Below are 57,671 nucleotides of genomic sequence, written 5' to 3'. Positions count from 1 at the left end.
TAAACTCCGCGACAATAGACTTAGGAAGCGCACGAGGCTTCATTATGGTTGGATCAACACAAACAATCAGTACTTCAGCTGAGTTCAGTACGGTGTTCTCTGAGTTGACTATCCGCTGCGTGAAAACCAGTGAGGTCCCGCGCATTGATGTAATTTCTGTTTGGACTTCGAGCATATCGTCGAGTCTGGCAGGCGCAAAATACTCAAGCGTCATCTTGCGTACCACGAAGGCAACTCGCTCAGCCAACAGCACCTGTTGACTAAAGTGATGATGGCGCAGCATCTCTGTGCGTGCCCGTTCATAAAAAGCAACGTAGCTGGCGTGGTAAACCACACCACCGGCATCGGTATCTTCGTAATAGACACGAACCGGCCATCGAAACAGCGTTGTATTCACTTTACATCCCAGTAATGCAACAAAAGTTAGAGCTTTTAAACTTCGCTACTATACGCGCGGGAAAGATGGTTTGGAATGGGGGAAAGTAAACGGAGAGTAAATTTTTATGGGCTCGGGTAAGCCCATAACGTTAACGGACATTTCTTATTCAGAAGAAGAAGAAAATCAAACCGGCGAGAAGCACCAGATCGGCAATCAGCGGGCAAAAAATTCCCTGCCAGTGAACGGCTTTCGGACGAAAGCCCACGCCGTGGATCACCCCGGCACACACTGCCCACATGATGAGGAAGCCGTGCCAGATCTCAAGCTCGCTGGTCTTTGCCGCAAAGCGCGACGGGTCCCAGAAGATACAGCCTGCCAGCAGTAATGCCATCACTAAAGAAAGCGCCCGTAACGGGCGCTTATCCATTACCGCGTAAAGCTTCGCGATAATATTCATCAGTGTTTTTCTTCACCCGCTTTGGTCGCTTCGACGTGCTCAAGCGCCAGGGCAGTGATGACACCAAAAGCACAGGCAAGAAGCGTCCCTAAAATCCATGCGAAATACCACATATTCAGCTCCTTACTTAGTACATAGAGTGGCTGTTGCTTTCGATATGTTCTTTGGTGATACGACCGAACATTTTCCAGTAACACCAGATGGTGTATGCCAGAACAATCGGAACGAACACGCAAGCAACGTAAGTCATTAAGTTCAGCGTCATATGGCTGGAGGTTGCATCCCACATGGTCAGGCTAGCATTCAGCATGGTGCTGGATGGCATGACGAATGGGAACATGGCAATACCCGCCGTCAGGATGATGCACGCCAGCGTCAGTGAAGAGAACACGAACGCCAGAGCACCTTTCTCCAGACGAGACGTCAGCACGGTCAGCAGCGGCAGCAGCACGCCCAGAGCCGGGATCGCCCACAGCGCAGGGGTATTGTTGAAGTTCACCAGCCATGCACCAGCCTGACGCGCCACTTCTTTGGTCAGCGGGTTAGACGGTGCCGAGTGGTTAATCGCAGACGTCACCACGTAGCCATCAATACCGTACACCACCCACACGCCTGCCAGAGCGAAGCAAACCAGGGTCACCAGTGCCGCCACCTGAGCAGTAGCACGGGAACGCAGGTGCAGTTCACCCACAGTACGCATCTGCAGGTAAGTTGCGCCCTGAGTGATGATCATCGCCACGCTCACCACACCGGCCAGTAGGCCAAACGGATTCAGCAGCTGGAAGAAGTTACCGGTGTAGTAAAGACGCATGTATTCATCGAGGTGGAACGGTACGCCCTGCAGCAGGTTACCGAATGCCACGCCAATCACCAGCGGTGGAACGAAGCTACCAATGAAGATGCCCCAGTCCCACATGTTGCGCCAGCGGGTATCTTCAATCTTGGAACGGTAGTCGAAACCGACCGGACGGAAGAATAAAGAGGCCAGCACCAGAATCATCGCCACATAGAAGCCGGAGAACGCAGCCGCGTAGACCATCGGCCAGGCAGCGAACAGCGCGCCGCCTGCGGTGATCAGCCACACCTGGTTACCGTCCCAGTGAGGGGCGATGGAGTTAATCATGATTCGACGCTCGGTGTCATTACGACCGAGGAAACGGGTGAGCATCCCCACCCCCATGTCGAAACCATCCGTGACGGCGAAACCGATCAGCAGAACGCCAACCAGCAGCCACCAGATAAAACGCAATACTTCATAATCGATCATTTGATGACTCCTGTCTTAGCGTGCCGGCTGAGTAGTCACAGTGGACTGCTCGTAGTGATAGCGACCGGTTTTCAGGCTGCTTGGGCCAAGGCGCGCGAACTTGAACATCAGGAACAGTTCAGCCACCAGGAACAGGGTGTACAGACCACAGATCAGCAGCATGGAGAAGATCAGGTCGCCTGCCGTCAGGGAAGAGTTCGCGACCGCCGTTGGCAGCACCTCACCAATCGCCCATGGCTGACGGCCATACTCCGCTACAAACCAGCCGGATTCAATCGCGATCCACGGCAGTGGAATACCGTACAGCGCGGTGCGCAGCAGCCATTTTTTCTCGCCGATGCGGTTACGAATCACGGACCAGAAGGACGCCGCAATGATCAGCAGCATGATGATGCCGCAGCCCACCATGATGCGGAATGCGAAGTACAGTGGCGCAACGCGTGGAATCGAGTCTTTGGTCGCCATCTGAATCTGTGCTTCCGTCGCATCAGAAACGTTCGGGGTATAACGTTTCAGCAACAAACCGTAGCCCAGGTCTTTCTTCACGTCGTTAAATTGATCGCGAACGGCCTGATCGGTAGAGCCGGCACGCAGCTGTTCCAGCAGCGAGTAAGCCTTCATACCGTTACGGATACGCTCTTCGTGCTGAACCATCAGCTCCTTCAGACCCGTTACCTGCTTATCGACAGAACGGGTTGCGATGATACCCAGCGCGTAAGGAATTTGGATGGCGAAGCGGTTTTCCTGCGCGTCCTGATCGGGAATACCGAACAGCGTAAAGGCAGCAGGCGCCGGTTGGGTTTCCCATTCGGCTTCGATAGCGGCCAGTTTGGTTTTCTGCACGTCACCCATTTCGTAACCGGATTCATCACCCAGAACGATAACGGAGAGGATTGCAGCCATACCGAAGCTTGCAGCGATAGCAAAGGAGCGCTTGGCAAACGCGAAGTCACGACCGCGCAGCATATAGTAGGAGCTGATACCCAACACGAACATCGCGCCGCACACGTAGCCAGATGCCACGGTGTGAACAAATTTAACCTGAGCAACCGGGTTCAGGACCAGCTCGGCAAAGCTGACCATCTCCATACGCATGGTTTCGAAGTTGAAGTCAGACGCGATCGGGTTCTGCATCCAGCCGTTCGCCACCAGGATCCACAGCGCGGACAGGTTCGAACCTAATGCCACCAGCCAGGTTACGGCCATGTGCTGGACTTTACCCAGACGGTCCCAACCGAAGAAGAACAGACCTACAAAGGTGGATTCGAGGAAGAAGGCCATCAGGCCTTCAATGGCCAGCGGCGCACCGAAGATATCCCCTACATAGTGGGAATAGTAAGACCAGTTAGTCCCGAACTGGAACTCCATGGTCAAACCGGTTGCCACGCCCAGCGCGAAGTTGATACCGAACAACTTGCCCCAGAACTTGGTCATATCTTTATAAATCTGTTTGCCGGAGAGGACGTAAACTGTTTCCATAATTGCCAGCAGGAACGCCATACCGAGCGTCAGCGGCACAAACAGGAAGTGGTACATCGCGGTCAAGGCAAACTGTAAGCGCGACAGTTCGACTACGTCTAACATTATGACTCCTTGCTCATCGCATGAAGACTCCGAGAGTGAACCCCGTCAGAATGAGATTCACACGCATGCCCCAATACAAATTATTCGCATCCTGGTCGTCGTTATTACCCTGGAGAAGGATAAAAACGATGACGACAGGTTACAAATAGGTTAATAAAAAACTCAAATTGATCCCGCAAATATAATACGCTGCAAAACCCTTACAATAAACAGGTTTTTATTGAATCACATTTACGTTTTTCGACGGCGATCAATTTATAGCAAAATTACCACTTTTCGGCCATTTTGATCGGGGACAATTTAGCGCTTTTCGGCATCTTTTTCCAAGCATTAAACTTTGATTTAAATCAAAAACCGGTCTTGATGTTAATCATGTTTAGCTGCGGTGAGAATGGTAAAAACCATGTTAATGATATGTGCATGCAAAGATGCGATTGGTTATCGAAGACCAAAAAAAATATAAACAGAAGTGATTTTAATTAACGCGAGAGAAAAATGCCCTGTCGAAGCGGGACAAACAATAAGCGTAGCTGGGCCAGTTTATTTTTCCATTCTGTTTTTGCAACTCTTAGAAATTACATTTGATTTACTTTTATTATCCCGGAAGTTAACACCGAAGCGTGACTATTTAATGAAAAAAGGCCGCAAACTCTGCGGCCTTTTGATCGTGTCAGCGGTTTTCAGGCAAGAAGAATGCTGAAGGTTCGTGACTGTCCCGGTCTGAACGCCCCGACGATGCCCTCTTCTTCACAATTGTCTGTTATCCGTTCATTCATGTCCGTTTCGCAGCACCGTTTCACGGTCGGATCCACGGATAACGTCGCGTCACATGCGCTGGACTCGGAAGGGTTGAACAGACGAAGAATGAGCTCGTCTCGATCTTCAGCCTTTTTGAGCGTACTGAGCACGCATCCCGTGGGCGAAAGCGCCAGCAGGCTGTAGCTTTCCGGCGTGGTAAACGACGAGCGATTGAGCTTCATCGCGTCCCAGGGAATTTTGTTATAGCACTGCACCGGCGTTAACCACGATTTAGCCTGCTGCGCGACGCCCGCGTTTTCCGGCGTTCCACTGAAGCTGAAGAGGCTAAAGCGACAGCTTAACGAACCGCGCACCTGGGAGTCAGGAACAGGCATTTTGATTCCTGAAGGTCTACCGGGGCGCAACAGCAAATCTTCTTTGCCGAGTAACCCCACGCCGCGCAGCAGGGTCAGGGCAAAGGCTTTTTTATCCTCGCCTACTACTTCAAACTCGCGCAGCCCTTCGGTGAACAGCGCAAGCCCGTTTCGTTTTTCCTGCAGGACGGCATAGTTGAGTAAATTCCAGACGGGAACCGGCGCTTCTTTCCACCCCTCCTCCTGCCAGTTTTCCATCGCCGCATCCTGCACCGGACGAGTGAGGGTGCCAAACTGAGTATCCGCTAACACGCCCTGGGTTGTAAACGGCGTAGGGATCAGCACGCGAACGCGGTGGTCGTCAGCCTGATTATCCAGACGCACCGCCACATCAATACGCCTGCTGTGGTGGCTAAGCGTGATTTCAACCTCAGCGCCGAGAGACCCGTTTCGCTGACCCGCCGCGCGTTCGGCCAGATTAGCCGGTACCGCGATCTGATGGCGAATCACCGCCCTGCTCTGCCAGCCTTCGTGTATAACCTCGACCTGATGCTCGCCCTGCGCTGAAGTGAGTCTCCACTCTTCCCGCGAAGGCGAGTAGTCGTACTCATCGCCATCATCCGAACTCTCTTCGATTTCCAGCACCCGGTCATAAATCAGCCCGGTTTCTTTGTCGCGCAGGCGCAGCGTACCGTCGTTATTTAAATCAATCTGCCAGAAGGCGTTTTCGAGCAAGGATTCGGTGTTTATCACCGGAGAGATCACCTTCCCGGCCACGTTTGGCTCGATAAACAGCGTACGGTAGCCCATCGACGGCAGTATCTGGCTGAGCTGAATATAAAACTCCATAAACGGCTCATAATTACCGTAATGGACAATTTGCCGGTCAATGAGACCAGGGTCCAGCTCGCGCGCGCTGCGAATGAAATACGGGATCTCGTTGCCTTTATCATCCAACAGACGGAACTGGCTGGCGCGCAGTCGAATCGTGGTGTTCAACACCTCTTCACGCGGCCAGGGCATCAGGTTGAACATCACCAGTTTGTCGGCGTCGCTTTTCGGCATGTTGTCGACAATCTTGCGCATATAGAAACGCACCAGGTTATCTGCCATGTCTTCAGCCAGTTCAAAACGAGAGACAATCTCACGATGCACCTTGTCGCTGCAGCAGCAGCCGATGCTGTCGTGAGCGTGGTTTTTAAGGATCTCTTTCCACATCTTCTCCAGCAGGCCGTGGTGATAATCGAAGCCCAGCGTCCATGCAAGCGTCGCCAGCGGTTCGAGGATGTTGACAATTTTGTTCTCAATACGCGCATGGGCAATTTTGATATCCATGCGCGTGGAGCCGATTGTCCGGTGCACGCGCATGTATTTCCCGTCGATAAACTCCCCTTTCAGGGTCGCCAGTTCATCGCGGCGTGCCTCAATGTGGTCAAACACCTCTTCAAAGCGGCTCATTACAAATTGACGCTGCGGATAGATTTCACGCAGCTTATCCATCACGGAGAAAATGTTCTGCTGCAGCGGCATCTGATCGTGACCGTTGGGCAGCAAAATCTCTTTGGTGACGGAGGCCTTTTCCAGAACGTCGAAATAGCTGTCGAGCCGTTTTCGCAGCCCGGCTTCGTCCTCCGGTAAGTACTTACCAATCGCGTAGCCCAGCGGCAGCACCTGCGCCGTGACTTCACTGCCGTCCTGGCTCTGCCAGAGAAATTCGGTTTTATCGGTCCCGTGTCGTTCCGAGCAGCCGCGCCAGAACATCGTCCGGGTAATGCCAAATCCGTTATAGATATGCGGAAGCTGGCCGGACATACCAAACGAATCCGGCAGATAGCCGATCTTCATCGGCTCGCCGAACGCCATACAGTCCCGGATGCCGTACATCAGGTTGCGGACAATCGACTCGCCGCTGACAATCGTGGTATCGGTCTGGGTATACCAGGGGCCGATAATCAGTTTTCCGCGCTCCACCAGCGCCTTTACCCGCGCGCGGTTTTCGGGCACGACGGCAAAATAATCTTCCAGCACCGCCGTCTGGCCATCAAGGACGTAATATTTATACTCGTCGTCCTGCTCCAGGCGGGTCAGGATCTCTTCCATATTATTGACCAGAAGAATACGCGACTCTTCAGTGGTGAAGTACCACTCACGGTCCCAGTGCATATGCGGCGTGATATGAACGCGAGATACAGCTTTCATCTTCGTTTCCTGTTTTGTGAGTTTTTACGGTATGGCGTCTTCTGTGAGGTACTTGCCCTTTTTTACCGCCTGACGTCGCCAGAGCAGCAGAACAAACGTGGAGACAGCAGTCCCCGCCAGCGCCGCGCCAAACCAGCCCGCCGCCGCAACCACACCGCCCAACCCGGCATCGTGAAGTAAAAAGAGAGAGAAAATCCCGGCCCCCGGGGTAGACAACCCGATCCCCATCGCACCGACAGCCGCGCCTGTTACCATGGAGCCGAGCACAAATGAGCCAATGACGCGAAGCGGATCTTCAATCGCCATCGGGATCGCCCCTTCGGTAATCCCCGCGAGGCCGAGCAGCCAAGTCGATTTACCGGTTTCAATTTCAAACGGTTTAAACAGCTTCGGCGCCAGCATCGTCGACGCCGTCACGGTAAAGGCCGATACCATTTTGACGGAGGCAAAGATCGCGTAAGGACCATAAACGCCGTTCGCCATCGCCCCCAGGCAGAACGCATAAGAGGCTTTATTAACCGGGCCACCCAAATCGAATGAGCACATAAACCCGAGGATTGCCCCCAGAAGCAGCGCATTCGCGCCGGAGAGACCGTTAAGCCAGACGGTGAGCGTGTTATTGAGCCAGGCCACCGGTTCGCCAATCACAAACAGCATCAGGCTGCCCGCGCCCAGCACGCCAATCACCGGATAGAGATAAAAAGTCAGAAAGCCGTTGTAGCGGCTACTGAGCCGGATGTGGTTTTTCACCCAGCGCATCAGGTAGCCCGCGATCAGCCCGCCGACGATAGCGCCCAGAAAACCGGAGCCGATCATATTGGCAGCAAGACCGGCCGCAAAGCCCGGCGTCAGCGCGGGTTTATCCGCCAGCGAATACGCGGTATAGGCCGCCAGAACAGGTACCATCAGAATGCCGAGCATGCCGCCGCCAAGTTTGCGGTACATCCACAGCCACGAGTTTTCCTGGTCAAACAGGTGCTGCAGGCCCAGGATTTGCGCCAGCAGTACCGACACGGCCAGCACGGTACCGCCAGCGACGATCAGCGGCACCGCAAAAGAGATACCGCTGAGAAGTGCCTGCTTGAGTTCAGTTTTAACGCTCTTTTTCGTTTCGGTATCGACATGCACAGGACGCGCATCGGATGCAGGCTGCAGCGCCAGCGCGCGTTCAATCAGCGCTTCAGCATGGCGCAGAGGCTCCGCGACGGGCACGGAGATGGCGGGGATCCCCTGAAAACGCTCGCTCTCTTTGATCGCCACTTCTGCGGCAAAAATGCACGCTTTGGCCTCACGAAGCTGCTGCACGGTGATGCGCCCCTCAATGCCGTTTGCCCCCTGCTTTTCGACCACCACGTTGACGCCAAGCTTGCGTCCCGCTTTTTCCAGGTACTCTGCGGCCATATAGGTATGCGCGATCCCGGCCGGACAGGCGGTCACGCAGACGATTGTCGGGGCATTCAGCGCGACGCCTGCCTCTTCCATGTCAGGAGCAGCTTCAAGCGCAGCAAGCACGTCTTCCGCCGTGGTAGCAGCCATCACGCGCGCCCTGAGATCGTCATCCGCCAGGCGAGACGTCAGCTCCGTCAGCACCTGAATATGGGTTGAACCCGCTTCTGCTGGCGGAATGGCGAGCAGAAAAACCAGCTCAATCTCTTCCGGCCCGTCCACGCCTTCCCATGCAAGCGGTTCTCGCAGAGTTGCCACGGCAAAAGCCGCCTCCTTCACGACGGCTGATTTACCGTGAGGAACGGCCAGTCCTTCACCCAGCGCGGTCGGCCCAAGCGATTCCCGATGAAACACCTCCTCCAGAAACGCATCGGCATCAGCGATTTTGCCCAGCGCCACCAGCCGCGCCGTAAGCTGACGGATTGCCTCATCCCGGCGGGTAAACTGCGCCTGAACGCAAACAGCACGCGGATCGGTCAGAGTCGTCAGGTTCATAAAGATCCTCACCTATACAGAGTTATTGTCTGGGGAGGATTCTGGCAGACCTGATAATACATTTATGTGATCACTTTCACTAAAAGCCAAATTTGTATTTTAATTGTATTATTTACAAATCATCAGTTGAATGCATAATTCCCTGAAAAGGTATTAAGCAGGCGCGATAAAATGGGCAACAAACCGATGTATCGGCAAATAGCCGATGCGTTCCGCGAGAAAATCAACGCCGGGGAATTAAAACCCGGAGACGCGCTGCCGACGGAGTCCAGTCTTCAGGAGGCGTTTCGCGTCAGCCGCGTCACCGTGCGGCAGGCCCTGAAACTGCTCGCCGATGAGCAGATCATCGAAAGTATTCAGGGCAGCGGCTCTTATGTAAAAAAAGAGGAGCGCGTCAATTACGATATTTATCAGCTCACCGGCTTTTACGAAAAGCTGGCGGATCGTCATGTCGATACGCACAGTGATGTCAAAATTTTTGAAGTGGTGAAAGCCGATGCACGGCTGGCGGCAACATTAGCGGTTGGCGTGGAAGATAAGGTCTGGCACGTTAAGCGCGTGCGATTCATCAAGCAGAAGCCGGTGAACCTGGAGGAGACATGGATGCCGCTGGCCATGTTTCCCGACCTCACCTGGGAAGTGATGGAGAATTCGAAATATCACTACGTTGAGCAGATCAAAAAGCTGGTTATCGATCGCAGCGAGCAGGAGCTGATGCCGATCATGCCGTCAGAGGAGGCGATCGCCGCGCTGTCGCTCGATCCGGCAAAGCCGATCCTGGAAAAAGTCTCCCGCGGGTTCCTGAAGGACGGACGGGTGTTTGAATACAGCCGCAACGTGTTCAATACCGACGACTACAAGTTCACTCTCGTCGCCAGACGCAGGCAATAAAAAAGGCCGCTTTATAGCGGCCAACCATGTCGAAACGGACATTTTTATACTTCATCGCTCCCCGTTCGGGGAGCAGAGAGGACTTACTTAATGATGGATTTCAGTGCTTCGCCGATATCCGCCAGGCTGCGAACGGTCTTCACGCCTGCGGCTTCCAGCGCGGCAAACTTCTCATCAGCCGTACCTTTACCGCCGGCGATGATCGCGCCCGCGTGGCCCATACGCTTGCCTTTCGGCGCAGTCACACCCGCGATGTAGCCCACGACTGGCTTGGTCACGTGTTCTTTGATGTAAGCAGCCGCTTCTTCTTCCGCGCTACCGCCGATCTCACCGATCATCACGATCGCTTCGGTCTGCGGATCTTCCTGGAACAGCTTCAGGATGTCGATGAAGTTAGATCCCGGGATTGGGTCACCGCCGATGCCCACGCAGGTGGACTGGCCGAAGCCATAGTCGGTGGTCTGCTTAACCGCTTCATAGGTCAGGGTACCGGAACGGGAAACGATGCCCACTTTGCCCGGCTTGTGAATGTGGCCAGGCATGATGCCGATTTTGCATTCGCCCGGAGTGATCACGCCTGGGCAGTTCGGGCCGATCATGCGCACGCCTGCTTCGTCCAGCTTCACCTTCACGGTCAGCATATCCAGGGTCGGGATGCCTTCGGTGATGGTGATGATCAGCTTGATGCCTGCGTCGATCGCTTCCAGAATGGAGTCTTTGCAGAACGGTGCCGGAACGTAGATCACGGTCGCGGTTGCGCCCGTCGCTTCTACCGCTTCACGCACGGTGTTGAACACCGGCAGGCCCAGGTGCGTGGTGCCGCCTTTACCTGGCGTTACGCCGCCAACCATCTGCGTGCCGTAGGCAATCGCCTGTTCGGAGTGGAAAGTCCCCTGGCTACCGGTGAAGCCCTGGCAGATAACCTTGGTATCTTTATTAATTAAAACTGACATTATTTCCCCTCCACTGCGGCAACAACCTGCTGAGCTGCATCCGTCAGACTTTTCGCTGCAATAATATTCAGGCCGCTGTCAGCCAGTTTTTTCGCGCCGAGTTCAGCGTTGTTACCTTCCAGACGCACTACCACCGGAACGTTAACACCCACTTCTTCTACCGCACCGATGATGCCGTCAGCAATCAGGTCGCAACGGACGATGCCGCCGAAGATGTTAACCAGTACCGCTTTAACGTTGTCGTCAGAGAGGATGATTTTGAACGCTTCGGTTACGCGCTCTTTGGTTGCGCCACCGCCCACGTCGAGGAAGTTTGCCGGCTCACCGCCGTGCAGCTTAACGATGTCCATGGTGCCCATCGCCAGGCCCGCACCGTTAACCATGCAGCCGATGTTGCCATCCAGCGCCACGTAGTTCAGCTCCCACTGAGCAGCCTGTGCTTCACGCGGGTCTTCCTGAGACTGGTCGCGCATTTCGCGCAGATCCGGCTGGCGGAACAGCGCATTGCCGTCAGCGCCCAGCTTGCCGTCGAGGCAGATCAGGTCGCCCTGGGTGGTGATCACCAGCGGGTTGATCTCAATCAGCGCCAGATCGCGCTCAAGGAAGATAGTCGCCAGGCCCATGAAGATCTTGGTGAACTGCTGAACCAGCTTGCCTTCCAGACCCAGCTTGAACGCCAGCTCGCGACCCTGATAAGGCATTGGGCCCGCCAGCGGATCGATAGCCACTTTGTGGATCAGGTGCGGGGTCTCTTCCGCCACTTTTTCAATTTCCACGCCGCCTTCGGTAGACGCCATGAACACCACGCGACGGGAGCTACGGTCAACCACCGCGCCCAGGTACAGCTCTTTCGCGATGTCGGTCGCCGCTTCGACCAGGATCTGGTTAACCGGCTGGCCGTTCGCATCTGTCTGGTAGGTCACCAGACGCTTGCCGAGCCAATGTTCAGCAAACGCACGAATCTCTTCTTTGCTCTTAACAACCTTCACACCGCCCGCTTTACCACGGCCACCAGCGTGAACCTGACATTTAACTACCCACGGGCCGGAACCGATTTTAGATGCGGCTTCTTCTGCTTCACGCGGGGTAGTACAGGCATAACCCACCGGAGCCGGTAAGCCATACCGGGCAAACAGCTGTTTGGCCTGATATTCATGTAAGTTCATGTGTTCTATCCATCCTTCAGGGTAATCGTTATCTTCAAACCTGTAGACCGGCGCAGCGTGCGCCGGCCTACGGGGCAGGTGATGCTAAATCGTGACTAGACGTCCAGCAGCAGACGCGTTGGATCTTCCAGCAGCTCTTTAATGGCTACCAGGAAGCCCACGGACTCGCGGCCGTCGATCAGGCGGTGGTCGTAAGAGAGCGCCAGGTACATCATCGGCAGGATCTCAACTTTACCGTCAACCGCCATCGGGCGATCTTTAATGGCATGCATACCCAGGATCGCGCTCTGCGGCGGGTTAATGATCGGGGTAGACATCAGCGAGCCGAATACGCCGCCGTTGGTAATGGTGAAGTTACCGCCGGTCAGGTCGTCTACGGTCAGCTTGCCGTCGCGGCCTTTCACGGCCAGCTCTTTGATTTTCTTCTCGATGTCAGCCATACCCAGGGTATCTACATCACGCAGAACCGGGGTCACCAGGCCGCGTGGGGTAGAAACCGCCATGCTGACGTCGAAGTAGTTGTGGTAAACCACGTCATCGCCATCGATAGACGCGTTCACTTCCGGGTAGCGTTTCAGCGCTTCAACTACCGCCTTCACGTAGAAGGACATGAAGCCCAGACGGATACCGTGACGTTTTTCAAACGCGTCACCGTACTGCTTACGCAGGTCCATGATTGGCTTCATGTTCACTTCGTTGAAGGTGGTCAGCATCGCGGTAGAGTTTTTCGCTTCCAGCAGACGCTCGGCCACGCGCTTGCGCAGGCGCGTCATCGGTACGCGTTTTTCGCTGCGGGCACCCAGAGCAGGCTGTGCTGCCGGCGCGGCCACAGGGGCTTTCGCTTCCGCCTGAGCAGGCGCTTTCGCCAGGTGCTTGTCGATGTCTTCGCGGGTCAGGCGACCGCCCACACCGGTGCCTTTGATGGCTGCCGGGTCAAGGCTGTGTTCAGCCAGCAGGCGACGGATCGCCGGGCTGAGGGCGTCGTTAGACTGTTCTTCCAGAGACGCCTGCTGGCGCTGCGCTGGCGTAGAGGCTTTCTCTTCAGACTTCGCGCTGGACTCTTTGCCCGCGCTGTTGCCTTCACGCAGGCGACCCAGGATCTGACGAGAGGTGACGGTGGTGCCTTCATCTTCCAGCACCGCGTCCAGAACGCCATCCGCCGAAGCCGGTACTTCCAGTACCACTTTGTCAGTTTCGATTTCTACCAGCACTTCATCGCGCTTAACGGCATCGCCTGGTTTTTTGTGCCAGGTAGCGACGGTCGCATCTGCTACGGATTCAGGCAGGTCGGGAACAAGAATATCTACGCTACTCATTATGTATCCTTTAATTAATCGACGTTCAGCGCGTCATTGACCAGATCTTGTTGCTGCTTCTGGTGAACGGACATATACCCTACCGCCGGAGAGGCGGAGGCCGGGCGACCTGCATAGCGCAGGGCTGACCCAAATGGAATCACTTCACGGAAATGATGCTGGCTGCAGTACCATGCGCCCTGGTTGAGCGGCTCTTCCTGGCACCAGACAAAATCATGTACGTGAGCGTACTGTTTCAGCACTTCCTGCATCGCCTGATGCGGGAACGGATAAAGCTGTTCGATACGCACGATGGCGACATCTTTCTGATCGTTCTTACGGCGCTGTTCCAGCAGGTCGTAATAAACCTTACCAGAACACATCACCACACGCTTAACGGCCTGCGGATCCAGCTCGTCAATTTCACCGATGGCTGGCAGGAAGGTGCCGTTCGCCAGCTCTTCCAGGCTGGAGACCGCCAGCGGATGACGCAGCAGGGATTTCGGCGACATCACCACCAGCGGACGGCGCATACCGCGCAGCGCCTGACGACGCAGCATGTGGTACACCTGAGCCGGGGTGGACGGCACGCAGACCTGCATGTTCTGCTCGGCGCAGAGCTGCAGATAACGTTCCAGACGCGCGGAGGAGTGCTCCGGACCCTGGCCTTCATAACCGTGCGGCAGGAGCATCACCAGGCCACACATGCGGCCCCACTTCTGCTCGCCGGAGGAGATGAACTGGTCGATAACGACCTGCGCACCGTTGGCGAAGTCACCGAACTGCGCTTCCCAGATGGTCAGGGTGCGCGGTTCCGCAGTTGCGTAGCCGTATTCGAAGGCCAGTACCGCTTCTTCAGACAGCACGGAGTCCCAGACCTTGAACTGGCCCTGACCGTTATGCACGTGCTGCAGCGGAGTGTAGGTTGAACCGTTAGACTGGTTGTGAACCACTGCGTGACGGTGGAAGAAGGTCCCACGGCCCGCATCTTCACCGGACAGACGAACAGGGATCCCTTCGTCAACCAGCGTTGCGTAGGCCAGCGTTTCCGCCCCGCCCCAGTCGAACAGCTTCTCGCCTGCCGCCATGGACTGACGGTCGGCGTAGATTTTCGCCACGCGAGACTGCATCTCGATAGCGTCCGGCACGGTGCTGATGCGTTTAGCCAGCTCCTGCAGGCGCTTCATCTCAACCTTGTTCGGGTAGCTCTCATCCCACTCGTGGTTGAGGTACGGCGACCAGGTAAAGGAGTGCATGTTCATCGGACGCAGCTCTTTCACCACGCATTCACCCGCGTCCAGCGCGTCGCGGTAGAGGTTGACCATTTCGGTCGCATCCTCCAGCGTCGCCACCTTGTCGCTTTCCAGCTTGTCAGCATAGATTTTGCGCGGGGTCGGGTGTTTTTTGATTTTCTGGTACATCAGCGGCTGGGTTGCACTTGGCTCATCCGCTTCGTTGTGGCCGTGACGGCGGTAGCAGAAGAGGTCAATGAACACATCGCGCTTAAAGGTATTACGGAAGTCCAGCGCCAGACGGGTCACGAAAGCCACGGCTTCCGGGTCATCCGCGTTAACGTGGAAGATCGGCGCCTGTACCATCTTACCGATGTCGGTGCAGTACGGGGTAGAACGGGCATCCAGCGGGTTAGAGGTGGTGAAGCCCACCTGGTTGTTGATCACGATGCGAACGGTACCGCCCACTTCATAACCACGCGCTTTCGACATGTTCAGGGTTTCCTGAACCACGCCCTGCCCTGTGACCGCCGCATCACCGTGGATGGTGATTGGCAGCACTTTATTGCTGCTCGGCTCGTCCAGACGATCCAGACGCGCGCGCACGGAACCGATAACCACCGGGCTGACGATTTCCAGGTGTGACGGGTTAAACGCCAGCGCCAGGTGAACCAGACCGCCTTCGGTTTCGATATCTGACGAGAAGCCCATGTGGTACTTCACGTCGCCGGTGCCGAGGTGTTCTTTATGTTTGCCCGCGAATTCGTCGAACAGGTCCTGCGGTTTTTTACCCAGCACGTTGACCAGCACGTTCAGACGACCACGGTGCGCCATGCCGAGCACCACTTCACGGGTGCCGCTCTTGCCTGCGTGGCGAATCAGCTCTTTCAGCATCGGCACCAGCGCGTCGCCGCCTTCCAGCGAGAAGCGTTTTGCGCCCGGGAACTTCGCGCCCAGATAGCGCTCAAGCCCTTCCGCTGCGGTCAGTTCGCTGAGGAAGCGTTTCTTCTCGTCGGCCGAGAAGGTCGCGTGGCCCGCTACGGATTCGATGCGCTGCTGAATCCAGCGTTTCTCTTCGGTAGAGGTAATGTGCATATATTCCGCGCCGATGGAGCCGCAGTAGGTTTGCTTGAGCGCGTCAATCAGATCGCCCAGCTTCATCGTGTCTTTGCCGATGGCAAAGGAACCTACGTTAAAGCTTTCCTGGAAATCGGCCTCGGTCAGGTCGTGATACGCCGGATCGAGATCGGCCACACGTTCCTGCTGCCACAGTCCCAGCGGATCGAGATTCGCATGCTGGTGACCACGGAAGCGATAAGCGTTGATAAGCTGCAGGACTTTAACCTGCTTCGCATTGGTGTCAGGGTCGGAAATCGCAGAAGAGTAACGTGAGGCATCCTTCGCCAGACGACGGAAATAATCACGTGTTTTTGAATGGAATTGATCCGGTTTGACCCCTGTACCAGGCAACTGCTGGAACATGGAACGCCAGTTTGCGTCCACTGAGTCAGGATCGGTTAAGAAGTCTTCATAGAGCTGTTCTATCCAGCTCTGGTTGGCACCAGAGAGGTAAGAAGAGTCCAGCCAGGCTTTCATTGCGCCGTTCTGCATCGTGATCCCTTAAGCATTTTTATGCTTACTTTCGCCGTAGAAACTACCACGCACACCGCGTGTACGTGCCGGGGTTCACCTGCGAGCTCTTTTCATTTGGCCCGCGAAGGAACCTTTAGAAACTGTCTAGACTTCAGGGCAGTTTTTAAAGGTTTCTGCAATTTATTCCCTCTCCCTTTGGGAGAGGGTTAGGGTGAGGGGAACAGCGCTCCCCTCTCACTACTTACGCACTGCGCTGCAGCAGCATCGACTTAATATGGCCGATGGCGCGCGTCGGGTTCAGCCCCTTCGGACACACACTGACGCAGTTCATGATGCTATGGCAGCGGAATACGCTGAAAGCGTCACTCAGTCCTTCCAGACGGCTGTCGGTTTCGGTGTCGCGGCTGTCGATCAGGAAGCGATAGGCAGCCAGCAGACCGGCCGGGCCGATAAACTTGTCCGGATTCCACCAGAACGACGGGCAGGACGTTGAACAGCATGCGCAGAGAATACACTCGTACAGACCATCGAGTTTTTCACGCTGCTCAGGAGACTGTAAGTGCTCGCGAGCGGGTGGATTTTGCCCATTATTCAATAAGTAAGGCTTAATCTTCTCATATTGTGCATAGAATTGCCCCATGTCTACCACCAAATCACGCACGACCGGCAGGCCTGGCAGAGGACGGATAACAATTTTCTGACCAGGACGCTGCAGCGCTGAAATTGGCGTGATGCAGGCCAGGCCGTTTTTGCCGTTCATGTTCACACCGTCAGAGCCACATACCCCTTCACGGCAGGAGCGGCGGAACGACAGCGTAGGATCTTTCTCTTTCAGCTGGATTAAGGCATCCAGCAGCATCATGTCACGACCTTCTTCCGCTTCGAGGGTATAGTCCTGCATGCGCGGAGCGTCATCAACATCCGGGTTATAACGATAAACTGAGAATTCGAGTTTCATTATCCTGTCTCCGCATTAGTAAGTACGAATCTTCGGCGGGAACGCCGGACGCAGTTTCGGTTCCATGTTGACGTTACGACGCGTCATGGTTTCCGACTCTGGCAGATACAGGGAATGGCACAGCCAGTTTTCATCGTCACGATCCGGGAAGTCGAAGCGGCTATGGGCGCCACGGCTTTCGGTACGGAAGTTTGCCGACATCGCGGTTGCGAATGCGGTTTCCATCAGGTTATCCAGCTCCAGGCACTCAACGCGCTGGGTGTTGAACTCGCTGGAGGTGTCGTCCAGACGGGCATTTTTCAGACGCTCGCGGATCGCCTTCAGCTGCTCAAGGCCTTTGGCCATCGCATCGCCTTCGCGGAATACCGAGAAGTTGTGCTGCATGCACTCCTGCAGCGCTTTACGGATTTCCACCGGATCTTCGCCGTTACGGTTACCGTTCCAGCGGTTGAGGCGTTCAAGAGAGGCGTCGATTTCGTCGTCGGTTGCATCACGCAGCGCGCCCTGCTCGGCAATGGACTCCTGCAGATGCAGACCCACCGCACGACCAAATACCACCAGGTCCAGCAGGGAGTTGCCGCCCAGACGGTTGGCGCCGTGTACGGATACGCAGGCGATTTCGCCTACCGCGAACAGGCCAGGAATGACCACGTCTTCGCCCTGCTCGTTCACGGTCAGCGCCTGACCGGTCACTTTGGTCGGAATACCGCCCATCATATAGTGGCAGGTTGGGATAACCGGGATCGGCTCTTTCACCGGATCGACGTGCGCGAAGGTACGGGACAGTTCCAGGATGCCCGGCAGACGGGATTCCAGCACTTCTTTACCCAGATGGTCGAGCTTCAGCTTCGCGTGTGGACCCCATGGGCCATCGCAGCCGCGGCCTTCACGGATTTCGATCATGATGGAACGCGCCACCACGTCACGACCCGCCAGGTCTTTCGCATTCGGGGCATAACGCTCCATGAAGCGCTCGCCGTGTTTGTTCAGCAGGTAGCCACCTTCACCGCGGCAGCCTTCAGTGACCAGCACGCCCGCACCGGCGATACCGGTTGGGTGGAACTGCCACATCTCCATGTCCTGCACCGGTACGCCGGCGCGGATAGCCATACCGACACCGTCACCGGTGTTGATATGGGCGTTGGTGGTGGATTGGTAAATACGGCCTGCACCGCCGGTCGCCAGCACGGTCGCGCGGGCTTTGAAGTAAACCACTTCACCGGTTTCGATGCACAGTGCGGTACAGCCAACAATTGCGCCATCGGCGTTTTTCACCAGATCCAGCGCATACCACTCGGAGAAGATGGTGGTGTGGTTTTTCAGGTTCTGCTGATACAGGGTGTGCAGCAGTGCGTGACCGGTACGGTCAGCCGCCGCCGCGGTGCGTGCCGCCTGCTCGCCGCCGAAGTTTTTCGACTGGCCGCCAAACGGACGCTGATAGATGGTGCCATTTTCCAGACGGGAGAACGGCAGACCCATGTGATCCAGCTCCAGAATCGCTTCCGGGCCGGTTTTACACATATATTCGATGGCATCCTGGTCGCCGATGTAATCGGAACCTTTTACCGTGTCGTACATGTGCCATTCCCAGTTATCTTCATGGGAGTTACCCAGCGCAACGGTAATACCGCCCTGCGCGGACACAGTGTGGGAACGGGTCGGGAACACTTTAGAGAGCAGCGCACAGGTCTGGCCGCTCTGGGAAATTTGCAGTGCGGCGCGCATACCTGCGCCACCCGCACCAATCACAACAGCATCAAATTCTCTGACTGGCAGTTTCATTACACACCCCACACCACAACAAATCCATAAATGACGTAAACCAGCAGCGCAACAACAATAATCAGTTGCAGCGGAAGGCGAATCGCCAGCGGTTTAACGTAATCGGTCAACACCTGCCACATGCCGATCCAGGCATGGATAAGGATGGAGAACAGGGCCAGCAGGGTGAACACTTTGGTGAAGGCCGATCCGAAGAAACCACTCCAGATTTCCCACGTCAGCGTGCCGCTGGTCGCGAAGAAACCGATCATATAGATGATGTAAAGGGTGAGAACGATGGCGGTAGCACGGACCAGAATGAAGTCATGTACGCCGTTGCGTCCTAATGCGGAGGCGTTGCTTACCATACGAGAACTCCTGCGAGAAGTGAAAGCACGACAGTGATCACAAATGAAATGTTCGCGGTACGTTTCCCGGCCTCGAACGTCTCTTCCAGATAGCCAAAGTCCATCAGCATGTGGCGTACGCCGCCAACAACGTGATAGGCCAGCGCGGTGAGAATGCCCCACATGATAAATTTCACGAAGAAGCTATTCATGATGGCCGAGGCCTGGAGGAATCCTTCAGGGGAAGAGAGGCTGGTGCCCAGTAACCACAGCAAAATACCGACCGCCACAAACGTAATCACACCAGAAACACGGTGCAGAATGGACGCTATTGCTGTTACGGGGAACCGGATCGTTTTGAGATCCAGATTGACAGGTCTTTGTTTTTTCACATTTCTTATCATGAATAACGCCCACATGCTGTTCTTATTGTTTCCTTCCTCCGGACTGCGATGCGGGTCAAGCAGCGTTCCTTTTCTATAACTGCGCGTCATGCAAAACATTGCTTCCAAATGCTAAAACGACACGTTACAACGCTGGGTGGCTCGGGATTGCAGGGTGTTCCGGAGACCTGGCGGCAGTATAGGCCGTTCACAAAATCATTACAATTAACCTACATACAGTTTGTTGGGTTTTCTCTGGAACAGTGATCAGGGTCACGATAACAACATCTTTTTAATTTTTAATCATCTGATTTGACAAATGTTAAACAATATTGTTACAAACGTCATCAGAAAAGGCATATAATGCGCAAAAGTTATGAGGTCTCTCTTTCACCTGACAAATAGTTATGTAACAGTGTGATGGTATTGACCGAAGTTATCAGGACAGTTATTAGTGATATACAGGTTTGAATAATTCGGACTGCAAAAACGCTGATTTGCCGTTGTTTCACTGAAATTTCATTCGTTTACCTGCAAGGCGCCATAGCTCTGTACCCTGGTTACTCCTCGTGAGCTGAGCGGTAAGCCAAATAACAATCTGGTAACGGTGATTAACAGCTGAAGGCAAATCCGGTAAAAGCAGTCTTAAGCATAAGGCGCTAAGGAGACCGTAAATGGCTGATACAAAGGCAAAACTCACCCTAAATGGTGATGATGCTATTGAACTGGATGTGCTAAAAGGCACGCTCGGTCAGGATGTTATTGATATCCGTACGCTGGGTTCCAAAGGAGTATTTACCTTTGACCCTGGATTTACCTCTACCGCATCTTGCGAATCCAAAATCACCTACATTGACGGTGACGAAGGTATCCTGCTCCATCGCGGCTTCCCCATCGATCAGTTAGCCACCGAATCCAACTATCTGGAAGTGTGCTACATCCTGCTGAACGGCGAAAAGCCGACGCAGGCGCAGTACGATGAATTCAAAACCACCGTAACTCGTCACACCATGATCCATGAGCAGATTACCCGTCTGTTCCATGCGTTCCGTCGTGACTCTCACCCAATGGCGGTGATGTGCGGGATTACCGGTGCGCTGGCGGCGTTCTACCACGACTCACTTGACGTGAATAACCCGCGTCACCGTGATATCGCGGCGTTCCGCCTGCTGTCCAAAATGCCGACCATGGCGGCGATGTGCTACAAATACTCCATCGGCCAGCCGTTTGTGTACCCACGTAATGACCTCTCCTACGCCGGCAACTTCCTGCGCATGATGTTCTCCACGCCGTGCGAAGAGTATGAAGTAAATCCGGTGCTGGAACGCGCGATGGACCGTATTCTGATCCTGCACGCTGACCACGAGCAGAACGCCTCTACCTCTACCGTCCGTACCGCAGGCTCTTCAGGCGCGAACCCGTTCGCCTGTATCGCTGCGGGCATCGCCTCCCTGTGGGGACCGGCACACGGCGGCGCGAACGAAGCGGCGCTGAAGATGCTGGAAGAGATCAGCACCGTTGAGCACATTCCAGAGTTCGTGCGTCGCGCGAAAGACAAGAATGACTCCTTCCGCCTGATGGGCTTCGGTCACCGTGTTTACAAAAACTACGACCCGCGCGCAACCGTTATGCGTGAGACCTGCCATGAAGTGCTGAAAGAGCTGGGCACCAAAGACGATCTGCTGGAAGTGGCGATGGAGCTGGAACACATCGCGCTGAACGACCCGTACTTCATCGAGAAGAAACTCTACCCGAACGTCGATTTCTACTCTGGCATTATTCTGAAAGCGATGGGCATTCCGTCTTCCATGTTCACCGTGATCTTCGCCATGGCGCGTACCGTGGGCTGGATTGCGCACTGGAACGAAATGCACAGCGAAGGCATGAAAATCGCCCGTCCTCGTCAGCTGTACACCGGCTACGAGCAGCGTGATTTTAAGTCTGACCTGAAGCGCTAAAAGACGTTGGGTGCGGCCTGATGCCCTCACCCCGGCCCTCTCCCACATGGAGAGGGAGAAAACCTTAAAAACGGTAACCCTTGGGTTACCGTTTTACTTTTATTTCTGGCAGTGCGGGCACCAGTAAAAAGGTCTGGAAGAGAGCATAATCCTGTCGATAATCCCGCCGCACCGCTCGCACTTTTTTCCCGCCCGATGAAACACTTTGAACCGGAACAGCGCCCCGTGATGCTTGTTCTCATTCACCAGGCCGCGCGTGTTGTACGACAGCCGTGGAATGTCCAGCAGCGCGTGAGACAGCGCGTCCAGCTGTTCCTCGCTAAGCTGAGAGGCCTTGCGCTGAGGCGCCAGCCCCACTTGCCAAAGGATTTCCACCCGCAGATAGTTGCCTAATCCCGCAAGAAAAGCCTGATCGAGCAACAATCCGGAAAACTGGCGGTTGCGGAATTTGGGCGATAACAGTCGGGCCTTCACGTCGCTCGCCGTCAGGCGCATGTCCAGCACGTCCGGCCCGACGCGCTGTAAGAACGGATGCGTCAGCAGCTGCTCCGGCGTTAACATTTCGATATCTGAGGCGCTGTAGAGCAGGATCGCTTTCTCCGCCGTTTGTAACCGGACGCGCAGCACGCGCGTCGTTTGCGGCTGCTCGTCCGCATCGACTACACGCCACACACCGTAGAGCTGGTTATGGCTATATAACGTCAGGTTATGGGAAAAATGCGTGAGCAACGCTTTGCCGCGCGTTTCAATGTGGGTCACCGTCTGTCCCACCAGCTCTGTTTCAAACGGCTTAAGTTGAGGAAAGGCAAACCAGACATCGGTCAGGGGTTTGCCCTTTATCGCCGCCTCCAGGCTATCCGCCGCGCGGCGGATCTCCGGACCTTCAGGCATGTCATTGTCCTTTTATAATCAATCTGCGCTGACGAGAATGCCCTCTTTAGAGAACGCCGCCCGCAGGCGTCGCGCAAACTGGAGCGCATGCTCCCCGTCGCCGTGTAAACACACCGTATCGGCCTGAACATTTGCGAATGTTCCATCCACGGCGGTCACCCGCCCGAAGCGCACCATCGCCAGCGTCTGCGCCAGCGCTTTATTTTCGTCAGTAATCAGCGCACCGGCCTGCGTGCGCGGCACCAGGCTGCCGTCCGGCATGTATCCCCGATCGGCAAAGACTTCCTGCCGCGTCGTCAGCCCCAGCCGTTCTCCGGCACGAATAAGCTCGCTACCCGCCAGGCCAACCAGAATCAGCTGCGGATTGCAGTCCCGCACCGCGCGGGCAATCGCCTCCGCCAGCGCCGGGTCTTTCGCTGCCTGGTTATAGAGCATGCCGTGCGGTTTGACGTGACGCAGCACGCCATGCTCAGCGCGCGCTATCGCCTCCAGCGCGCCGATTTGGTAGAGCACCTGAGCGTAGACCGTCTCAGGGGGCAGATCCATCGCCGTACGGCCAAAGTTCTCCCGGTCCGGGAAGCTCGGGTGAGCGCCAATCGCCACGCCGTTTTTAATGGCATTACGCACGCTCTCCAGCATGGTTTGCGCATCGCCCGCGTGAAAACCGCAGGCGATATTGACCGAGGAGACCAGGGTCATCAGTTCCGCATCGGCGCTGCTGCCTTCCCCCAGATCGGCGTTTAAATCAATCTTTACCATCAAGCCTCCACGCCAGCTGTTCGAGATAGCGCTGCCGATCCTGCCGGGCCTTTAGCGCCTCCTCCAGCGTACACTGCACAAAATGAATCGGCTGACCGAGAGGGATTTGAGCCAGATGGTAGCGATCCGCTTCAATAATGCAGGCAATACGCGGATAGCCGCCGGTAGTTTGCGCGTCGTTCATCAGTACGATGGGCTGCCCGTTGCCCGGCACCTGAATCACCCCTGGCAGCAGCCCGTGGGAAAGCAGCTCCCGGTCAGTCGTGCGGGTCAGCGGCTGCCCCTGAAGCCGGTAACCCATACGGTTACTCTGCGGGCTGATTTTCCACGGCGAACGCCAGAAAGACTCTTTTGAGGCTTCATCAAACTCCTGATATTCCGGTCCCGGCAAGGCGCGGATCACGTTCCCCCACAGCAGCTGCTTCACGCCCTGCGTGGTGGTGAAATGGCGCGCTGATGGCTTAATCGCAATACGATCGCCGTCGCGCAGCAGCCGTCCCTCATGGCCGCCCATTCCCGCTTTCTGGTCGGTGCTGGACGACCCCAACACCTCCGGCACGTCGATGCCCCCCGCCACGGCAAGATAGCTGCGCACGCCGTGCAGAGGACGCTTAAGCGTCAGACGCTGCCCGGCTTTCGCCCGCAATCGCCAGCCGGTCCACACCGCTTTGCCGTCCAGCGTCGCGTCACAGCCCGCGCCGGTTAAGGCGAACCAGGTCTCCTCACCAAATTCAATAACGCACTGACCCAGCGTAATTTCTAACGCCGCCGTGCTGCCCGCGTTGCCTACCAGCAGGTTGGCAATCTCCAGCGAAGGACGATCGAGCGCACCGCAGTAGCTCACGCCGGACTGGCGCATGCCAAAGCGTCCGGCATCCTGAACGGAGGTATAAAGCCCCGCGCGAATAAGCGTTAACATACCCCCTCCTTCTGCGGGATAAAGCGCAGAGTATCACCCGGACGCAGGAGGATCGGTGCCTCCTGCCCCGGTTTAAATAGTGGCATAGAGGTGTGCCCGATAAGCTGCCAGCCGCCCGGTGAAGTAAGCGGATAAACTCCGGTTTGTTCACCGCCAATTGCCACCGTTCCTGCGGGAACGCTCAGGCGCGGCTCAGCCCGACGCGGGGTATGCAGCCGGGGAGATAATCCGCCCAGATACGGAAAGCCCGGCTGAAAACCCAGAAACCAGACGACGTAATCCACCGAGCTGTGCAACTCCACAACCTGCTTTACTGTTAATCCACAGTGTTCGGCCACCACGCCAAGGTCAGGGCCACCTTTGCCGCCATAGACAACCGGGATCTCAATCGCCCGCGACTCTGGCTCCAGCGCCTCGCTCTCTTCCCACCAGCGCTGCAGACGCTCAATGGCATCCAGCGCCCCGGTGTGCGGATCGCGTAGCACCACGGTGATATTATTCATACCCGGAATAGCTTCAACCACGCCGGGTAGCTCGGGCAGTCGCTGAGCCAGGCGCCAGATACGCTTTTGCGTGGCAAGCGTCACGGGAGGCTCAAGCTCCAGAACTACCGCGGTTTCACCTAGAAGATAACAACGCGCTCGCTGCACTTAACTACCTCTCATCAGGCCGGATTAGGAATATCAATAAAGGTCACATCCAGATCGGTATTTTCCGTCAGCCACTCGCTGAGGGCGCGAATACCGCCGCGCTCGGTAGCGTGGTGGCCTGCCGCGTAAAAATGCAGCCCCTGCTCGCGGGCAGAGTGAACCGTCTGTTCGGAGACTTCGCCGGTAATAAACGCATCAACACCAAAGCGCGCGGCGCTGTCGATAAAGCCCTGGCCGCCGCCGGTACACCACGCCACGCGCTTCACGGTATCCGGCCCGGTATCTCCGCACCACAGCGGACGACGCCCCAGCCGCGCTTCGATCCACGATGCCAGCTCCAGCCCCGGTACCGGCATCGACAGTTCGCCCCACGGCACCAGCGGCTCGATTTCACCCATCACGGTAATCCCTAACAGCTGTGCCAGCTGGACGTTATTTCCCAGTTCAGGATGCGCATCCAGCGGCAGATGGTAACCGTACAGGTTGATATCATTCGACAGCAGCGTTTTGAGGCGGTTGCGCTTCATGCCGCGGATAATCGGCGATTCGTTTTTCCAGAAGTAACCGTGATGGACAATCACCGCGTCGGCTTCCTGACGCACCGCCTCATCCAGCAGCGCCTGGCTTGCCGTCACGCCGGTGATGATTTTCTGCACCGTTTCGCGCCCTTCGACCTGCAGGCCATTCGGGCCATAGTCGCTAAAGGAGGCGGTATTAAGTTTTTCGTTAATCAGGCGTTCCAGTTCACTGTTTTTCATCATCATTCTCTCAAACTTTTCGTGCGGCTTCGTACGCCGCCAGCGTGGCGACGCGCGCCTGTTTATGGTCGACAATCGGGCGGGGATAATCGAGCTTTACGCCCTGTTTATCCGCCCATGCCCACGGGTCATGGATCGCTTTTTCAGGAACGTTCCTGAGCGCGGGCAACCAGCGGCGAATAAAGTCGCCGTTGGCATCAAATTTTTGCCCCTGAGTGGTCGGATTAAAAATCCTGAAATAGGGAGCCGCATCGGTGCCGGTAGAGGCCGCCCACTGCCAGCCACCGTTATTCGCAGCCAGATCGCCATCGATCAGCTGAGAAATAAAATAGCGCTCTCCGATTCGCCAGTCGATAAGCAGATCTTTCACCAGGAAGCTCGCGGTAATCATTCGCAGACGATTGTGCATCCACCCGGTTTCATTTAGCTGGCGCATAGCGGCGTCCACTATCGGATAGCCCGTCTCCCCTTTTTGCCAGGCCTGTAAAAGTGCCTCATCGTGCTGCCATTTTACGCTGTCGGTCCACGGAATGAACGGACGATGCTTACAGAGACTGGGATGGTACGTCATCAGATGGCGGTAGAATTCACGCCAGATAAGTTCGTTCAGCCACACCGAGCCCGCACCACCGTCCAGCGCCTGCGGCTGTTCGGCCAGAAGACGATGCAAACACTGGCGAGGGGAGAGCACGCCCAGCGCCAGGCAGGCCGATAATCGGCTTGTCCCTTCAATTGCCGGGAAATCCCTGCGCGCGTCGTATTCTCCCGCGCCCTGCCTGCAAAACTGGCGCAGCTTCGCAATAGCGGCCTTCTCACTGGCAGGGAACAGAAGTTCATCAAATGCCCGTTGGGGATAGTTGAACGTTAATTCGGGGAGATCGGTTATAGCCTCTCCTCTGGCGGCGGGCGCGGGTACGCACTCCGGCAGCGCCTCTTTCAGGCGCTTAACAAAAGCATTTTTAAACGGCGTAAACACTTTATACATTTCGTGACCGCCGGTCATAACGCTGCCCGGAGCCAGCATCACGCTGTCATCAAATCCCTCACATACCACTTCTCCCAGCATTTTCTCCAGCTGGCGGTCCCGCTGTTGTTCGTTCAGTTCGTACTGGTAGTTATAAAAAAGATGCGTGACGCCGTTATGCTGGCATATCTCCTGCAACATATGAAGCTGCGCGGTAAAATCGCTGACCTCTTTGTAGATCAGCGGAATGCCTTTCTCGGCAAGCGCGTGCTGCAGTTCGTTCAGGTGTGATTTGAGGTAAGCCGCCTGCCGTGGAGCCATATCATGCTGCTGCCACTGCTCAGGCGTGGCGATAAATAGCGCCAGTACGCTGGCGTCATCAGAGCGGCAGGCTGCCGCGAGAGCGATGTTGTCATGTACGCGCAAATCCGCGCGAAACCAAACCAGATGGGTGGGCATAAAACTCCAGGCTATTGTCCATTATGTCCATAAGGGCATGCCGTACAAGGAAAAAGCATGCATTGAACTACTTTGCCATGAAGTGTAGACGGGATGAAATAAAAAAGGCCGCCCGGGGCGGCCTTAACGCTACTTGTCCTGCGCTATCGTGGTTAAAGCGACAAACGCATTAGGTTCATCACTCGTTACAACGAGTACGCTGGCGACAATGAACGCGATGCATATATAGCGTTTCACTATGCGGTCCCTGCTGCTAACCGCTCCACCGTTCACCACCGGTGATAAATCGGTGGACACAAGCTCTGTGTGGAGCCTGACTTACGGTTGTTGTAACACCTCTCCCGGGACCGGTGCCCATTTGCGAGATGGCGGAAAGGGACGCAGCATGGTAAACATCACGTGAGCAAAACGTAACCCATTGAACCTGATATTAAGAATATATTTAGGATTGAGGCAGTTGCTTATTCAACCAGCAGACGTATGCTTATAAGCCTCTGTGTGAGAGCTTGAAAAAACCACCCAACGGACCGCGAATCCCGAGGGACAAAAAAACCGCCATATTGCTATTGGCGGTTTTTTTTATGGCTACGCGTCAGCGTTGTATCAATAGAAATCGCAGGTCGCTTTCTCTGCCTGATCCATCCACACCGGCTTCTCGCTGGTTTTCGCCCAGACGCGGTGCAGATAGCTGTAAAAACGCGCGCGATCTTTCCAGAACAACATCACCGGCAGGGCCAGCACGCCAGCCACTACGGCGAAAGTGCGACGCATGAACACGATATGAGCCGGATACTCTTTATAAAGATCCATATTTTTCTCCCCTGTAGTTGGCCGGAAACCTTCTCCGGAAAATGTGAAATCTGTGACCTGGATAAAATAATATCGCTTTGCGTGTAATTTTACTACTCATCCGACCACTTATTTTTATCCATTTATTGAATATTTACATTCACGCCGTAATTAAGTTACAAAAAAGTTAACAATTTACTTACCAATAGTTAAATTGTGGGCTTTGCCATTTTTATACTTTTTTTACACCCACCCTTCTGATTTTTGCGAAATCTTTGCGCCATAAATCCTACCGTTAGCACAACAACAAAAGTCACCCGGAGGTGGATTGTGAGTGCAGGTCTTATTGCCGGCATCGTGCTGGTGTTCCTGTTATTGGGTTATCTGGTCTATGCCCTGATTAACGCGGAGGCATTCTGATGGCTGCTCAGGCGTTTTTGCTTATTGCCAGCTTCTTAGTGGTATTGTTCGTTCTGGCAAGACCGCTGGGAACGGGACTGGCGCGATTGATCAACAACGTCCCCCTGCCCGGCACGGGAGGCGTTGAAAAAGGGATCTGGCGCGTACTGGGTATAGACGATCGGGAGATGAACTGGCGTGACTATCTGATCGCCATTCTGCTGCTGAACATCGTTGGGCTCATTGCACTTTTTGCCATGCTGATGCTGCAGGGTAGCCTGCCGCTGAATCCGCAACGGTTACCGGGCCTGTCCTGGCACCTGGCGCTGAATACGGCAGTCAGTTTTGTTACCAACACCAACTGGCAGTCCTATGCCGGTGAAACCACGCTGAGCTATTTCAGCCAGATGGCTGGATTAACCGTGCAGAACTTCCTCTCTGCCGCCAGCGGTATCGCGGTAATTTTCGCGCTGACGCGCGCGTTTGCACGTCAGAAAATCGGTACCCTGGGTAACGCCTGGGTGGATCTGACGCGCATTACGCTGTGGATCCTGCTGCCGATTGCGCTGCTTATCGCGCTGTTCTTTATTCAGCAGGGCACTCTGCAAAACCTGCTGCCTTACGCCCCGTATACTTCGCTTGAAGGAGCAAAACAGATCCTGCCGATGGGGCCAGTGGCGTCGCAGGAAGCCATCAAGATGCTCGGCACCAACGGCGGCGGCTTCTTCAACGCCAACTCGTCGCATCCGTTTGAAAACCCTACCGCCTTGACCAATTTTGTGCAGATGCTGGCGATCTTCCTGATCCCCGCCGCGCTCTGTTTCGCCTTTGGTGATGTGGTCAACGATCGCCGTCAGGGCCGCACACTGCTCTGGACCATGTCGCTGATCTTCGTGGTCTGCGTGGCGCTGGTGATGTGGGCTGAATGGAGCGGCAACCCCCATTTCATGCAGCTTGGGGCGAACAGCACTATTAATATGGAAGGCAAAGAGAGCCGCTTCGGCATTCTTGCCAGTAGCCTTTATGCAGTCGTCACCACAGCAGCCTCGTGCGGGGCGGTAAACGCCATGCATGACTCTTTCACCGCGCTGGGCGGCATGATCCCGATGTGGCTGATGCAGATCGGCGAGGTGGTGTTTGGCGGCGTGGGCTCCGGTCTTTACGGCATGCTCCTGTTCGTGCTGCTGGCGGTGTTTATTGCCGGTCTGATGATTGGCCGCACCCCGGAATACCTCGGTAAAAAAATCGACGTTCGCGAGATGAAATTAACCGCACTGGCGATTCTGGTCACCCCGGCGCTTGTGCTGCTCGGCACCGCGCTGGCCCTGATGACCGAAGCAGGACGCAGCGGCATCTTTAACCCGGGCATTCACGGCTTTAGCGAAGTGCTGTATGCCGTCTCCTCGGCCGCCAACAACAACGGTAGCGCCTTTGCAGGCTTAAGCGCCAACTCTCCGTTCTGGAACTGTCTGCTGGCGTTCTGCATGTTCGTGGGCCGCTTCGGGATCATTGTGCCGGTTATGGCGATTGCCGGATCGCTGGTAAATAAAAAAATCCAACCGACCACCACCGGGACGTTACCGACCCACGGCGCGCTGTTTATCGGCCTGCTGACGGGCACCGTGTTGCTGGTCGGCGCCCTGACCTTTATCCCCGCCCTCGCGTTAGGCCCGGTCGCGGAAACTCTCTCTTTACGCTGATTTTGCGGAGTATTTGTCATGAGTCGTAAACAACTGGCCCTGCTCGAACCGACGTTAGTTCGTCAGGCGCTTATGGATGCGGTGAAAAAGCTGAGCCCGCGCGTGCAATGGCACAACCCGGTGATGTTTATCGTCTGGGCCGGCAGCGTCCTGACCACCGTACTGGCGATTGCCATGGGGACGGGTCACATGCCGGGAAACGCGATGTTTACCGGGGCCATCAGCCTGTGGCTGTGGTTTACCGTGCTATTCGCCAACTTTGCCGAAGCGCTGGCGGAAGGCCGGAGTAAAGCGCAGGCCAACAGCCTGAAAGGGGTGAAAAAAACGGCGTTTGCGCGGAAATTACGTGAACCGAAATACGGCGCGCAGATGGACCACGTTCCGGCGGATGAACTACGTAAAGGTGATGTGGTGCTGGTGGAAGCTGGCGACATCATCCCGTGCGACGGAGAAGTCATTGAAGGTGGCGCATCGGTAGATGAAAGCGCCATTACGGGGGAATCCGCACCTGTGATCCGTGAATCCGGCGGTGATTTTGCCTCCGTAACGGGTGGGACGCGCATTCTTTCCGACTGGCTGGTGATCCAGTGCAGCGTCAACCCGGGCGAAACCTTCCTCGACCGGATGATCGCCATGGTGGAAGGCGCTCAACGCCGTAAAACACCGAACGAAATTGCCCTGACCATCCTGCTGATAGCCTTGACCATCGTCTTCCTGCTGGCGACCGCGACGCTGTGGCCATTTTCCGCCTATGGCGGCACTCCGGTCACCATCACCGTACTGGTGGCGCTGCTGGTCTGCCTGATCCCTACCACCATCGGCGGCCTGCTGTCGGCCATCGGCGTGGCCGGCATGAGCCGTATGCTCGGTGCTAACGTCATCGCCACCAGCGGGCGCGCGGTTGAAGCCGCCGGTGACGTGGATGTCTTGCTGCTGGATAAAACCGGGACCATTACCCTCGGTAACCGCCAGGCATCCGAATTCTTACCCGCCCCGGGCGTGGATGAAAAAACGCTGGCGGATGCGGCACAGCTCTCCTCGCTTGCCGATGAAACCCCGGAGGGCCGAAGCATTGTTGTTCTCGCCAAGCAGCGCTTTAACCTGCGCCAGCGCGACGTTCAGAGCCTGCATGCCACCTTCGTGCCGTTTACGGCGCAAACCCGAATGAGCGGGATTAACATTCAGGATCGCATGATCCGTAAAGGCTCTGTTGACGCCATCCGTCGCCACATTGAGGCCAACAATGGCCACTTCCCGCCTGAAGTGGACAACCTGGTCGAAAGCGTAGCCCGTCAGGGGGCCACGCCGCTGGTGGTGGCAGAAGGCGCGAACGTGCTGGGCGTAATTGGCCTGAAAGATATCGTCAAAGGCGGCATTAAAGAGCGCTTTGCCCAGCTGCGTAAAATGGGCATTAAAACGGTGATGATCACCGGGGATAACCGTCTTACCGCCGCGGCGATTGCCGCCGAAGCGGGCGTGGATGATTTCCTTTCCGAAGCCACGCCGGAAGCGAAACTGGCGTTGATTCGTCAGTATCAGGCGGAAGGTCGTCTGGTGGCGATGACGGGCGACGGTACCAACGATGCCCCTGCCCTGGCGCAGGCCGACGTGGCGGTGGCGATGAACTCCGGTACCCAGGCGGCAAAAGAGGCGGGCAACATGGTCGACCTCGACTCTAACCCGACCAAGCTGATTGAGGTGGTGCACATCGGCAAGCAGATGCTGATGACGCGCGGTTCGCTGACCACCTTCAGTATCGCCAACGACGTGGCGAAGTATTTTGCCATTATCCCGGCGGCCTTTGCGGCCACCTATCCGCAGCTCAATGCGCTGAACGTGATGCACCTGCACTCTCCGGCATCGGCTATTCTGAGCGCGGTGATTTTCAACGCCCTGATCATTGTCTTTCTTATTCCGCTGGCGCTGAAGGGCGTGAGCTATAAGCCGCTGACCGCCGCCGCCATGCTGCGCCGCAACCTGTGGATATACGGCCTGGGGGGGCTGGTGGTGCCTTTCATCGGTATCAAGGCTATCGACCTGCTGTTGACCCTGTTCGGGCTGGTTTAAAAGGTGAATCAAATGACGATGTTACGCCCCGCTATACTTTTGTTTATTCTGCTGTCTCTCATTACCGGCGGGCTGTACCCGCTGGTAACCACCGCGCTGGGCCAGTGGTGGTTTAAGGATCAGGCCAACGGCTCGCTGATTATACAAAACGGCGAAAACCGCGGTTCACGCCTGATTGGTCAGAACTTTACAGATGCTCGCTACTTCCAGGGACGCCCTTCCGCCACTGCCGAAAGCCCGTATAATCCGATGGCATCCGGCGGCAGTAACCTGGCGGGCAGCAACCCGGAGCTGGACAAAGCCGTCGCTGAACGCGTGGCAACCCTGCGTGCCGCCAATCCTCAGGCCAGCCGCGAGGTGCCCGTAGAGCTGGTGACCGCCTCGGCCAGCGGGCTGGACTACAGCCTGACGCCGGCAGCGGTGGCCTGGCAGATCCCGCGCGTCTCCGCCGCCCGTCAGTTGACCGTCGAACAGGTGAGCAAGCTGGTGGCAGAGCACACGCAAAAGCCGCTGGTCAGCTTCATCGGCATGCCCGTGGTAAATATTGTTGAGCTGAATCTGGCGCTGGACGCGCTAAGGAAAAACTAAATGACCGACGAGCCCATGCGCCCGGATCCGGACAGGCTGCTTGAACAGACGGCTGAAGCCCATCGCGGCAAACTGAAAATTTTCTTTGGCGCCTGCGCGGGCGTCGGGAAAACCTTCGCCATGCTGACAGAAGCCCAGCGGCTTCGGGCGCAGGGGCTCGATATTCTGATCGGCGTGGTTGAAACCCACGGACGCAAAGAGACGGCGTCGCTGCTGAAGGGGCTGGCTACCCAGCCGCCCCGCCGCATCAGCCATCGTGGTCGTTTAGTTACGGAGTTTGATATTGATGCCGCCCTCGCCCGCCGTCCCGCCCTTATCCTGATGGACGAACTGGCGCACAGCAATGCGCCAGGCTCACGCCATCCCAAACGCTGGCAGGATGTTGAAGAGCTGCTCGAGGCCGGCATTGATGTGTTCACAACGGTTAACGTTCAGCATCTTGAAAGCCTGAACGACGTAGTCAGCGGCGTGACCGGCATTCAGGTGCGCGAGACGGTGCCCGACCCGTTCTTTGATTCTGCCGATGAGGTGGTGCTGGTTGACCTGCCTCCTGACGATTTGCGCCAGCGCCTGCACGAAGGCAAGGTTTATATTGCCGGCCAGGCCGAGCGCGCCATCGAACATTTCTTCCGCAAAGGTAACCTGATTGCCCTGCGCGAGCTGGCCCTGCGGCGTACTGCCGATCGCGTTGATGATCAGATGCGCGCCTGGCGCGACCTGCAAGGGCAGGAGCGCGTCTGGCACACGCGGGATGCTATTCTGCTGTGCGTGGGCCACGGCAGCGGCAATGAAAAGCTGGTCCGCACCGCTGCGCGCCTGGCGGCCAAGTTTGGCAGCGTCTGGCATGCAGTGTATGTCGAAACGCCGCAGCTGCACGCTCTGCCCGAAAACCAGCGCCGCGCGATTCTGAGCTCGCTGCGCCTGGCGCAGGAGCTGGGTGCCGAAACCGCTACCCTTTCCGATCCGCAGGAAGATAAAGCGATTCTGCGCTACGCGCGGGAGCATAACCTGGGGAAAATTGTCATTGGCCGCCGCCAGCATCGCCGCTGGTTTAGCCGCGAATCCTTTGCCGACAAGCTGGCCCGCCGCGCGCCGGATCTGGACCTGGTGATCGTGGCGCTGGATGATAAACCTGCTCCCCTCCCCAGCCGCGCGCCGGACAGCCGGGCCTTCAGCGATAAATGGCGCATTCAGCTCCGCGGCTGCCTTGTCGCCGTCGTGCTCTGCGCCCTGATCACTATAATCGCCAGCAAATGGCTGATTGCCTTCGACGCGGCCAACCTGGTGATGATCTACCTGCTGGGCGTGGTAGTGGTGGCGCTCTTTTACGGACGCTGGCCGTCGGTACTGGCGACGGTTATTAACGTCATCAGCTTCGATCTGTTCTTTATTGCCCCCCGCGGGACGCTCGCCGTCTCGGACGTACAGTACATCCTCACCTTCGCCGTGATGCTTACCGTCGGGCTGGTGATCGGGAACTTAACGGCAGGCGTGCGCTACCAGGCGCGTATCGCCCGCTATCGCGAACAGCGCACGCGGCATCTTTATGAGATGTCGAAATCGCTGGCGGTGGGCCGCACGCCGCTGGATATTGTGCAGACCAGCGAGCAGTTTATTCGCTCGACCTTTCATGCCAGCAACCTGATTTTACTCCCGGACGATCACGGCAAGCTGCGCCCGCTGACGTCGGCCTCGGGCATGACGCCCTGGGACGAAGCCATCGCCCGCTGGAGCTTTGATAAAGGGCTACCGGCGGGTGCAGGGACCGACACCCTGCCCGGCGTGCCCTATCAAATTCTGCCCCTGCGCAGCGCCGATAAAAACCTGGGGCTGGTTATCGTGGAGCCCTCCAATCTGCGCCAGCTGATGATCCCCGAACAGCAGCGACTGCTGGAGACCTTTACGCTGCTGGTTGCCAGCGCGCTGGAACGGCTGGCCCTCACCGCCAGCGAAGAGCAGGCCCGGCTGGCAAGCGAGCGCGAAAGCATTCGTAACTCGCTGCTGGCGGCGCTGTCTCACGACCTGCGCACACCTCTTACCGTCCTGTTTGGCCAGTCGGAAATCCTGACGCTGGACCTGGCAGCGGAAGGTTCAAAACACGCCATGCAGGCCAGCGAAATACGTCAGCACGTGCTCAATACCACGCGCCTGGTGAATAACCTGCTCGATATGGCGCGTATCCAGTCGGGCGGTTTTAACCTCAAAAAAGAGTGGCTCACGCTTGAAGAGGTGGTGGGCAGCGCGCTGAAAATGCTCGAACCCGGCCTCGGTGGACGGCATATTGCGCTGAACATGCCCGAGCCCCTGACGTTAATTCATGTCGACGGTCCGCTGTTTGAACGAGTGTTAATTAATCTGCTGGAAAACGCCGGCAAATATGCGGGTCCCAGCGCCCGGATTGGGGTGGATGCGACGGTGGTCGATGGCACGCTTCGTCTTGACGTCTGGGATACCGGGCCGGGCATTCCTGCCGGACAGGAGATGGCTATTTTCGAAAAATTCGCACGCGGCAATAAAGAGTCTGCCATCCCGGGCGTGGGGCTGGGGCTGGCGATTTGTCAGGCAATAATTGATGTTCATGGCGGAACCATTTTCGCGGAAAATCGTCCGGAAGGCGGCGCGCGTTTTTGTGTTACACTTCCTCTGGAAACCCCGCCGGAACTGAATGAATTACCAGAGGATTTGTGATCAACGTTCTGATTGTTGAAGATGAGATCGCCATTAGCCGGTTTCTGCGCGCAGCGCTGGAAGGCGATGGTCTGCGCGTTCATGATGCGGGTACGCTTCAGCGGGGGTTAATTGAAGCCGCGACCCGCAAGCCGGACCTGGTGATCCTCGATCTTGGCCTGCCGGACGGTGACGGCATCGATTTTATCCGCGAGGTACGTCAGTGGAGCCAGATGCCAATTCTGGTGCTCTCCGCCCGTACTGAAGAGACGGATAAAATCGCCGCGCTGGATGCCGGGGCGGACGACTATCTGATAAAACCTTTTGGTATCGGCGAGCTACAGGCTCGCCTGCGCGTGGCCCTGCGTCGCCACAGCGCCACCACGCCAGCCGATCCAACCTATTCGTTTGGGGATATCCGGGTTGATCTGGCCGCGCGGCGTATTGTGCGCGGTGAAGAAGAAATCCATCTCACGCCAATCGAGTTTCGCCTGCTCGCCGTGCTGCTTAATAATCACGGTAAAGTACTCACCCAGCGCCAGCTGTTAAGTCAGGTGTGGGGACCCAACGCGGTGGAGCATAGTCACTATTTACGCATATATATGGGACATCTTCGCCAGAAACTTGAAGTTGACCCCGCGCGCCCCCGTCATTTATTAACTGAAACCGGTATCGGTTATCGGTTTATGCTTTGAATAACTATTCAATTTATTTTTAAATAAAAACGAAACCTTTCAGAAAATATTTCACAAATATCCCAACCGTTATTTTTTTGATTATTTACGCTCACATCAAACATTCACAACACAATCTATTAACGTGACACTAACAATTCAGAATTTTGATCTGCATTATTCATCAAAAACGACTGATTATTTCTGAAATGATCGGTTAATGGTGATCTGCTTCACGGTTAATCGCCTTTGCCTGGATAAAATGACCATGCTTTCAATTACTGAAAGGAAAATGAAACATGGAAAACAACAATCGCTTAATGCCCCATATAAGGCGGACAACGCATATTATGATGTTTGCCCACCGAAACTGCTTTGACTTTCATCTCTTTAATGCCCGGTAGTCCTTCGACTTCTGGCGCACTCGCTTACAGGTTATCCTGAAAAATCTTAACTTACAGGCAATTGCCTGTGAACTCGTGCGCTCATTCATCTTGATTCAGACTCATCCGCACCGGGCGGACTGAATTTCAATCATCAAAAAAGCAATTCACTGATTTTAATCAGCGGCTACCCATTGCTTTTTTTCCGGAAAATTATCGATTTCTTTCTTGCAAGAAATCGAGGGACGCTTATTACCTAAAATAAAGAGAGAAAGATGAAAAATTTAAAAATCGCAGCCAGCCGTGCATGTCCGGACTGCTTTACTACCCAGCGTGAAGTGGTGGATGTCCGCGCTTCTGATTATATTGATGTTGCCGCCATTGTTCTGGCGGTCACGGATATTGCCAGCGGTATCCTGGAAGAAATAGAAGCTACCGGTTTTGGCATTCCCGTATTTGTGGTGACGCACAAAGAAGAGATCATCCCGGCAGATTATTTATCGCGCATTCACGGCGTATTTGAGCATTCAGACACCAGCAAAGACTTTTATGGACGCCAACTGGAAGCGGCCGCGCAGAAGTATGAAACCCAGCTGCGCCCGCCGTTTTTCCGGGCCCTTGTCGACTACGTGAAGCAGGGCAACAGCGCGTTTGACTGCCCGGGGCATCAGGGCGGGCAGTTTTTCCGCCGTCATCCTGCCGGCAATCAGTTTGTCGATTTCTTTGGCGAGACGTTATTCCGCTCCGATCTGTGCAACGCCGACGTGGCGATGGGGGATCTGCTGATCCACGAAGGCGCACCGTGCATTGCCCAGCAGCATGCGGCGAAGGTCTTTAATGCCGATAAGACCTACTTCGTGCTGAATGGCACCTCGTCGTCCAACAAAGTGGTGCTTAATGCCCTGCTCACCCCAGGCGACCTGGTGCTGTTTGACCGTAATAATCATAAGTCTAACCACCACGGTGCCCTCCTTCAGGCTGGCGCAACGCCGGTCTATCTGGAAACCGCGCGCAACCCGTACGGCTTTATCGGCGGCATTGACGCGCACTGCTTTGAGGAGAGCTACCTGCGTGAACAGGTGGCAGAGGTGGCGCCTGGCCGTGCACGCGATGCGCGTCCGTTCCGCCTGGCGGTGATCCAGCTGGGCACCTACGATGGCACCATCTACAACGCCCGTCAGGTGGTGGATAAGATTGGGCACCTGTGCGACTACATCCTGTTTGACTCGGCCTGGGTGGGTTACGAGCAGTTTATTCCGATGATGGCCGACTGCTCTCCGCTGCTGCTGGAGCTGAACGAGAACGATCCGGGGATCCTGGTCACCCAGTCCGTGCATAAACAGCAGGCGGGCTTCTCGCAGACCTCGCAAATTCACAAGAAGGACAGCCACATCAAAGGCCAGCAGCGCTATGTCCCACATAAGCGGCTCAACAATGCCTTTATGATGCACGCCTCCACCAGCCCGTTTTATCCGCTGTTTGCCGCGCTGGACATTAACGCCCGCATGCATGAGGGGCAAAGCGGCCGCAACATGTGGATGGACTGCGTGGTGACGGGCATTGAGGCGCGCAAGCTGATCCTGGAGAACTGCCGATTTATTCGTCCATTTGTGCCCGAGACGGTGGATGGCCGCGCGTGGGAAAGCTGGGACACGGCAGAGATTGCAACCGATCTGCGCTTCTTCCATTTCGTACCGGGTGAACGCTGGCACGCCTTTGAAGGTTATGCTGAGCACCAGTATTTTATCGACCCGTGCAAGCTGCTGCTGACCACGCCGGGCATTAACGCCCGCACCGGGGAGTATGACGACTTCGGCGTGCCCGCCACCATTCTCGCCAACTTCCTGCGTGAAAACGGCATCGTGCCGGAAAAATGCGATCTCAACTCGATCCTGTTCCTGCTCACCCCTGCGGAGGACATGGGCAAGCTGCAGCAGCTGGTCGCCCAGCTGGTGCGCTTCGAAAAACTGCTTGAGAGCGATGTGCCGCTGAAAGACGTCCTGCCCTCCCTCTACAAACAGCATCCGGAACGTTACGCGGGTTACACCCTGCGCCAGATCTGCCAGGAAATGCACGATCTGTACGCCCGCCATAACGTGAAGCAGCTGCAAAAAGAGATGTTCCGCAAGTCTCACTTCCCGCGGGTGATGATGAACCCGCAGGACGCGAACTACGCCTACCTGCGCGGAGAAGTGGAGCTGGTCTCCCTGCGCGACGCGGAAGGCCGCATCGCCGCCGAAGGCGCTCTTCCTTACCCACCGGGGGTACTGTGCGTGGTTCCAGGGGAAGTCTGGGGCGGTTCCGTGCTGCGCTACTTTGCCGCGCTGGAAGAAGGCATCAACCTGCTGCCGGGCTTCGCACCGGAGCTGCAGGGCGTGTACGTCGAGGAGTGTGACGGTCGCAAACAGGTTCGCTGCTACGTCATCAAACAATCCGCTGCTCAGCCATCGCTGCTGAAAGGAGAAAAATTATGAGCAAGTCCAATAAGATGGGCGTGGTGCAGCTGACTATCCTCACCATGGTTAACATGATGGGCTCCGGGATTATCATGCTGCCCACCAAGCTTGCCGAGGTGGGGACCATCTCGATCATCTCCTGGCTGGTGACGGCTGTCGGATCGATGGCGCTGGCGTGGGCGTTTGCCAAGTGCGGGATGTTCAGCCGCAAGTCAGGCGGCATGGGCGGCTATGCCGAGTACGCCTTTGGCAAGTCGGGCAACTTTATGGCGAACTATACCTATGGGGTGTCGCTGCTGATCGCCAACGTGGCGATTGCCATCTCCGCCGTGGGCTACGGTACGGAGCTGTTTGGCGCGACGCTCAGCCCGGTGCAAATTGGGCTGGCGACCATCGGCGTGCTGTGGATCTGTACCGTCGCCAACTTTGGCGGCGCGCGCATCACCGGACAGCTCAGCAGCATCACCGTCTGGGGCGTGATCATCCCGGTGGTCGGTCTGTGCATTATCGGCTGGTTCTGGTTTAGCCCGACGCTGTACGCCAACTCCTGGAACCCGCACCATGTGCCGTTCTTCACCGCCGTGGGCTCGTCTATCGCCATGACGCTCTGGGCTTTCCTGGGCCTGGAATCCGCCTGCGCGAATGCGGAAGTGGTGGAAAATCCGGAGAAGAACGTGCCGATTGCGGTTCTCGGCGGGACGCTGGGCGCGGCGGTGATCTATATCGTTTCAACCAACGTGATAGCGGGGATCGTGCCAAACATGGATCTGGCTAACTCCACGGCACCGTTCGGACTGGCCTTTGCGCAGATGTTCACCCCGGAAGTCGGGAAAGTGATCATGGGGCTGATGGTGATGTCCTGCTGCGGATCGCTGCTTGGCTGGCAGTTCACCATTGCACAGGTTTTTAAATCTTCGGCAGATGAAGGCTATTTCCCGAAAATCTTCTCCCGCGTGACCAAAGCCGATGCGCCGGTGCAGGGGATGCTGGCAATTGTCATCTTCCAGAGCGGATTATCGCTAATGACCATCAGCCCGTCGCTGAACAGCCAGTTCAACGTGCTGGTCAATCTGGCGGTGGTGACGAATATCATCCCGTATATTCTGTCGATGGCGGCGCTGGCGATCATTCAGAAGGTGGCGAAGGTGGATCCGCACAAAGCGCGAGTAGCGAATATCGTGGCGCTGGTTGGGGCGATATACAGCTTCTATGCGCTCTACTCGTCCGGCCAGGAAGCGATGCTGTACGGGGCGATAGTGACCTTTATGGGCTGGACGCTGTACGGTCTGGTGTCGCCGAGATTTGAATTGAAGAACAAACACAGTTAGGTAAAAGCAAAACGGCAACCCTGAGGTTGCCGTTTTTAGTGTTTTCTCCCTCTCCCCGTGGGAGAGGGCCGGGGTGAGGGCATCAGCCCGCACCAGAACACGACTTATGCGTTTTTCAGCACTTCGCTGACAATCTCTACCGCTTCTTTCTCAATCTGCTGGCGATGCTCAGCGCCGAGGAAGCTTTCGCAATAGATTTTGTACGCATCTTCCGTACCGGACGGACGCGCGGCAAACCAGCCATTTTCGGTCATCACTTTCAGGCCGCCGATAGACGCACCGTTACCCGGTGCCGCCGTCAGACGCGCGGTGATCGGATCGCCTGCCAGGGTGCTTGCGCTGACCATCTCCGGAGAGAGTTTGGACAGAGCCGCTTTCTGGGCAGAGGTCGCGCCAGCCTGAATACGGTTATAGCTTGGCGCACCAAAGCGTGCAGCCAGCTCGTTGTAATGTTCCTGCGGGTTCTTGCCGGTAACCGCGGTAATCTCCGCCGCCAGCAGGCACATGATGATGCCGTCTTTATCGGTTGACCACGGGGTGCCGTCGAAACGCAGGAAGGACGCGCCTGCGCTCTCTTCGCCGCCGAAGCCAAAGCTGCCGTCGTGCAGACCGTCAACGAACCACTTGAAGCCTACCGGCACTTCCACCAGCTTGCGGCCCAGCGCGTCCACCACGCGGTCGATCATCGCAGAAGAGACCAGCGTTTTACCAACAGCCACCTCTTTGCCCCACTGCGGACGGTGCTGGAACAGGTAGTTGATCGCAACAGCCAGATAGTGGTTCGGGTTCATCAGCCCCGCAGGGGTGACGATGCCGTGACGGTCATAGTCCGGGTCGTTAGCAAACGCCAGGTCGAATTTATCGCGCAGCGCCAGCAGGCCCGCCATCGCGCATTCGGAGGAGCAGTCCATACGGATCGCGCCGTCTTTGTCCAGGTGCATAAAGCGGAAGGTCTGATCGACGTGATCGTTCACGATGGTCAGATCCAGCTTGTAGTGCTCGGCGATGCGCTTCCAGTACTCAATACCGGAGCCGCCCAGCGGATCCACGCCCAGCTTCAGGCCGGCTTTCTGAATCGCCGCCATATCGACGATATCCGCCAGCCCTTCCACAAACGGCTGAACCAGATCTTGCTCTTTCACGTGGCCGGAAGCCATCGCCTCATCAAGAGAAATACGTTTAACGCCTTTCAGACCGTCGGCCAGCAGCGCGTTTGCACGATCTTCCACCACTTTGGTGACGTTAGTGTCAGCCGGGCCGCCGTTAGGCGGGTTGTATTTGATACCACCGTCTTCCGGCGGGTTGTGGGATGGCGTGATGACGATACCGTCAGCCTGCGCGCCACCTTTTTTGTTGTGCACAAGGATCGCGTTTGATACCGCCGGTGTTGGAGTAAACCCATTGTTCTCCTGAACAATCACGTCCACACCGTTCGCCGCCAGCACTTCCAGCACGGAAATAAACGCCGGTTCAGACAGCGCATGGGTATCTTTGCCCACGTAGCACGGACCGGTAACGCCGTTTTTAGCGCGCTCTTCCGCAATGGCCTGAGCAATGGCCAGAATGTGCGGTTCGTTAAAGCTGTGGCGCGCCGCGCTGCCGCGGTGACCAGATGTACCAAACTTCACTGCGTGTTCTGCGTTGCCCACGACCGGTTTCAGCACGTAATACTGCGCGGTCAGCTGAGCGACGTTAATCAAATCGCTTTGTTGTGCAGGTTGGCCTGCACGGCTGTGATTTGCCATTACCGGGTCCTTATGATGCAAGGGTTAAATTGTACCGCAAACCTTTTCAATCAATTCCGCCGGGAACTGCATGGACTGCATGATGTGTTCAATCATGCTGCACTTGCGGCCCGTATTGGTATTGGTGATCACCCAGTACGGAGTGCCAGGGACATGTTTAGGTTTGGTTTGATTGCCATTTTGCAGCAGCGTCTGCTCGTCGCCCGCGAAATAGACGCGGGTACGGCCGTGCAGCGACTCGGTCGCTTCAGCAAACGCTTTGTTATCCAGGGAGTAAAGTGTAGACAGCACTAGCATAAAACGGTTAACCGCCTTTTTCTGCTCCGCATATTCGTCGGAGAGCAGCAGTTCGCGCATCGCGCGCACTTTATCTTTTACCGGCGTCACGGCAGGTTTTGCTTGTACAGCAACGCTCGGCAGAGACACGACATCTTTGGTAACTGGGGTGGCAGGCTGTGAAGCGGCGGAAATTTTAAGCATGCGCCGTAAAATGTCGGACGCGCTCTCCCCGATATGCCGCGTCTGGCTGGCAATATACTGATAGAGTTCGTCATCAACTTCGATTGTTTTCATCTTAATCCAGTGCGATATCTTATCTGAATACAAGTCATTGGGATTATAAGGTCAAATCCCAACAGCGGATAGCGTCAAACCAGGTTGGCGGCAAAAGTCAGATTAAACTGGAACCTTGCAGCCGGGCGGCAGAATGGTCAACATGATACCCTAACCTGACATACGTAAAAAAAGAACTTTGCCATGAAATTGAATACCCGAGCGCAAACTGCACAATCGCCGAACAATAATTCCCCCATAGTGCTGGTTCATGGACTTTTTGGCAGCCTGGATAACCTGGGCGTGCTGGCCCGCGATTTGGTTACCGATCACGATATTTTGCAGGTCGATATGCGCAACCACGGGCTTTCCGGTCGCTCAGACGAGATGACCTATGCGGCAATGGCGCAGGATCTGCTGGATACGCTGGACGCGCACAACCTGCAGAAGGTGACCCTCATCGGGCATTCAATGGGCGGTAAAGCGGTTATGGCGCTCACCGCGCTGGCGCCAGAGCGAATTTCCGGGCTTGTCGTGATTGACGTTGCGCCTGTGGATTACGACGTTCGCCGTCACGATGAGATTTTCACGGCGATCAATGCCGTAACCGAAGCTGGCGTTTCCACTCGTCAGCAGGCGGCAACCGTTATGCGTGAGCATCTTAATGAAGAAAGCGTGGTGCAGTTCCTTTTGAAGTCGTTTGTTGACGGGCTGTGGCGTTTTAACGTGCCGGTGCTGTGGGACCAGTACAACCACATCGTGGGCTGGGAAACCGTTCCCGCCTGGCCGCACCCTGCCCTCTTTATTCGCGGCGGTAACTCTCCTTATATTACCGACGCGTACCGCGACACGCTGCTGGCACAATTCCCGCAGGCGCGCGCCCACGTCATTGCCGGTGCCGGACACTGGGTGCATGCGGAAAAACCGGATGCTGTACTGCGCGCCATTCGCCGCTATCTCGCTGATACTGCAAATTGATTAAAAAGAGAGCGACTGGAAGATGACGGGCTTCCAGTCATTGGCGTGCCGTTTTTGGTGATGTATGATGGCGCGCTTATCGCCCGGGCTTTAGCAGGGCGGCGTGTTTCCCCCGAAGTCTCATAATCATGGCCAAAGAACAAACGGACCGTACGACACTAGATCTGTTCGCGAATGAGCGTCGACCGGGACGACCGAAAACGAATCCGCTTTCGCGCGATGAACAGCTGCGTATCAATAAACGCAATCAGCTTAAACGCGATAAAAATCGTGGGCTTAAGCGTGTCGAACTGAAGCTCAACGCCGACGCGGTCGATGCGCTTAACGAGCTGGCAGAGGCGCGTAACATCAGCCGCAGCGAGCTTATTGAAGAGATGCTCATCGCCCAACTTGAGACGCTGCGCAGCCAGGCATAAGTCTGAAAAACCCCTTTATCGCCCTTTTCATGTAGCACAGAGTGCAGTCCTGCGCGATAGCGGTTTCCGCAGGGTTGCCAGTTCTGCTATTATTGCCCTTATCCGTGGCCGAATTGCGCCACCATACCATTAAGTTTCAAGAGGTTATTTTACTCATGGCAATCATCGGCATTTTCTTCGGCAGTGATACCGGCAATACCGAAAATATCGCAAAAAACATTCAGAAACAGCTCGGTAAAGACGTTGCTGATGTGCATGACATCGCCAAGAGCAGCAAAGAAGATCTCGAGGGCTATGACATTCTGCTGCTGGGTATTCCAACCTGGTACTATGGTGAAGCCCAGTGCGACTGGGACGATTTCTTCCCGACGCTGGAAGAGGTGGACTTCAACGGCAAGCTGGTTGCCCTGTTCGGTTGTGGCGATCAGGAAGATTACGCCGAGTACTTCTGTGATGCGCTGGGGACGATTCGCGACATCATTGAGCCTAATGGCGCGGTTATTGTTGGCCACTGGCCGACTGCCGGTTACCACTTCGAAGCCTCTAAAGGCCTGGCCGATGACGATCATTTTGTCGGACTTGCCATTGACGAAGACCGTCAGCCAGAACTGACCGCAGAGCGTGTAGAGAAGTGGGTTAAGCAGATCCGCGAAGAACTGCATCTGGACGATATTCTCAACGCCTGATTTTTTACGGCGCAACGCGGGTTGCGCCCCTTTTCCAGGTAAAACCGATTAAATTAATTGCTACAAACTTTTAACTTTTTCGCCCAGACCTGTACAATGTCTCCCTGGCAAAATGTGGTTTCCATTGAGCAAGTTTGTAGGTGATACCACGTTTTTATAAGCATACTTTGCCTGAGACTTGCAGTTTTCATTTAGGCATGGCAGTTCTATAATGAGACGCATTATCCCAGGTGCATTTTCTGTCACTTCCCAGAGAAGTGAATCGTTTAGCAACAGGACAGATTCCGCATGACTGACAACAATACCGCATTAAAGAAGGCTGGCCTGAAAGTAACGCTTCCTCGGTTAAAAATCCTGGAAGTGCTTCAGGGTCCAGACAATCACCATGTCAGTGCGGAAGACCTTTATAAACGTCTTATCGACATGGGTGAAGAGATTGGGCTGGCCACCGTATATCGCGTGCTGAACCAGTTTGATGACGCGGGCATTGTTACCCGTCATAATTTCGAAGGCGGTAAATCTGTATTCGAACTGACCCAGCAGCATCACCACGATCACCTGATCTGCCTCGATTGCGGCAAGGTCATTGAATTTAGCGATGATTCCATCGAAGCGCGTCAGCGTGAAATCGCAGCTCGTCATGGCATTCGCCTGACCAACCACAGCCTGTACCTTTACGGTCACTGCGCTGAAGGGGATTGCCGCGAGAATGAACACGCTCACGACACAAAATAAGTTAGCGTTCATACTCTGAGCCAGCCGTAAGGTTGGCTTTTTTTTGCATTAAAAAAGCCCGGTAAGCAAAGTGCCACCGGGCGTAGAGCAACTTATTTGTTGTTATTGCGTATCTCGTTCCAGATTTTATCGCAACGCTTCGCCACTTCCTGATCGTTACCGGTTTTACGTGCCTGGATGCAGGCCTGATAATCCATCACGCGAACATTCTCCTGCGTCGCGAACGCCTCATGCGCTTTCTCTTTCTTTAACACATTTAGCACGCTCTGGCAGGCTTCAATCTTCTCAGGCGATCCTTCCGCGGTATTAATACAGGCGCTATACGCCTCCTTCAGACGGGCGTCCTCTTTCGGCGCCTGAGTCTGAACACACGCCACCAGCCCTGATGCCATCAGCGCGACGATTACGATTTTTTTCATCATATGCAGTCTCCAGACCGGCGGGACTCAGCCCGCCGGTGTGCTCATCAGAAGATGGTGAATGGGGCGATAACCATGAATTTGACGTCACGTTCATCCTGGAAGATGTTGCCGTAACCGCCCGCATAGCTTGGGATGTCTGAGTGGTTGTCATACTGCGTGAAGTGCAGCTTGAACATCGTGCCTTTCGCGCGGCCATCCTGCAGGGTGTAGATAGCATCCAGGCTGTAGGAGGACTCTTTCAGGCGATAGTTTGGATCGTAGTACGCATCCGGCGTCGCCATGTCTGCTGGTTTTGCATCCCAGGCGTAAGCGTAAGAAGCGCCCACCGCCCAGCCCGGCAGGTTCCAGTTTTTCAGGTCATACATGGCGCCGAAGAAGACCGCTTTCTCGCCGTCGGCGTTGAAGTCTGAGCGGTTATCCCACCAGATATCCAGACGACCGTTGGATGAGGCATAGGTCGGCGTCATACGCTGCAGGAAGTAGCCCTGCTGCCCTTCCGCCTTCACCCACGTGCCTTCCAGACGCAAATCAACCTGACCGACCTTATAGCCGAAGGTTAACGCCTGCAGCCACGCGGTACCGTTATAAATGTCATTTACGCTGCCATCGCTGACCTTATCGCGCGTACCGTAGAACTGGTAGCTGGTGCTCAGCGGACTACCGGCGATATCAAATTTGTAGCTGGCTTTAGCAAAATACTGATCGATATAACCTTCCGCCTGACCAAATGCAGCTTCCAGAACCAGATCGTTTTTGAAATCGTACTTTGCGCCCAGCGAGTGGAGGTAATCGACTTTGGTTTTCTTATCGTTCTGGTAGAACTTGTCCATCTCAATGTGCCACGGCGCTTTGTACTCGTTGGTCCACATATAGGAGAAGCTCAACGCACCTGCATCACCGTAGTCAAAATTAGCCCCGGCTTCTGCCCCCTGATAGGTACCAGGCATAAAGCTCCAGTGCGGCGCTAACAGCGTCTGGCCGGTTGGCTGAATATAGCCCCCACGCGCCCATACCGGGCCGTATTTGAATTTCGCTGCGGCCTTATAAAGGCTGATACCGCTTTTATCCCCTGACCAGTCTTCGTCATAGGCTTTATTGCTGGAGGAGAAGGCAATTTCGTTCGGGTGGCCGCTGTCGCCATTTTCAGCCATTTCAATCGCCGTAAACGCGGCAATATCCAGACCGAACATATCGGCGGCGTAGCCTGACTGGAAGTCCAGGTTGGCGTTCCAGGTGGAGTGAGAGAGGTTGGTTTTGTATTTATCTTCTGTGACATCTTTACGGTCACGTTCACGCTGCCAGTAATAAATACCGCCAGTGAGGGTAGAATCTTCGATGAAACCTGCTGCTTTTGCCTCTGGTGTCACCACCAGGCCCGACATTGCTGTCACACCGGCAATAGCCAGCGCCAGCGCACTACGTTTGCCACTGAACGTACGCATAGATTATTCCTCTTTGACGAATTAAAACGCCTTAAACGGCGAAAATATAAAAGACCAAAAGGCCAGGGGTAGTTATAAATACCCTCGAATTAACTACCGTCTTTAGGTTATTTTTCGCGACGCGAATTATCAATGCTTTTCAGTGGGCAAAAGTCAGGATTATGACGAAGTGCACATAATTGGTAGTGCTTTGTAACATTTGGCCGAATGCGAGGTGTGGCGGGGGTAGAGCAGGTAATTTCGGCGTATTAGATCGTAATAGAACCCGTATTTGTCTTAATTCTCATTTTTATGAAACAGACAAACTTTTTTTAGAAAAATAAGTAGCACCGCATTGACCAAAAATTTTAGCTGGCCTAATTACGGGCCTACTTTAACGATATGATCATTAAATAAAAAAACGCCGCTATAAGCGGCGTTTGTTTCTCATTGACCAGTGCAGCGTTATTATTCGCCGATCTTGGTCCAGGTATCACGCAGACCTACGGTACGGTTAAATACCGGTTTTTCTGCCGTGCTATAACGGCTGTCCAGGCAGAAGTAACCTTCACGCTCGAACTGGAACGCTTTGCCCACTTCAGCGGCTTTCAGCGATGGCTCCGCATAACCTTGCTTGATCACCAGAGATTCCGGGTTGATGGTCGCCAGGAAGTCTTCAGCCGCACCCGGGTTAGGCACGCTGAACAGACGATCGTACAGACGAATTTCTACAGGCAGCGCGTGGGAAGCGCTCACCCAGTGGATCACGCCTTTCACCTTGCGGCCGTCTGCCGGATCTTTGCTCAGCGTCTCAGCATCGTACGAACAGAAGATGGTGGTAATGTTACCTTCAGCATCCTTCTCTACGCGCTCGGCTTTGATGACGTAGGCGTTACGCAGACGAACTTCTTTGCCCAACACCAGACGCTTGTACTGCTTATTGGCTTCTTCACGGAAGTCAGCACGGTCGATCCAGATCTCACCGCTGAACGGCACGTCGCGGCTTCCCATTTCCGGTTTATTCGGATGGTTAGGCATAGAGACCAGCTCGCTTCCACCCTGCGGGTAATTTTCAATAACCAGTTTCACCGGATCGATAACAGCCATCGCGCGCGGGGCGTTTTCGTTAAGATCTTCACGAATGCAGGATTCCAGAGACGCCATTTCGATGGTGTTGTCCTGCTTGGTCACGCCGATACGTTTGCAGAACTCACGAATAGAAGCGGCAGTGTAACCACGGCGACGCAGGCCGGAGATGGTCGGCATGCGCGGGTCGTCCCAGCCTTCAACGTGCTTGTCGGTCACCAGCAGGTTCAGCTTACGCTTGGACATCACGGTGTATTCCAGATTCAGACGAGAGAACTCGTACTGACGCGGATGCACAGGAATGGTGATGTTATCCAGCACCCAGTCGTACAGACGACGGTTATCCTGGAACTCCAGCGTACACAGCGAGTGGGTAATGCCTTCCAGCGCATCGCTGATGCAGTGGGTGAAGTCGTACATCGGATAAATGCACCACTTGTTGCCGGTCTGGTGGTGTTCTGCGAACTTAATGCGGTACAGCACCGGATCGCGCATCACGATAAACGGCGACGCCATATCGATTTTGGCACGCAGGCACGCTTTACCTTCTTCGAAGCCACCGGCACGCATTTTTTCAAACAGCGCCAGGTTCTCTTCCACGCTGCGATCGCGGAACGGGCTGTTTTTGCCAGGTGCAGTCAGCGTACCGCGATACTCGCGGATTTCGTCCGCAGACAGCTCGTCAACGTATGCCAGACCTTTGTTGATCAGCTCCACCGCGTAGGCATACAGCTGATCAAAATAGTCAGAGGAGTAGCAGATATCGCCAGACCAATTGAAGCCCAGCCATTGCACGTCGTTTTTAATGGACTCAACGTATTCGATGTCTTCTTTTACTGGGTTGGTGTCATCGAAACGCAGGTTGCACTGCCCCTGGTAGTCTTGCGCAATGCCAAAGTTCAGGCAGATCGATTTCGCGTGACCAATGTGCAGGTAGCCGTTCGGCTCCGGCGGGAAACGCGTATGTACCGTGGTGTGCTTACCACTGGCCAGATCTTCATCGATGATCTGACGAATAAAGTTACTCGGGCGGGCTTCTGCCTCACTCATCGTGGATTCCTCAAAGCGTAAACAACGTATAACGGCGTATGATCTTATAAGCCGGACGTAGTGACAACCCTTAGTTACGGAAAATACGTATCAGATGAAAATAATGGGGGCGTTTGCTGCAAAAAAAAGCGGCGGAGGATATCCCCCGCCGCTTAAGGCATGACTCTACTCAGGAGCGATTACTTGCCTTTAATCTCATACAGCGGTGTCTGACCCGCAACCACCTGACCTTTCGCCTGGAGTACCAGACCGCTAAAGTCGTCGATGTTGCTGCACACGACCGGACTAATCATCGAGCGCGCGTTGGCGTTCAGGAAGTCCAGATCCATTTCCAGAATCGGCTGACCTGCCACCACTTCGGCCCCCTCTTCCACCAGGCGAGTAAAGCCCTGACCGTTCAGCGCAACGGTATCGATCCCCATATGGACAACGATCTCCGCGCCTTTTTCGGTTTCGAGGCAGAACGCGTGGTTGGTGTTGAAGATTTTCACGATGGTGCCTGCCGCCGGAGACACAACGGTTTTGTCCGTTGGTTTCACCGCCACGCCGTCACCGACCGCTTTGCTGGCGAACGCTTCGTCAGGCACCTGCTCAAGGTCAACCACGTCACCCGTTACCGGAGAGACCAGCGCGGCCACCGTCACAGCGTTAGGCACGGCCTGCGGCTTCGCTACCGGGGCAGCCGTCGACGCAGGTGCGCTGTCGGCTGATGCCGCCGCGACCGGGCCACGGGCAACCACTTTCTTCATTTCGTCGCCAATGGATTCTGCTTTGGCGCCTACGATAACCTGGATAGTTTGTTTGTTCAGTTTAACCACGCCCGATGCACCAAGGCGTTTACACATTGCGTCGCTTACGCGCGCCGAGTCACCCACCGTCAGACGCAGACGGGTGATACAGGCATCAATCGCTTTCAGGTTGTCAGTCCCACCGACGGCAGCGATATAGCTGGTCGCCAGCTGAGTCAGACCCTCTTCGGTATTGCTGTTGGCTTCGTTGGTGACCACTTCGTCTTTGGTATCTTCGCGGCCTGGTGTTTTGAGGTTAAACATACGAATAACCGCAGTGAACAGCACGAAGTAGATGACGAAGAAGACCAGACCCATTACCACCAGCATCCAGACATTCTTGCTTGCCGCCGGCAGGTTGTACATCAACACGTAGTCGATCGCGCCTGCAGAGAAGGAGAAGCCAGCATGGATGCCCAGCAGGGTCGCCACAAACAGGCTGATACCGGTAAGCACCGCATGCATGAGGTACAGCACTGGCGCCAGGAACATGAACAGGAATTCCAGCGGCTCGGTTACACCGGTCAGGAACGCGGTAATCGCAACGGACAGCAGCATGCCGCCAACCATTGGGCGACGCGCTTTTGGCGCAGCCAGGTACATTGCCAGTGCAGCGCCCGGCAGACCAAACATCATGATTGGGAAGAAGCCAGACATGAACATACCCGCGGTGCCGTCGCCAGCGTAGAAGCGGTTGATGTCGCCGTGGAATACGGTGCCCGCAGCATTGGTGAACTCACCAATCTGGAACCAGGCGATGGTGTTCAGCACCTGATGCAGACCGGTTGGGATCAGCAGACGGTTGATAAAACCAAAGATACCTGAGCCCACTGCACCCGCAGAAACAATCCACTCGCCGCCCGCATGGATAGCATGCTGCACCGGCGGCCAGACGTAGCCAAAGATAGCTGCCAGGATCAGACAGAAAAAGCCCGTCGCAATTGGCACAAAACGTTTACCGCCGAAGAAGCTCAGGAAGTCAGGCAGTTTGATACCCGCCCAGCGGTTGTACACGGCACCACCGACCAGACCGGTAATGATACCCGCCAGTACACCCATGTTGATTTCCGGGTTGATGGTTACCATCGCTTTCGTGAGGATGAAGTAACCTACCGCCCCTGCCAGTGCCGCAGCACCGGCGCTGTCTTTTGACCAGCTTGACGCCACGCCGATGGCGAAGATCAGCGCAAGGTTGTCAAAAATGGCGCCGCCTGCCTGGGCAATAAACGGCACGTTAAGAAGATCGGGTTGCCCGAATCGCAGCAGCAACGCTGCAACCGGTAGCACGGCGATAGGGAGCTGCAAAGCCCTACCGAGGCGCTGGAAAAAACCTAAAATATTCATCCTATTCCCCCTACGAGACCCATTATTAAGACTCGCGCATAAACTATGTTTTTATTGTGTCACGAACGATAGATACAGTTGATGATTCACTGGCAGTCTGAGTGTGTGAAAAATTAATTCGTATCGCAAATTAAACACCTATTTTTTGTGATTATTGTCACCAAATATCGTATTCCCTCCTCCCTTTCACTGGCTAACAGCCAAAACTTATTTTATCATTCAAAAAATCAAGACGGATTGATCCGGCCTGAAAGGTTCCAGGTTACGCTTAAGCATCAGGTTCCGATACCCATCCGCCCACTCTTCTACTTAAACTTTGAGGTGAACAATGAGACTGATTCCCCTGGCAACTGCTGAACAAGTCGGTAAATGGGCCGCTCGCCATATCGTTAACCGTATTAATGCCTTCAAGCCTACTGCCGATCGTCCTTTCGTTCTTGGCCTTCCAACCGGTGGTACCCCACTGACCGCGTACAAAGCGCTGGTTGAAATGCATAAAGCGGGCCAGGTTAGCTTTAAACACGTTGTGACCTTCAACATGGACGAATATGTCGGCCTGCCAAAGGAGCATCCTGAAAGCTACCATAGCTTCATGCACCGCAATTTCTTTGATCACGTTGATATCCCAGCTGAAAATATTAACCTGCTGAATGGAAATGCGCCTGATATTGACGCAGAATGCCGTCAGTACGAAGAAAAAATCCGTTCTTACGGTAAAATCCACCTGTTCATGGGTGGCGTGGGCAACGATGGTCATATCGCGTTCAACGAACCAGCTTCTTCTCTGGCTTCCCGTACCCGTATTAAAACGCTGACCCATGACACCCGCGTGGCAAACTCCCGCTTCTTTGACGGTGATGTGAACCAGGTTCCAAAATACGCCCTGACCGTTGGCGTGGGCACCCTGCTGGATGCCGAAGAGGTGATGATTCTGGTACTGGGCGGCGTGAAAGCGCAGGCGCTCCAGGCAGCCGTTGAAGGCAACGTTAACCACATGTGGACCATCAGCTGCCTGCAGCTGCATCCAAAATCAGTCATCGTCTGCGACGAACCGTCCACGATGGAGCTGAAGGTGAAAACGCTGAAATACTTCAACGAGTTAGAAGCTGAGAACATCAAAGGTCTGTAATTGAATAACCGCCTCTTCTGTCAGAGGCGGTCGCTTTTTTTAACCGGGGGTCGATATGTACGCTTTAACCCACGGTCGGATTTATACCGGCCATGAAATTCTGGATGACCATGCGATTGTTATCGCCAATGGCCTGATTGAACGTGTTTGCCCGCTGGCGGAACTGCCGCCGGAGATAGAACAGCGCTCACTCAATGGAGCAGTAATCTCCCCCGGTTTCATCGACGTACAGCTTAACGGCTGCGGCGGTGTGCAGTTCAATGACACCGCCGAGGCGGTGACGGTTGAAACGCTGGAAATCATGCAGAAAGCTAACGAGAAATCAGGCTGCACCAGCTATCTGCCGACGCTCATCACCAGCAGTGATGACCTGATGAAACAGGGTATCCGCGTGATGCGCGAGTACCTCGCCAAACACCCGAACCAGGCGCTGGGTCTGCATCTGGAAGGGCCATGGCTGAACATAGTGAAAAAAGGCACGCATAACCCGGATTACGTGCGCAAGCCGGATGCTGAACTGGTCGACTACATGTGTGCCAATGCTGATGTGATCGCTAAAGTGACGCTGGCGCCTGAAATGACCGGTACTGAGGTCATCAGCAAACTGGCTGCCGCCGGGATTGTGGTTTCAGCAGGCCACTCAAACGCCACGCTGAAAGAAGCCAAAGCGGGCTTCCGTGCCGGCATTACCTTTGCGACCCACCTTTACAACGCCATGCCGTATATTACCGGCCGTGAACCGGGTCTGGTCGGGGCGATTCTCGACGAACCAGACGTCTACTGCGGCATTATCGCTGATGGCATGCACGTTGATTACACCAACATTCGCAACGCCAAACGGCTGAAAGGTGACAAGCTCTGCCTGGTCACCGATGCCACCGCGCCAGCAGGTGCAAATATTGAGCAGTTCATTTTTGCTGGTAAAACAATATACTACCGCAATGGACTGTGTGTGGATGAAAACGGTACGCTGAGTGGCTCCTCTTTGACCATGATTGAAGGGGTGCGTAATCTGGTGGAGCATTGTGGGATTGCGCTTGATGAAGTCCTGCGTATGGCCACCCTTTATCCGGCTCGCGCCATCGGAGTGGACAAACAGCTCGGCGGAATTGCACCAGGTATGGTTGCAAACCTGACGGCATTCACACACGATTATAAAATTATTAAGACCATCGTTAATGGTAACGAGGTCGTCACTGAGTAAGTAAAAGTATGACACCAGGCGGACAAGCTCAAATCGGTAATGTCGATCTCGTTAAACAACTTAACAGTGCGGCGGTTTATCGCCTGATTGACCAACATGGTCCAATCTCGCGGATCCAGATAGCCGAACAAAGCCAGCTTGCTCCCGCCAGCGTGACAAAAATTACCCGCCAGCTCATTGAGCGCGGTTTGATCAAAGAAGTCGATCAGCAGGCCTCCACCGGGGGCCGCCGCGCCATCTCCATCATTACCGAAACCCGCAACTTTCAGGCCATTGGCGTCCGGCTTGGTCGTCATGACACCACGCTCACGCTGTACGATTTGAGCAGCAAAGCCATTGCGGAAGAGCACTACCCGCTGCCCGAGCGCACTCAGGAGACGCTGGAACACGCGCTGCTGAATACTATCGCGCACTTTATTGAAAGCTGTCAGCGCAAGATCCGCGAACTGATCGCCATCTCCGTCATTCTGCCGGGCCTGGTCGACCCGGAAAGCGGTGTGATCCGATACATGCCGCATATTCAGGTTGAGAACTGGGCGCTGGTCGACGCGCTGGAAAAACGCTTTAAGGTGACCTGCTTTGTCGGCCATGATATTCGATCTTTAGCGCTGGCTGAGCACTACTTTGGTGCGAGTCAGGACTGTGAAGACTCTATTCTGGTGCGCGTACACCGCGGTACGGGCGCAGGCATTATCTCCAATGGCCGTATTTTTATTGGTCGTAACGGTAACGTTGGCGAGATCGGCCACATCCAGGTTGAACCGCTCGGCGAACGCTGCCACTGCGGCAACTTCGGCTGCCTTGAAACCATCGCCGCCAACACGGCCATCGAGCAGCGCGTTCGCCACCTGCTTGAGCAGGGTTATCAAAGCCGCGTCACGCTGGACGATTGCAAGATAGGCACCATCTGCAAAGCCGCCAATAAAGGCGACGCGCTGGCCTGTGAGGTGATCGAGCAGGTAGGTCGCCATCTGGGGAAAACCATCGCCATCGCCATTAACCTGTTTAACCCGCAGAAAGTGGTGATCGCCGGAGAGATTGTTGAAGCGGAAAAGGTGCTGCTGCCCGCCATCGAAGGCTGTATCAACACCCAGGCGCTGAAAGCATTCCGACAGAACCTCCCGGTGGTTCGTTCGAAGCTTGACCATCGCTCGGCGATTGGCGCGTTTGCGCTGGTCAAGCGCGCCATGCTCAACGGGATCCTGCTCCAGCATTTGCTGGAATCCTGATCGGACCTTATAGTAACGCCTTCTTTTTTTGATGTCGGAATGTCCATGACCATTAAGAATGTAATTTGTGATATCGACGGCGTGCTGATGCACGACAACGTTGCCGTGCCGGGTGCTGCGGAGTTTCTTCACCGCATCATCGACAAAGGAATGCCACTGGTTCTACTCACGAACTACCCTTCCCAAACCGGTCAGGATCTGGCGAACCGCTTTGCCACCGCAGGCGTCGACGTGCCGGACAGCGTGTTTTATACCTCCGCAATGGCAACGGCGGATTTCCTGAAGCGTCAGGAAGGAAAAAAAGCCTACGTGGTCGGTGAAGGCGCGCTGATCCACGAGCTGTATAAAGCAGGCTTTACCATTACCGATGTGAACCCGGACTTTGTGATCGTGGGTGAAACGCGTTCCTTTAACTGGGAGATGATGCATAAAGCAGCCTACTTTGTCGCCAACGGTGCACGCTTTATCGCCACCAACCCGGATACGCACGGCCGTGGTTTCTATCCGGCCTGCGGCGCGCTGTGCGCCGGTATTGAAAAAATCTCCGGCCGTAAGCCTTTTGTTGTCGGCAAACCGAGCCCGTGGATCATCCGCGCCGCGCTGAATACGATGCAGGCACACTCAGAAGAAACCGTCATTGTTGGCGACAACCTGCGCACCGATATTCTGGCTGGCTTCCAGGCAGGGCTTGAAACCATCCTGGTACTTTCTGGCGTCTCGCAGCTTGATGACATCGATACGATGCCCTTCCGACCTAGCTGGATTTACCCCTCTGTCGACGAAATCGACGTTATTTGATTCTGAACCACGTCCCAGGGCGTGGTTTTTCATTTTCAGCTTATATAAACAAAACACCATCTAACAAAAAACCATTTTCATTGCATAATCATCAATAAAAGGATTCGTGACGTACTCTTTTTTCACTATTCCGCAATCACTATTGCACTATTTCCGTTTTGGCCCGTAAAACCCTTGCGCCCCTCCCCTCTTTTGCGGCATTTTCATAAGCAAGCAACATCACAATGCAACAGAGTTAACGGAGAAGGTTATGTGTTCAATTTTTGGCGTACTGGATATTAAAACTGACGCGGGCGAACTGCGTAAAAAAGCACTCGAATTGTCCCGCCTGATGCGCCATCGCGGACCGGACTGGTCAGGCGTTTACGCCAGTGACAAAGCGATTCTGGCTCACGAACGTCTGTCTATTGTTGACGTCAACGCCGGTGCACAGCCGCTGTATAACGAGAAAAAAACGCACGCGCTGGCTGTCAACGGTGAGATCTACAACCATCAGGCGCTGCGCGCCGAGTACGGCGACCGCTACGCCTTCCAGACCGGCTCTGACTGTGAAGTGATCCTGGCGCTGTATCAGGAGAAAGGTCCCGAGTTTCTCGACGACCTGCAGGGTATGTTTGCCTTTGCCCTGTACGACAGCGAAAAAGACGCTTACCTGATTGGCCGTGACCATATCGGCATTATCCCGCTGTACATGGGGCACGATGAACACGGCAACTTCTATGTCGCGTCCGAAATGAAAGCCCTGGTACCGGTCTGCCGCACCATCAAAGAGTTCCCGGCGGGCAGCTATCTGTGGAGTAAAGACGGTGAAATCCGTTCGTACTACCAGCGCGACTGGTTTGACTATGACGCGGTGAAAGACAACGTGACGGATAAAGCCGAGCTGCGTCAGGCGCTGGAAGATTCCGTGAAAAGCCACCTGATGTCAGACGTGCCTTACGGCGTACTGCTCTCCGGCGGTCTGGACTCCTCCGTGATCTCCGCGATCACCAAGAAATTCGCGGCTCGTCGCGTGGAAGATCAGGAGCGCTCCGAGGCCTGGTGGCCGCAGCTGCACTCCTTTGCCGTGGGCCTGGAAGGGGCACCGGATCTGAAAGCCGCGCAGGAAGTGGCAAACCACCTCGGCACCGTGCACCATGAAATTCACTTCACCGTGCAGGAAGGTCTGGATGCGATCCGCGATGTGATCTATCACATTGAAACCTATGACGTGACCACCATTCGCGCCTCCACGCCGATGTACCTGATGTCGCGTAAGATCAAGGCGATGGGCATCAAGATGGTGCTCTCCGGCGAAGGTTCTGACGAAGTGTTTGGCGGCTACCTGTACTTCCACAAAGCGCCAAACGCAAAAGAGCTTCATGAAGAGACCGTGCGTAAGCTGCAGGCGCTGCATATGTTCGACTGTGCGCGTGCCAACAAAGCGATGTCGGCCTGGGGCGTGGAAGCGCGCGTGCCGTTCCTGGATAAGAAATTCCTCGACGTGGCGATGCGCATCAACCCGCAGGATAAAATGTGCGGCAACGGCAAAATGGAAAAACATATCCTGCGTGAATGTTTTGAATCTTACCTGCCGGCGAGCGTGGCATGGCGTCAGAAAGAGCAGTTCTCTGATGGCGTTGGCTACAGCTGGATCGACACCCTGAAAGAGGTGGCGGCGAAGCAGATTTCTGACCAAAAGCTGGAAACCGCAAGCTTCCGCTTCCCGTACAACACGCCGGGCTCGAAAGAAGCGTACCTCTACCGTGAGATCTTTGAAGAGCTGTTCCCGGTGCCGAGCGCTGCCGAGTGTGTTCCTGGCGGTCCGTCAGTGGCCTGTTCATCTGCAAAAGCCATTGAATGGGATGAATCTTTCAAGGCGATGAACGATCCATCGGGGCGTGCAGTAGGCGTTCACCAGTCCGCCTACAAATAATCACAACGATTTCAAACAGGCCCCTCAGGGGCCTGTTTTTTTTGCCTCACATTTCACCACCTAAAACCGATTAATAACCAATAATTGCCGAATATTCGGCCACGCTGTTCGCAACCTAACCAAACAGTCACATTCCGGCTATTTTCGTTGAAAAAGGTGTTGACGCTGCAAGGGTCTATACGCATAATGCGCCCCGCAACGCCGATAAGGTAACGCGAAAAAAAGATGGCTACGTAGCTCAGTTGG

General features: G+C 55.3%; 48 protein-coding genes and 1 pseudogene (1 of these 49 running past the window's edge). 20 read left to right on the top strand and 29 right to left on the bottom strand.

Features of this window, described 5'->3' with window-relative positions; all coding sequences use genetic code 11:
- From ybgC to mngA, 7 genes are all read right to left on the bottom strand, one after another.
- A protein-coding gene (ybgC, locus tag INF73_RS16170; RefSeq protein WP_028012387.1) for a tol-pal system-associated acyl-CoA thioesterase crosses the window boundary here: on the bottom strand, positions 1–397 show its 5' portion. Its footprint begins 8 nt before the window's first position; 397 of the gene's 405 nt are visible here — the first part of the coding sequence; its start codon is at positions 395–397; the stop codon falls past the left edge of the window.
- Positions 398–545: 148 nt separating this feature from the next.
- The gene (gene ybgE, locus INF73_RS16165) at positions 546–836 is read right to left on the bottom strand and encodes a cyd operon protein YbgE (protein ID WP_008501100.1); all 291 of its coding nucleotides are present in this window, start codon (positions 834–836) and stop codon (positions 546–548) included.
- On the bottom strand, positions 836–949 hold the full coding sequence (gene cydX / locus INF73_RS16160; RefSeq protein ID WP_003858598.1) for a cytochrome bd-I oxidase subunit CydX: 114 nt from the start codon (positions 947–949) through the stop codon (positions 836–838). The genes ybgE and cydX overlap by 1 nt, the downstream gene beginning before the upstream one ends.
- A gap of 14 nt (positions 950–963) precedes the next feature.
- Complete coding sequence (gene cydB, locus INF73_RS16155; protein WP_049138488.1) at positions 964–2,103, bottom strand: cytochrome d ubiquinol oxidase subunit II; 1,140 nt, start codon at positions 2,101–2,103, stop codon at positions 964–966.
- Positions 2,104–2,118: 15 nt separating this feature from the next.
- Complete coding sequence (gene cydA / locus INF73_RS16150; protein WP_028012385.1) at positions 2,119–3,687, bottom strand: cytochrome ubiquinol oxidase subunit I; 1,569 nt, start codon at positions 3,685–3,687, stop codon at positions 2,119–2,121.
- 680 nt (positions 3,688–4,367) lie between these two features.
- Positions 4,368–6,998: a mannosylglycerate hydrolase gene (mngB, locus tag INF73_RS16145; protein ID WP_193542107.1), complete on the bottom strand. Its 2,631-nt coding sequence runs from the start codon at positions 6,996–6,998 to the stop codon at positions 4,368–4,370.
- Positions 6,999–7,022: 24 nt separating this feature from the next.
- Complete coding sequence (gene mngA / locus INF73_RS16140; protein ID WP_193542110.1) at positions 7,023–8,939, bottom strand: PTS 2-O-a-mannosyl-D-glycerate transporter subunit IIABC; 1,917 nt, start codon at positions 8,937–8,939, stop codon at positions 7,023–7,025.
- A 171-nt stretch (positions 8,940–9,110) separates the two neighbouring features.
- Between mngA and INF73_RS16135 the strand changes: the two genes are divergently transcribed.
- Positions 9,111–9,830, top strand: coding sequence for a GntR family transcriptional regulator (locus tag INF73_RS16135; protein WP_028012382.1), 720 nt, complete (start codon positions 9,111–9,113; stop codon positions 9,828–9,830).
- Positions 9,831–9,913: 83 nt separating this feature from the next.
- Here INF73_RS16135 and sucD read toward each other — a convergent pair whose 3' ends face one another.
- The 8 genes from sucD to sdhC form a co-directional block, all read right to left on the bottom strand.
- Positions 9,914–10,783 (bottom strand): succinate--CoA ligase subunit alpha, encoded by an 870-nt coding sequence (gene sucD, locus INF73_RS16130; RefSeq protein ID WP_008501094.1) that lies wholly within the window; start codon positions 10,781–10,783, stop codon positions 9,914–9,916.
- A complete protein-coding gene (gene sucC, locus INF73_RS16125; protein ID WP_006809579.1) occupies positions 10,783–11,949 on the bottom strand; it encodes an ADP-forming succinate--CoA ligase subunit beta in 1,167 nt (388 codons plus the stop codon). Before sucC ends, sucD begins: the two co-directional genes overlap by 1 nt.
- Before the next feature lie 95 nt (positions 11,950–12,044).
- Positions 12,045–13,265, bottom strand: a complete 1,221-nt coding sequence (gene odhB / locus INF73_RS16120) for a 2-oxoglutarate dehydrogenase complex dihydrolipoyllysine-residue succinyltransferase (protein ID WP_047367747.1) — start codon at positions 13,263–13,265, stop codon at positions 12,045–12,047.
- Positions 13,266–13,279: 14 nt separating this feature from the next.
- Positions 13,280–16,087 carry a 2-oxoglutarate dehydrogenase E1 component gene (gene sucA, locus INF73_RS16115; RefSeq protein ID WP_045261080.1) on the bottom strand — a complete coding sequence of 936 codons (2,808 nt, stop codon included), beginning with the start codon at positions 16,085–16,087 and terminating at the stop codon, positions 13,280–13,282.
- Positions 16,088–16,310: 223 nt separating this feature from the next.
- Positions 16,311–17,027, bottom strand: a complete 717-nt coding sequence (sdhB, locus tag INF73_RS16110) for a succinate dehydrogenase iron-sulfur subunit SdhB (protein WP_008501090.1) — start codon at positions 17,025–17,027, stop codon at positions 16,311–16,313.
- A gap of 15 nt (positions 17,028–17,042) precedes the next feature.
- Complete coding sequence (gene sdhA, locus INF73_RS16105; protein WP_041910764.1) at positions 17,043–18,809, bottom strand: succinate dehydrogenase flavoprotein subunit; 1,767 nt, start codon at positions 18,807–18,809, stop codon at positions 17,043–17,045.
- Positions 18,809–19,156: a succinate dehydrogenase membrane anchor subunit gene (sdhD, locus tag INF73_RS16100; protein ID WP_003858621.1), complete on the bottom strand. Its 348-nt coding sequence runs from the start codon at positions 19,154–19,156 to the stop codon at positions 18,809–18,811. The genes sdhA and sdhD overlap by 1 nt, the downstream gene beginning before the upstream one ends.
- Positions 19,150–19,554 carry a succinate dehydrogenase cytochrome b556 subunit gene (gene sdhC / locus INF73_RS16095; RefSeq protein ID WP_026080740.1) on the bottom strand — a complete coding sequence of 135 codons (405 nt, stop codon included), beginning with the start codon at positions 19,552–19,554 and terminating at the stop codon, positions 19,150–19,152. Before sdhC ends, sdhD begins: the two co-directional genes overlap by 7 nt.
- Positions 19,555–20,192: 638 nt before the next feature.
- Between sdhC and INF73_RS16090 the strand changes: the two genes are divergently transcribed.
- Positions 20,193–21,476, top strand: a complete 1,284-nt coding sequence (locus tag INF73_RS16090) for a citrate synthase (RefSeq protein WP_028012378.1) — start codon at positions 20,193–20,195, stop codon at positions 21,474–21,476.
- 99 nt (positions 21,477–21,575) lie between these two features.
- On the opposite strand, the gene nei is transcribed toward INF73_RS16090, so the two are convergent.
- The 7 genes from nei to INF73_RS16055 form a co-directional block, all read right to left on the bottom strand.
- Entirely contained in the window at positions 21,576–22,367 is a 792-nt protein-coding gene (gene nei / locus INF73_RS16085; protein ID WP_193542112.1) for an endonuclease VIII, read from the bottom strand.
- Positions 22,368–22,385: 18 nt separating this feature from the next.
- Positions 22,386–23,126 (bottom strand): 5-oxoprolinase subunit PxpA, encoded by a 741-nt coding sequence (pxpA, locus tag INF73_RS16080; RefSeq protein ID WP_193542114.1) that lies wholly within the window; start codon positions 23,124–23,126, stop codon positions 22,386–22,388.
- On the bottom strand, positions 23,113–24,045 hold the full coding sequence (gene pxpC, locus INF73_RS16075) for a 5-oxoprolinase subunit PxpC (RefSeq protein ID WP_048999788.1): 933 nt from the start codon (positions 24,043–24,045) through the stop codon (positions 23,113–23,115). The genes pxpA and pxpC overlap by 14 nt, the downstream gene beginning before the upstream one ends.
- On the bottom strand, positions 24,039–24,695 hold the full coding sequence (gene pxpB / locus INF73_RS16070) for a 5-oxoprolinase subunit PxpB (RefSeq protein WP_100170594.1): 657 nt from the start codon (positions 24,693–24,695) through the stop codon (positions 24,039–24,041). Before pxpB ends, pxpC begins: the two co-directional genes overlap by 7 nt.
- A 14-nt stretch (positions 24,696–24,709) precedes the next feature.
- The gene (locus INF73_RS16065; RefSeq protein ID WP_028012373.1) at positions 24,710–25,453 is read right to left on the bottom strand and encodes a type 2 GTP cyclohydrolase I; all 744 of its coding nucleotides are present in this window, start codon (positions 25,451–25,453) and stop codon (positions 24,710–24,712) included.
- 10 nt (positions 25,454–25,463) lie between these two features.
- Positions 25,464–26,876: a deoxyribodipyrimidine photo-lyase gene (gene phrB, locus INF73_RS16060; RefSeq protein WP_126327325.1), complete on the bottom strand. Its 1,413-nt coding sequence runs from the start codon at positions 26,874–26,876 to the stop codon at positions 25,464–25,466.
- A 603-nt stretch (positions 26,877–27,479) separates the two neighbouring features.
- Positions 27,480–27,686: a YbfA family protein gene (locus INF73_RS16055; RefSeq protein ID WP_014069366.1), complete on the bottom strand. Its 207-nt coding sequence runs from the start codon at positions 27,684–27,686 to the stop codon at positions 27,480–27,482.
- Positions 27,687–27,995: 309 nt separating this feature from the next.
- On the opposite strand from INF73_RS16055, the gene kdpF reads away from it, so the two are divergent.
- The 9 genes from kdpF to potE all read left to right on the top strand — a co-directional run bounded on the left by kdpF (position 27,996) and on the right by potE (position 39,927).
- A complete protein-coding gene (gene kdpF / locus INF73_RS16050) occupies positions 27,996–28,085 on the top strand; it encodes a K(+)-transporting ATPase subunit F (protein ID WP_014069365.1) in 90 nt (29 codons plus the stop codon).
- Entirely contained in the window at positions 28,085–29,764 is a 1,680-nt protein-coding gene (gene kdpA / locus INF73_RS16045; RefSeq protein WP_193542116.1) for a potassium-transporting ATPase subunit KdpA, read from the top strand. Before kdpF ends, kdpA begins: the two co-directional genes overlap by 1 nt.
- An 18-nt stretch (positions 29,765–29,782) precedes the next feature.
- Entirely contained in the window at positions 29,783–31,831 is a 2,049-nt protein-coding gene (gene kdpB, locus INF73_RS16040) for a potassium-transporting ATPase subunit KdpB (protein ID WP_193542118.1), read from the top strand.
- 12 nt (positions 31,832–31,843) lie between these two features.
- A complete protein-coding gene (gene kdpC, locus INF73_RS16035) occupies positions 31,844–32,419 on the top strand; it encodes a potassium-transporting ATPase subunit KdpC (protein WP_126327322.1) in 576 nt (191 codons plus the stop codon).
- Positions 32,420–35,107: a two-component system sensor histidine kinase KdpD gene (gene kdpD / locus INF73_RS16030; protein WP_088205149.1), complete on the top strand. Its 2,688-nt coding sequence runs from the start codon at positions 32,420–32,422 to the stop codon at positions 35,105–35,107.
- Positions 35,104–35,781 (top strand): two-component system response regulator KdpE, encoded by a 678-nt coding sequence (gene kdpE / locus INF73_RS16025; RefSeq protein WP_063438228.1) that lies wholly within the window; start codon positions 35,104–35,106, stop codon positions 35,779–35,781. The genes kdpD and kdpE overlap by 4 nt, the downstream gene beginning before the upstream one ends.
- 278 nt (positions 35,782–36,059) lie before the next feature.
- Entirely contained in the window at positions 36,060–36,164 is a 105-nt protein-coding gene (speFL, locus tag INF73_RS16020; protein WP_003858645.1) for a leader peptide SpeFL, read from the top strand.
- A 254-nt stretch (positions 36,165–36,418) separates the two neighbouring features.
- A complete protein-coding gene (gene speF / locus INF73_RS16015; RefSeq protein WP_193542120.1) occupies positions 36,419–38,617 on the top strand; it encodes an ornithine decarboxylase SpeF in 2,199 nt (732 codons plus the stop codon).
- A complete protein-coding gene (gene potE, locus INF73_RS16010; RefSeq protein ID WP_045630860.1) occupies positions 38,614–39,927 on the top strand; it encodes a putrescine-ornithine antiporter in 1,314 nt (437 codons plus the stop codon). The genes speF and potE overlap by 4 nt, the downstream gene beginning before the upstream one ends.
- 104 nt (positions 39,928–40,031) lie before the next feature.
- On the opposite strand, the gene pgm is transcribed toward potE, so the two are convergent.
- Positions 40,032–41,672, bottom strand: a complete 1,641-nt coding sequence (gene pgm / locus INF73_RS16005; protein ID WP_028012364.1) for a phosphoglucomutase (alpha-D-glucose-1,6-bisphosphate-dependent) — start codon at positions 41,670–41,672, stop codon at positions 40,032–40,034.
- A gap of 24 nt (positions 41,673–41,696) precedes the next feature.
- Positions 41,697–42,245, bottom strand: coding sequence for a replication initiation negative regulator SeqA (gene seqA / locus INF73_RS16000; RefSeq protein WP_193542122.1), 549 nt, complete (start codon positions 42,243–42,245; stop codon positions 41,697–41,699).
- A 183-nt stretch (positions 42,246–42,428) separates the two neighbouring features.
- Between seqA and ybfF the strand changes: the two genes are divergently transcribed.
- From ybfF to fur, 4 genes are all read left to right on the top strand, one after another.
- Positions 42,429–43,202: an esterase gene (gene ybfF / locus INF73_RS15995; protein ID WP_193542124.1), complete on the top strand. Its 774-nt coding sequence runs from the start codon at positions 42,429–42,431 to the stop codon at positions 43,200–43,202.
- A 128-nt stretch (positions 43,203–43,330) separates the two neighbouring features.
- On the top strand, positions 43,331–43,618 hold the full coding sequence (gene ybfE, locus INF73_RS15990; protein WP_014883017.1) for a LexA regulated protein: 288 nt from the start codon (positions 43,331–43,333) through the stop codon (positions 43,616–43,618).
- A 155-nt stretch (positions 43,619–43,773) separates the two neighbouring features.
- Positions 43,774–44,304, top strand: coding sequence for a flavodoxin FldA (gene fldA, locus INF73_RS15985; RefSeq protein ID WP_008501067.1), 531 nt, complete (start codon positions 43,774–43,776; stop codon positions 44,302–44,304).
- Between the two features lie 288 nt (positions 44,305–44,592).
- Positions 44,593–45,039 carry a ferric iron uptake transcriptional regulator gene (gene fur / locus INF73_RS15980; protein WP_028012361.1) on the top strand — a complete coding sequence of 149 codons (447 nt, stop codon included), beginning with the start codon at positions 44,593–44,595 and terminating at the stop codon, positions 45,037–45,039.
- 92 nt (positions 45,040–45,131) lie between these two features.
- Here fur and chiQ read toward each other — a convergent pair whose 3' ends face one another.
- The 4 genes from chiQ to nagE form a co-directional block, all read right to left on the bottom strand.
- On the bottom strand, positions 45,132–45,458 hold the full coding sequence (chiQ, locus tag INF73_RS15975) for a ChiQ/YbfN family lipoprotein (protein ID WP_028012360.1): 327 nt from the start codon (positions 45,456–45,458) through the stop codon (positions 45,132–45,134).
- Between the two features lie 47 nt (positions 45,459–45,505).
- A complete protein-coding gene (gene chiP, locus INF73_RS15970; RefSeq protein WP_028012359.1) occupies positions 45,506–46,903 on the bottom strand; it encodes a chitoporin in 1,398 nt (465 codons plus the stop codon).
- 447 nt (positions 46,904–47,350) lie between these two features.
- Positions 47,351–49,018 carry a glutamine--tRNA ligase gene (gene glnS, locus INF73_RS15965; protein ID WP_193542127.1) on the bottom strand — a complete coding sequence of 556 codons (1,668 nt, stop codon included), beginning with the start codon at positions 49,016–49,018 and terminating at the stop codon, positions 47,351–47,353.
- 179 nt (positions 49,019–49,197) lie between these two features.
- On the bottom strand, positions 49,198–51,150 hold the full coding sequence (nagE, locus tag INF73_RS15960) for a PTS N-acetyl glucosamine transporter subunit IIABC (protein ID WP_028012357.1): 1,953 nt from the start codon (positions 51,148–51,150) through the stop codon (positions 49,198–49,200).
- A 328-nt stretch (positions 51,151–51,478) separates the two neighbouring features.
- On the opposite strand from nagE, the gene nagB reads away from it, so the two are divergent.
- The 5 genes from nagB to asnB all read left to right on the top strand — a co-directional run bounded on the left by nagB (position 51,479) and on the right by asnB (position 57,425).
- Entirely contained in the window at positions 51,479–52,279 is an 801-nt protein-coding gene (nagB, locus tag INF73_RS15955) for a glucosamine-6-phosphate deaminase (protein ID WP_028012356.1), read from the top strand.
- A 55-nt stretch (positions 52,280–52,334) separates the two neighbouring features.
- Positions 52,335–53,483 carry an N-acetylglucosamine-6-phosphate deacetylase gene (gene nagA, locus INF73_RS15950; RefSeq protein WP_028012355.1) on the top strand — a complete coding sequence of 383 codons (1,149 nt, stop codon included), beginning with the start codon at positions 52,335–52,337 and terminating at the stop codon, positions 53,481–53,483.
- 8 nt (positions 53,484–53,491) lie between these two features.
- On the top strand, positions 53,492–54,712 hold the full coding sequence (locus tag INF73_RS15945; RefSeq protein ID WP_028012354.1) for an N-acetylglucosamine repressor: 1,221 nt from the start codon (positions 53,492–53,494) through the stop codon (positions 54,710–54,712).
- Positions 54,713–54,757: 45 nt separating this feature from the next.
- On the top strand, positions 54,758–55,510 hold the full coding sequence (nagD, locus tag INF73_RS15940) for a ribonucleotide monophosphatase NagD (protein WP_028012353.1): 753 nt from the start codon (positions 54,758–54,760) through the stop codon (positions 55,508–55,510).
- A 250-nt stretch (positions 55,511–55,760) separates the two neighbouring features.
- A complete protein-coding gene (gene asnB / locus INF73_RS15935; RefSeq protein ID WP_155026403.1) occupies positions 55,761–57,425 on the top strand; it encodes an asparagine synthase B in 1,665 nt (554 codons plus the stop codon).
- 53 nt (positions 57,426–57,478) lie between these two features.
- Here the strand turns inward: asnB and INF73_RS22105 are convergent.
- Positions 57,479–57,671, bottom strand: a pseudogene (locus INF73_RS22105) (hypothetical protein); the annotation flags it as partial.

Origin of the sequence: Enterobacter cloacae complex sp. P6RS, assembly GCF_014982245.1 — a bacterium.
GTDB classification, from domain to species: Bacteria; Pseudomonadota; Gammaproteobacteria; order Enterobacterales; family Enterobacteriaceae; genus Enterobacter; species Enterobacter bugandensis.
The sequence above is the reverse complement of the archived record's forward strand: the minus strand, read 5'-3'. Positions and strand labels throughout refer to the sequence as shown.

Bases quoted from the DNA above. Each gene is read 5' to 3' on its own strand.
- ybgE (WP_008501100.1), bottom strand. From the start codon at position 836: ATGAATATTATCGCGAAGCTTTACGCGGTAATGGATAAGCGCCCGTTA.
- cydX (WP_003858598.1), bottom strand. From the start codon at position 949: ATGTGGTATTTCGCATGGATTTTAGGGACGCTTCTTGCCTGTGCTTTT.
- cydB (WP_049138488.1), bottom strand. From the start codon at position 2,103: ATGATCGATTATGAAGTATTGCGTTTTATCTGGTGGCTGCTGGTTGGC.
- cydA (WP_028012385.1), bottom strand. From the start codon at position 3,687: ATGTTAGACGTAGTCGAACTGTCGCGCTTACAGTTTGCCTTGACCGCG.
- mngB (WP_193542107.1), bottom strand. From the start codon at position 6,998: ATGAAAGCTGTATCTCGCGTTCATATCACGCCGCATATGCACTGGGAC.
- mngA (WP_193542110.1), bottom strand. From the start codon at position 8,939: ATGAACCTGACGACTCTGACCGATCCGCGTGCTGTTTGCGTTCAGGCG.
- INF73_RS16135 (WP_028012382.1), top strand. From the start codon at position 9,111: ATGGGCAACAAACCGATGTATCGGCAAATAGCCGATGCGTTCCGCGAG.
- sucD (WP_008501094.1), bottom strand. From the start codon at position 10,783: ATGTCAGTTTTAATTAATAAAGATACCAAGGTTATCTGCCAGGGCTTC.
- sucC (WP_006809579.1), bottom strand. From the start codon at position 11,949: ATGAACTTACATGAATATCAGGCCAAACAGCTGTTTGCCCGGTATGGC.
- odhB (WP_047367747.1), bottom strand. From the start codon at position 13,265: ATGAGTAGCGTAGATATTCTTGTTCCCGACCTGCCTGAATCCGTAGCA.
- sucA (WP_045261080.1), bottom strand. From the start codon at position 16,087: ATGCAGAACGGCGCAATGAAAGCCTGGCTGGACTCTTCTTACCTCTCT.
- sdhB (WP_008501090.1), bottom strand. From the start codon at position 17,027: ATGAAACTCGAATTCTCAGTTTATCGTTATAACCCGGATGTTGATGAC.
- sdhA (WP_041910764.1), bottom strand. From the start codon at position 18,809: ATGAAACTGCCAGTCAGAGAATTTGATGCTGTTGTGATTGGTGCGGGT.
- sdhD (WP_003858621.1), bottom strand. From the start codon at position 19,156: ATGGTAAGCAACGCCTCCGCATTAGGACGCAACGGCGTACATGACTTC.
- sdhC (WP_026080740.1), bottom strand. From the start codon at position 19,554: ATGTGGGCGTTATTCATGATAAGAAATGTGAAAAAACAAAGACCTGTC.
- INF73_RS16090 (WP_028012378.1), top strand. From the start codon at position 20,193: ATGGCTGATACAAAGGCAAAACTCACCCTAAATGGTGATGATGCTATT.
- nei (WP_193542112.1), bottom strand. From the start codon at position 22,367: ATGCCTGAAGGTCCGGAGATCCGCCGCGCGGCGGATAGCCTGGAGGCG.
- pxpA (WP_193542114.1), bottom strand. From the start codon at position 23,126: ATGGTAAAGATTGATTTAAACGCCGATCTGGGGGAAGGCAGCAGCGCC.
- pxpC (WP_048999788.1), bottom strand. From the start codon at position 24,045: ATGTTAACGCTTATTCGCGCGGGGCTTTATACCTCCGTTCAGGATGCC.
- INF73_RS16065 (WP_028012373.1), bottom strand. From the start codon at position 25,453: ATGAAAAACAGTGAACTGGAACGCCTGATTAACGAAAAACTTAATACC.
- phrB (WP_126327325.1), bottom strand. From the start codon at position 26,876: ATGCCCACCCATCTGGTTTGGTTTCGCGCGGATTTGCGCGTACATGAC.
- INF73_RS16055 (WP_014069366.1), bottom strand. From the start codon at position 27,686: ATGGATCTTTATAAAGAGTATCCGGCTCATATCGTGTTCATGCGTCGC.
- kdpA (WP_193542116.1), top strand. From the start codon at position 28,085: ATGGCTGCTCAGGCGTTTTTGCTTATTGCCAGCTTCTTAGTGGTATTG.
- kdpB (WP_193542118.1), top strand. From the start codon at position 29,783: ATGAGTCGTAAACAACTGGCCCTGCTCGAACCGACGTTAGTTCGTCAG.
- kdpC (WP_126327322.1), top strand. From the start codon at position 31,844: ATGACGATGTTACGCCCCGCTATACTTTTGTTTATTCTGCTGTCTCTC.
- kdpD (WP_088205149.1), top strand. From the start codon at position 32,420: ATGACCGACGAGCCCATGCGCCCGGATCCGGACAGGCTGCTTGAACAG.
- speFL (WP_003858645.1), top strand. From the start codon at position 36,060: ATGGAAAACAACAATCGCTTAATGCCCCATATAAGGCGGACAACGCAT.
- speF (WP_193542120.1), top strand. From the start codon at position 36,419: ATGAAAAATTTAAAAATCGCAGCCAGCCGTGCATGTCCGGACTGCTTT.
- potE (WP_045630860.1), top strand. From the start codon at position 38,614: ATGAGCAAGTCCAATAAGATGGGCGTGGTGCAGCTGACTATCCTCACC.
- pgm (WP_028012364.1), bottom strand. From the start codon at position 41,672: ATGGCAAATCACAGCCGTGCAGGCCAACCTGCACAACAAAGCGATTTG.
- seqA (WP_193542122.1), bottom strand. From the start codon at position 42,245: ATGAAAACAATCGAAGTTGATGACGAACTCTATCAGTATATTGCCAGC.
- ybfF (WP_193542124.1), top strand. From the start codon at position 42,429: ATGAAATTGAATACCCGAGCGCAAACTGCACAATCGCCGAACAATAAT.
- ybfE (WP_014883017.1), top strand. From the start codon at position 43,331: ATGGCCAAAGAACAAACGGACCGTACGACACTAGATCTGTTCGCGAAT.
- fldA (WP_008501067.1), top strand. From the start codon at position 43,774: ATGGCAATCATCGGCATTTTCTTCGGCAGTGATACCGGCAATACCGAA.
- fur (WP_028012361.1), top strand. From the start codon at position 44,593: ATGACTGACAACAATACCGCATTAAAGAAGGCTGGCCTGAAAGTAACG.
- chiQ (WP_028012360.1), bottom strand. From the start codon at position 45,458: ATGAAAAAAATCGTAATCGTCGCGCTGATGGCATCAGGGCTGGTGGCG.
- chiP (WP_028012359.1), bottom strand. From the start codon at position 46,903: ATGCGTACGTTCAGTGGCAAACGTAGTGCGCTGGCGCTGGCTATTGCC.
- glnS (WP_193542127.1), bottom strand. From the start codon at position 49,018: ATGAGTGAGGCAGAAGCCCGCCCGAGTAACTTTATTCGTCAGATCATC.
- nagE (WP_028012357.1), bottom strand. From the start codon at position 51,150: ATGAATATTTTAGGTTTTTTCCAGCGCCTCGGTAGGGCTTTGCAGCTC.
- nagB (WP_028012356.1), top strand. From the start codon at position 51,479: ATGAGACTGATTCCCCTGGCAACTGCTGAACAAGTCGGTAAATGGGCC.
- nagA (WP_028012355.1), top strand. From the start codon at position 52,335: ATGTACGCTTTAACCCACGGTCGGATTTATACCGGCCATGAAATTCTG.
- INF73_RS15945 (WP_028012354.1), top strand. From the start codon at position 53,492: ATGACACCAGGCGGACAAGCTCAAATCGGTAATGTCGATCTCGTTAAA.
- nagD (WP_028012353.1), top strand. From the start codon at position 54,758: ATGACCATTAAGAATGTAATTTGTGATATCGACGGCGTGCTGATGCAC.
- asnB (WP_155026403.1), top strand. From the start codon at position 55,761: ATGTGTTCAATTTTTGGCGTACTGGATATTAAAACTGACGCGGGCGAA.